Genomic DNA, 57,671 nt, shown 5'->3' on the forward strand with positions numbered 1-57,671 from the left:
ATTTTATTAGCTTCATCTATTTCATTCTTATTTAATGTCAGGGACCCTAGAAGATGGCTTGCTGAAGGATTTGCTATAACCTCTCTCTTCTTTACACCTATAATACCTGGAATATGAAGATTGTTAATTTGCGCAATTTGGCTATCTGTTAATTCTGTTATACCTTTATTTTCATAAATAAATGGTTCCTCTTCACTCTTTAGCCTTTGTAGTAGTATTTCTTTCTCTATCTCAAGAATGTCTGCCACTTTATCTGCAGGCCAATCTAAATGTTTAACAAATGGAAAGAGTACTAACACCGATTTGTCCTGATAGGATATCGACTTACCTTCTCTATCAAGAAATCCACCTCTCCCATCATCCAAAGTGATTTCGTCAATTCTTTGTCTCACACTATTCTCTAATAAATTTACCCGGTGTTTGGAATATTCCTTTGGCTTCACTATCTGTATATGTACCAGCTTGGCTATTAATAAAGTAAACAGCAATAGAAAAATAATTCCTGTCCCCAATATTCTTTTTTTCATTTAACACACCCCTTACTGTTACCAGTTTCGACGGGGCTTGCCTATTTCAAACTATAATTGAACAAATAAAAAAGGCACCTAAAATAGGCGCCTTGCTGGTTCTTTCTTAAATTTCAAATTATTGAACGGATACGATTACGACTTCCATATCTCCACCTGGAGTAGAAACCGTTACTTCATCACCTGGTTTTTTTCCCATTAAACTGCGGGCAATAGGAGAATCATTTGAAATTTTATACTCAAATGGGTCAGCTTCTGCAGAACCGACAATTATATAAGTTTCTTCTTCACCATCAGGTAATTCTTTAAATGTTACGGATTTTCCTAATGTAACCGTTCCATCCTGAGATGCACCTGACTCAATAATTTGTGCATTTCTAATCATATTTTCAAGTGTAGTGATTCTTCCTTCAACAAATGCTTGTTCTTCTTTAGCAGAGTCATACTCAGAGTTTTCGGATAAGTCACCGAAACTGCGTGCAATTTTAATTCGTTCTACAACTTCTTTACGTTTAACCGTTTTTAAAAGTTCTAATTCTTTCTCTAATTTTTCTTTTCCCTCTTTAGTCATTGGGAATACTTTTTCAGTAGCCAAAAAATTTCACTCCTTCTGTACTTTCACCATGCAGCACCAACCGCTCCATGTGATCATGTGTATATATATGCACTTAATAACTATGTATATACCTTTATTGGTATAGGAATTGCGCGTTCTCAATCGAACGCGCAATTTACACTCATTGTTAGCTTAATTTCTTTTTATCGATTTGTCTATTAATTTTATCAAAATTTTTTCAAAAATGAGTAACTTTTTTGTTATTTTTATGGAAATTGGTGTAAAAACAAAATATTCCTATAAAAGGGATTTTTGCTCCAAAATCGTTTGGATTTTAGTACCAATTACATCAATAGCCACGTAATTGTGTCCGCCTTCAGGAATAATAATATCCGCATAGCGCTTAGTAGGCTCAATAAATTGGTTATGCATAGGACGTACCACAGATGTGTATTGTTCAATGACTGAATCAATTGAACGGCCCCGTTCTTTTATATCACGCATTAAACGACGTATTATACGAAGATCTGCATCGGTATCAACAAATAGTTTAATATCCATTATATCGCGTAATCTCTCATCTTCAAGTACCAAGATTCCCTCGAGAATAATAACGTCCTTAGGTTCAACAGGAATTACATCCTCAGAGCGTGTATGCATAGCATAATCATAAACCGGCTTTTCAATTGCTTCATAACGAAGCAATTTGTTGATATGCTCCAGCAATAGATCATTATCAAAAGCCAATGGATGATCATAGTTTGTCTTTAGTCGTTCCTCAAAAGGAAGATGGCTTTGATCCTTATAATAATAATCTTGTTCTAGAATCATGATGGAATGACCCTTGAATTTTTCATAGATTGCTTTTGTTACACTCGTTTTCCCTGAACCCGAGCCACCTGCAACCCCAATTACAATTGGCTTAGTCATTTTTAGTTGTTCTCCTTCCTCATCATATCATATGGATGAACCGGTTGATCGACTTTTAAGCGGACAGTCATAAGCGGATGTCTTGCAGCATCTAATTCATTGCCGTCCTCATCCCAGATTGTTCCGACTGTTTGCGTAAAGTTTTCGATATTAGGTCCGAAAAATTCAATTTCGTCTCCCGGTTTAAAGTAATTTCTTTGCTGTAACGTGACTATAGATGTATTTTCATCATACGATAAGACAAGCCCGGCAAAGTCATGCGTTGTTTTGTTATTATGATTGCCAAACATTTGCTCCTTATGGCTTGGTACACCTTCAAAGAATGCGGGAGCTGTTTCCCGATTCGCACACTTATTGAGCTCTGTAATCCATTCCTCTTTGAAAACAAAATTGTCCGGATCCGCACAATAAGTATCTATAACCTTGCGATAAACACTGACAACTGTTGCAATATAATGAATGGATTTCATACGGCCTTCGATTTTTAAGCTGTCGATTCCCATCTCTATCATAGTTGGGATGGATTCAACCAGTTTCAAATCTTTAGGACTCATCGCAAACGGTTGGTCTTCATCTTCAAATAATGGTTTTTCACCATCCTCCGTATTAGCGAATAAATGATAATCCCATCTGCATGATTGGCAGCAGCCGCCTCGATTAGAATCACGGGCTGTCATATGGTTAGATAGCGTGCAGCGCCCTGAATAAGCAATACACATCGCCCCATGAATAAAGGTTTCAATTTCAATATCAACCTTTTCTTTCATTAGCTTGATTTCTTCTCCACTCGTCTCACGTGCCAAAACAACACGATCCAGCCCTTCTTCTTTCCAAAACTGTACAGCTTTCCAGTTTGATAAGGATTGCTGTGTACTTAAGTGGATTTCCAGCTTTGGAGCAGCCTTTTTACAGGTCTCAATTATTAACGGGTCAGCTACTATAATACCTGTTACTCCAGCTTCTTCAATCCCTTTTAAATACTCCGGAAGTCCATCGATGTTCTCATTATGAGCAAAAATATTAGTGGTCACATATATTTTAGCGCCGTATTGTTTAGCAAACTCCACGCCTTCTTTCATTTCTGCCAATGAAAAATTTCCGGCATTGGAGCGCAATCCATATTCCTGACCGCCAATAAATACTGCGTCGGCACCATAACGGACAGCGATTTTTAATTTTTCCAGGTTACCGGCAGGAGCCAGTAATTCCGGTTTTTTTACAATAACGCGTTTTCCGTCAATAATCTCGGAAATTTTATTTTCTGACACGGACATTCGGTCATCCTCCATTCCCTGTTAATAAACAGTCTCCTTGAAAAAGAAGCCTGTATCCAGCGATCTGTTTGCCGGTTGAATTTCTTCAGCTTTCTGCAGCAGTTCTTCCTTCTTATCTTCGTATAGATCCGGATTCTCTGCATATAAATCAATTGCCTCGCGATACAATTTGGTTACTTCAATAAGATAGTCAGAATCCTTTAAGATTCCATCAATTTTAAAGGAGTCTACCCCAGCATCGAGCATTTCTGCCAATTCATCAATAATGCAAATATCATTCGGACTCATAATATGAGTGCCGTTTTCATCTTCAAAGATTGGGTATTTAGCGTTACGCTCAGGATCGTGCAGGAATAAGCTTTTTTGATCCTCCAGGCTATCCACTTTCATATTGCGGCCTTGGTAATTAAAGTAATTCCCGATAAGCGTCCGTTTTGACTGAAACATGGCTGTCATTCCATGCACCTGTACTTCAATCTCGACTTTGGCATGTTCTTTAATTTCAATGATAGCGTCCATATTAATTTCCCGGGCAAGGACTGCACGCTTAGCTCCTTTTGTTCCCCAGTAATTACACGTGAACCAGTTGGTCGCTGTTGTTTCTGTATTCCAATGCAGTGGCAGGTTCGGAGCTGCTTCACGAGCAGCCATCAAAACAGCTGGATCTCCAAAGATGACAGCATCAGCTTGATTGGCATCTAAGAAACGCAAATAATCGGACAGCTCGTCCACTTTCTCATTATGGAAAATGGCATTCATAGCCACATATACTTTCTTTCCTTTTGAATGGGCTAGCTGGATTGCTTCTTTAACAGCCTCTCTGTTAAATTCTCCAGCCAGTCTCAGTCCATAACGTTGTTCCCCTATAACAAATGCATCTGCACCTGCATCAATTAATGGGATGATATCTTCAACCTTAGTAGGTGTTAGTAATAGCTCAGGGGTTTTCATGCCTTTTCACCTCGTTTAATACTGATAGCCAAACCATCCCCGACAGGGATAATGACAGTATCAAAGTTTTCCTTATTCATGAGCCATTCATTATAGCCTTTTATTTTATTAACTAAATTTTTTGTTCGTTTAGATTCAATCTCTTCCTGTTCAAGAGCCACCAAGCCTTTAAAGAGAACATTATCGGAAAGGATAATTCCTCCCTCTGCCAAAGACTTTTCATATATTTCAAAGAAACGTTTATATTGTCCTTTAGCTGCGTCGATAAATATACAATCAAAAGGTCCTTCTGGAGAGACAGCTGATTCTGTCTCAAGGGCGTCACCTTTTATAATCTTTATTCTACTCTTCATGTCCGCTCTTTCAATAAAATGATGAGCTTTTTCAATACGTTCCTCATCTCTTTCAATTGTCAGTATTGAAGCTTCTGGCAGCGTATACGCCATTCGTAAAGCAGAATAACCAATTGCTGTTCCAATTTCTAAAATTTTTCGCGGCTTTTGGATTTTTAGAATCTGTAACATAGACTCCATACCGGTTAATTCCATAATCGGAACACCATTTTCCCTTGCATACTCTTCCATTTCACTTAATAAATCATTTCGGGAAGGTACAAGAGTCTGTAAATAGTGATCAAGATTCTTATTCATCCTTATTCCTCCAAACCCTGTACTTTGCTTAATTCAAAAAAATGAGAAAGCCAGGTGGCTTTCTTTAAATACATACACTATTTTTATGCACTTCGAATATTTTAGCATATTTAGGGGAAAGAAGCGAAACGTTTCTTCTCTTCCATAGTTCCCCTCCAAATGCTTAATTATTCGTTATATGTTTTGCCTTATCTTTATTATGTTCTTCTAATGTTTTATTAAAGATGACTTCTCCCGATTTAGTAGCAAGGAAATATAGGTCATCAATATCTGCAGGGTTTAATGCCGCCTGAATAGAGGTTTCACCTGCATTGGCAATTGGTCCAGGGGTTAACCCCTTATGTCGATAAAGATTATATGGTGAGTCGACTTCTAAGTCTTTGTATGTCACCCGATCTTTATGCTCTCCCAATGCGTACAGAACAGTTGGATCAGTTTGCAATCGCATATCCTTCTCCATCCTGTTTTTAAACACAGCAGATATTTTATCCCTATCCACCTTCTCAGTTGCTTCTTCTTCAATTAAGGATGCCATTGTTAATAGTGTATGCGGTGTCCATTTATCCTTGGACATTTCATCCTTATACTTCGCTAAGATTTCGTTGGTTTTTTTTACCATATCGCTAACAATTGACTCTATTGTTGGATCTTCCTCATAAAATGAATACGTTGCTGGATATAAATATCCTTCCAATGGATATCTGACATTCTCGGCAAGAATATCATCCGTTAATAAATCAGGATACTTATTCATCATTTCTTTAATAAATCCATTTTTATTTATAACGGCTAAGACATCTTTTGACTTTTTGCCTGTTTTCTTGGCAATAATTTCTGAAATTTGTTCCAGATCTCTTCCTTCCGGAATAGTAATTCGATAGGTCTCAGCTACAATTCCATTTTTGATTTGATCGATGATTTCCTGAATTGTCATAGATGGTGATAAATTATAGGTTCCAGCCTGGAAACCAGATTCATTTTTAAACTTGACATAGTATTTAAATACTTTCGCGTTTTTAACGACTCCATTATCCTCTAATGTTTGAGAAATCAAACTAATTCCTGAACCACGAGGGATTTCCACCTTGATTGCATCTTTATTATCTGGGTCAACAGGTTTTAATGCGGAGGAGATATACAAATACCCCCCAAGTCCAACAAGCGTCATGACAAGGATGACAGCAACTAACGAAACAGTAACAATTTTCCGTACCACTCTAGCTTCACTCTGTCTTTCAAGTAGCTTTATTTTCATTTGCTCTTTCTTCCAATTTTTATCATTATCCAAAAGTGATGCCCCCCTAAGGCATTTTATTACAAGCCCTCTTTATTTATTGCAAACATTAGCGGAATCTGTCAATGATTATCATAAAACTTTTTCTTAAACCGCTTGATTATATAATAAATTTCATGAATTGACCATTACTTTTTTATAACATGCTCTATTTTTCGGAGAATTTACCTAAAATCTCTTGAATAATCATCCTTTCACCATTCCTTGTAAAACCATTTCATCATTATTCCACAATACTTAAATCTACACATAAAAAAACTCCCCCGATAAAACCGGGAGAGCTATATTTTCAGTTTATTCTTCTTCGTCGAAGAATGTATTAATGACTTCTTCAACTAGAGCCCATTCTTCATCATCTTCTATATCATTTAATGTTCCGACTTCACCTGTTTCATCAGGAATATAAGAAGCTACATGGATGAGGTCTTCATCTTCTTCGCCTTCGTTTCCTACTGGTGCAAATACAACGTATTGCTTATCATAATCATCCAATTCGAACGTAAGTAATATTTCGTGTAACTGCTCGTTACCATCTTCATCAACAATTGTTATCATATTTTCTTCCATGTCTGATCACCTCTAAATTATTTGCCGCCACTATCTAAATATCCTTGCAGAATTAAGACAGCGGCCATTTTATCTATAACTTTTTTGCGTTTTTTACGGCTTACATCTGCATCTAATAAAACCCGTTCTGCGGCCATTGTGGTTAAACGTTCATCCCACAAAACGACCGGAACCTTATATCGTTTTTCAAGCTTTGAAGCATAATACTGACTTGCCTCGCCTCGCGGACCTACAGTTCCATTCATATTTTTCGGCAAACCTACGACAAATTTATCGACTTTATAAGGTTTAAGGATTTCATCTAAACGTTTCAGGCCAAGCTGATTTTTTTCTTCGTCAATTGCTATGGTTTCCAAACCTTGAGCAGTCCAGCCCATTTCATCACTGATGGCGACTCCCACAGTTTTACTACCCACATCAAGACCTACAATTCGCATATTATCCCTCTCGTTGCTGCTCTAAATAAGATTTGACCAGAACTTCTATAATCTCATCTCTTTCAAGCTTTCTAATAAGATTTCGTGCATCATTATGACGCGGAATATAAGCAGGGTCTCCTGACAAAAGATAACCTACAATCTGGTTAATAGGATTGTAACCTTTTTCATTTAGAGCATTATAGACTTCCATTAAAACATGGCTAACGTCATGCTCAAAAGAATCCTCCGGGAAATTAAATTTCATTGTTTTATCAAATGAACTCATTCCAACGCACCCCGCTTTCATTCAAAAAGCTATATTTCCATTGTTCCTCTTATTGTACACTACTTAAACCTAATAATAAAATTCGAATGATAGTTTTGGCTAGTCAATACTATCCATGCCAAAATGATTAGATTCAAAAAGAAGGGGGGCAAATCCTTTGCCCCGTTTTTATTTGTTAACCAAATCTTTTACCAGTTCAAGTGCTGCTTCTAAATCAGCAGGGTTCTTACCGCCGGCCTGAGCCATATCAGGACGTCCACCTCCGCCACCACCGCAGCGTGCCGCTACCTCTTTAATGATTTTACCGGCATGGTATCCTTGGTCTATTAAATCTTTTGTAACTGCAGCAATTAAGTTTACTTTTTCTCCTTGCGCACTTCCAAGGACAATGATGGAGGACCCTAGCTTTTGCTTTAAGTCATCAGCCATATTTCTTAAATTATTCATATCCTGAGCCTCTACCTTCGCTGATAAAACCGTTACACCATTAATTGTTTCAGCTTTGGATTGAATATTTCCTGCCTCGATATTGGAAAGCTTGGCTGCTAATGATTCATTTTCTTTTTGTGCGTCTTTTAATTCGCCTAATAGGGAATCAATTTTAACAGGCAAATCTTTTGGATTAGCTTTAACTTTAGCTGCTGCTTGGCGAAGAACACCAATTTGTTCTTTTAATTGAAGATACGCAGATTCGCCCGTTACTGCTTCAATCCTTCTGGTACCAGCCCCTATTCCACCTTCAGAGACAATTTTGAACAGCCCGATAGCAGAAGTATTAGGAACGTGGCAGCCACCGCAGAGCTCAAGGCTATAATCTCCCACTTGGACAACACGTACGATATCGCCATATTTTTCACCGAATAGAGCCATTGCCCCCATTGCTTTTGCTTCTTCAATCTGTTTATTTTCAATCGTTACATCAATACTCTTCCAAATTTTATCATTCACGATTTGCTCAACCTGTTCCAGCTCTTCTTCTGTAACTTGTCCAAAATGAGAAAAGTCAAAACGAAGTCGGTCCGGTCTTACTAAAGAACCCGCTTGGTTGACATGCGTGCCCAGTACATCCTTTAATGCTTGATGCAGTAAATGAGTTGCCGTATGGTTTTTAATGATTTTACGGCGATTTGCTTCATCTACAACCGCTTTCCCATACGCACCTTCCTTCAGTAATCCATATTCTACGATAACTGTATGCAGGTTTTGGCCATTTGGAGCTTTTTGAACATCCTTCACGAATACTCGTAGGTCTTCAGATTCAAAGAATCCTTTGTCCGCAATTTGTCCGCCGCTTTCAGCATAGAAAGGTGTTTGGTCAAAAATGATTTGAACTTCTTCTCCCGCCATGGCATCGTCCGCTTTTTCACCATTTTTAATGATTACTTCCACTGTTGCCGGGCATTCAAGGGTTTCATATCCAACAAATTTACTTTGTACTTTTATGTCACCTAAAATACCGCTTTGTACTTGCATGGAGTCTACATCCTGGCGAGCAGCACGTGCACGTGTCCGCTGAGCTTCCATCTCTCTTTCGAAACCTTTACGGTCGATTTTCATGCCTTCATCTTCAGCATACTCTTCTGTTAATTCAACTGGGAATCCATAGGTATCATAGAGACGGAATACATCAAATCCGTTTACTATATCGCTGCCCCTTTTCTTCTCAGCCTCAATAACTTCCGCAAGTATAGCTAACCCGTCATGAAGAGTTTCATGAAAACGCTCCTCTTCATTACGAACAACCTTCGCTATGAAGTCCTGTTTCTGTTTAACTTCTGGATAATAATCTACCATGATATCCGCCACAACTGGAACCAATTCATACATAAATGGCTTATTGATACCAATTTTCTTAGCAAAACGAACAGCTCTGCGCAGCAATCTGCGTAAAACATATCCGCGTCCTTCATTGGAAGGAAGTGCTCCATCACCTATTGCAAACGCAACCGTACGGATATGGTCAGCAATAACACGAAATGCTACATCTTTATCCGCACTTGTTCTATATTGTTGACCTGAAATTTCTTCAGTTTTATGGATAATCGGCAGGAATAAATCCGTATCAAAGTTCGTGTCACCATTTTGGAAAATGGATGCCATCCGCTCTAATCCCATCCCTGTATCAATATTTTTCTTCGGTAATTCAGGATACTCACTGCGCGGTATTTCTGGATTTGCATTAAATTGAGACAATACGATATTCCAGATCTCAATATAACGATCATTTTCGATATCTTCTTCAATTAAACGAATGCCGATATCTTCAGGATCAAATTTTGTACCGCGGTCAAAGAAAATTTCAGTATCAGGTCCGGATGGGCCTTCACCAATTTCCCAGAAATTGTCCTCAAGCGGAATTAAGTGACTATCCGGTACGCCTAAGCTTTTCCATACCTTAAGGGTATCAGTATCTGCTGGATAGTATGTGATATAAAGCTTGTCTTTTGGCATAGCAAACCAGCGTTCATCTGTTAATAGCTCCCAGCCCCATTTGATTGCTTCCTCTCTGAAATATTCTCCAATAGAGAAGTTACCCAGCATTTCAAAGAAAGTATGGTGTCGAGCTGTTTTTCCAACATTTTCAATATCGTTTGTTCTAATCGATTTTTGGGCATTCGTAATCCTTGGATTTTCAGGAATAACTCGTCCATCAAAATATTTTTTTAATGTTGCAACTCCGGAATTAATCCATAACAGTGTCGGATCTTCCACCGGTACTAACGATGCACTCGGTTCAATTCTGTGACCTTTTTCCTGAAAGAAATCTAAAAACATTTGGCGAATTTCTGCCCCAGTCATGTACTTCATAAGATTGAATCCTCCTTTTTTATACACAAAAAAGCCCTCATCCCTAAAAACAGGGACGAGAGCTTGACTCGCGGTACCACCCTGATTACGAAACATCTAAAAAGTTTCGTCACCTCAGAAACCTTAACGCGGTTTAAACGGCGGGTTTTTGCCCGCACTCCGGACTAGCTTTCTGTCTCTCTTCTTCCAAAGTCTCTTTCAGCCATGGAGACTTCTCTCTTTCATGTAAATAGGATTTACATTCGGAAGGGCTTAAACATACTCGGTCCATCAACATATTTCAATATATTCCGTTATAAGTTGGATTATAGTCATAAGTGTTTTCTTTGTCAATGTTTCAGGAATTGTTTAAGGGTTATTCCTTAATATTTTACTATGAGTAATAGCAACCTTCAAAAAGGCTAAAATAGGGACAGCAAGAATCAGGCCTAGTATTCCGCTAATCTCACCACCGACAAGCAAAGCAAAAATGATAATAAGCGGGTGCAGCTTTAACGTTTTCCCCATGATAATTGGTGAAAGGACATTCCCCTCCAGAAATTGAATCACAATAATGATAATGGCCACCTTGATGACCATGCCCGTTGACATAGTGATCGCTACGAGCAATGCCGGAACCGCTCCAATCAGAGGTCCGAAATAGGGAATAATATTCGTTACCCCAATAAAAAGGCTCAGCAATAAAGGATACTTCATACCAAATAACCAGAAAAGTATAGCGGCAAAGGATCCCACAATCGTACAGACCAAGAGCTGTCCGCGAAGATATCCGCCCAAAGAATGGTCGATATCCTTCAAGAACTTTTTCGTTGTGTCTCTGCTTTTTTTAGGAAATAATCTTAAACCAAAATCAATAATCTTTTCAGCATCCTTCAGTAAATAAAAGGATATGAGAGGGATGAGTAACACAAAGATGAAAAAATCCGACAGCCCACTTAGCGCTTCTATTAATACAGTTATAGAAGAACTCAGTTTCATTTCTATAGAGCTGATGATTTGCTCCAAACGATCATGCAGACCAAACGGCCAGCTTGAGGTTTGTGAATGAAAACGAGCTATGTAACCTCGATATAACTCTGCCATTTCTGGTGCTCTTTCTGCAACATCAATCATTTGGTTAATGAATACTGGAATTCCTTTATACAATCCATAGCCGACTGCCCCAAAAAACACCAGATAAATCAAACCGATTGCCAAACCTCTATGCAAACCTTTCTGATGAACTTTTTCCACCAGGGGATGAAGGAGGTAACTAATAAGAGCGGCTCCAATAAATGGTGATAATGCAGTTAGAAAAACCTGTATAACAGGAGACCATATAGGTCTGAGCAAGTAAAACACAAATAATACGATAAATAATAATAATAGAAATCCAAGTCGATAAAACCACTTTATCTGTATGTTCAAAAATCCCACCTCTGTACTATTTTCTTTATGTTAAAAGAAAATATGTATGGGGATTCTGCAGGCATACACTAAAAAAGGTTTAAAAGGCAGAGAATCTACCTTTTAAACCCTTAACTTCCAATCAAAATGACTTCATGATTGTTCGTTTAATCTTTCTCATATTACGGCCGGATAGCATTCCATTATTGGACATACTCCGATAGATCGCCATTCCCGCTCCTAAGGTTATTAACGACGAAACCATTTTATTCATAGCAACTCACCTCATAATTTAGGAAGTACGAATCAAAGACTCATCTGTCGGTCTTCTTCGCTAAACAAATCATCTAAAGAACTTAACACTCCATCCTCTTCCACCTGATGGACATGCATAATTCCTTTTTGGATAGATAATTCCACAAAACAATTCCAGCAATAATATTGATTCACGCCAATCTTGCCGATATCTTTGCTGGAGCAATTCGGACATTTCATAGCAATCACCTCATAAAAAATATCTCTGTAATTGCCAGTTTGTCCATTGTATGCAGAATTCATTCAGCTTAAAGACCGACATTTGTATTTTAACCGCGTATCATAAAATCATAAGGCGTAATGTTTTCCATCCCAATCATTGGATCTGTTTGGAATATTTTTTGCTCATACGTCAAGCCGTCTTCATTGGAACTTTCATTTTCAGTAACTGGATTTTCAGGTTTGGAGATAAGTTCCTTATCACGGAACCCTTCCTGCAGTTTTTCAAGTAGAGTTGTTCGCCGTTCCTCCTCACCACTGCGACCGACGCCGTATCGTAAGGCTTCCTCTTCACCGCATACAATCAGGAACTGTTTGCTCCTTGTTATAGCCGTGTAAATTAAGTTCCTCCTTAGCATGCGGTGATAGCTCTTAACAACTGGCAATATGACGATTGGGAATTCACTTCCCTGGGATTTATGAATGGAACAACAATAAGCATGAGTTATTTGATTGAGCTCCTGGCGTGTATACTTCGCTTCAATGCCATCAAATGAAACAAAAATCTGATCCTGCTTATCTTCATTTTCCTTTGCATAGATAATCGCAATAATTTCACCCATATCACCATTGTAAATCCCATTTTCAGGCTGATTCACTAATTGGAGAACCTTATCTCCAACCCGATAAACCACATCCCCAAAAGTCAATTCCCTTTTCTTCTTATCGCGATTATCATTAAGAATGCCCTGCAGGAGGACATTGAGGGAATCAATTCCGGCACTCCCTCTGTACATTGGAGCCAAAACCTGAATATCACGGGCTGGGAACCCTTTTTGGCGGGCATTGGTTACAACCTGCCTAATCACATCTGCTACTTGATTAGTGGAACAAGAGAAAAATGAACGATCGCCCTGCGGTTTCCGAATATCTGGCGGCAGCTGTCCGTTTTTTATCGCATGCGCGAGCTGAATAATGGAAGAACCATCTTCCTGTCTGAATATCGATTCCAGACGGGTTACAGGAATAACGGAAGAGGCAAGTAAATCCTTCAATACCTGACCTGGTCCAACTGAAGGCAACTGATCCTCATCACCAACGAGGATGACTTGCATATCATTCGGCAATGCTTTAAAAAGCTGATTGGCCAGCCAAATGTCTACCATAGACATCTCATCTACAATTAAAAGCCTTCCGCTGATTGGATTATCTTCATCACGCTGAACATCCGACCCATTCCAGCCCAATAAACGGTGGATAGTTACGGCGGGAAGCCCTGTGGATTCCTTCATCCTTTTTGCCGCGCGTCCTGTTGGAGCTGCTAAAACAAATGGAAATGGATTTTCATTATTATAATCTTTTGGATTAAGGGACAAACCATGTAATTCTGAATATAATTCAACGATTCCTTTAATAACGGTTGTTTTACCGGTACCAGGACCTCCTGTCAGGATTAGCATCGGAGAATGTAAGGCTTTAAAGATTGCATCCTTTTGCTCCTCAGCGTACTCCATCCCAATTCGCTCTTCTAGTTTGCCTAGCTCCAATAAAAATTCAGATTCAGGAAATTGATCGGCATATGAGTCCTGAGACATAATCCGTTTAATATTCGTTACAATCCCTTTTTCAGAAAAGTAGAGGGACGGCATATAAAACCTTTTCTCTTCTCCAATGATTTTTCCCTCTTCACCGAGTTGGATAAGTGATTCCGTAATTTGCTCAAAAGTGATGGTCACATTTTGATTTTGTTCCAAGAGAGTTTTTACGCTGATCAACAGTTCCTCAGCCTCGGTATACGAATGCCCGTCCTGTACACAAGATCTGTCAAGTGTATAGAGAATCGCTGCCTTAATCCTGGATGGATGGCTTCCTCCAATGCCGAGCTGCAGTCCGATTTCATCTGCGCGAGTAAATCCAATTCCCTCAATCGTTTCGACTAGCTGGTATGGATTTTGCTCAATGATGGAAATCGTGTCCTCTTTATAAGCCTGATAAATTTTCATCGACAGCTGAGGTCCAAACCCCAGGCTGGATAAATTAATCATGATTTGCTCCAGGCCCTGATTGGCTGCCAGAGTATCATACAATTGCTTTGCCTTTTCACCGCTTAGCTTAGGAATTTGATCGAGCAATGATGGATTCGCTAAAATTTTGGAGATTGCCTTTTCGCCAAGTTTTTCGACAATCGATTCTGCAATCTTTTTACCAATCCCTTTAAAAAGAGATCCGGATAAATAAGCAATCACACCCTCCTTTGATTCAGGAACTTCACGCTGGAAGGTATCTACATGAAATTGAATCCCAAAACGGGGATGTTCTTTCATTTTCCCATAAAACGTGTATTTTTCTTCCTCATGAATAGGGGGGAAATACCCGGTAATAACAGCTTCTTTTTCATCGTAATTCAAATTCGTTTCTTTCACTCTGATTCGTACAACCGAGTATAAATTTTGTTCATTATGAAAAATGGTAACCAAATGTGTTCCTTTGATGAAAGGTTTGTCATTGTCGGAGAAGACGAACGACTCTTGTTCCACAAGAAGCACCTCCCGTTTATAACAGTTCTTTCATTTGTTTTAACCCATTCAAAGCAAGGATGTGATCAGGCTGGATTTCAACCGCTTTTTCAAAATAAGCGATTGCTTTATCTGCATCTCCCTTAATCCCACCGTAGGCCACACCCAGGTTAAAATACGCATCTGCATGTGACTCATCAATTTCAAGCGTCTTATTCCATGCATCAATCGCCATATCATACATTTCAGCACCTGCCAAAGCCAGTCCATAATGGAACTGAGCTTCTGCATCCGACGGATTTAATTCAACACTTCTTTGGAAATAAGGTAATGCCAGCTTCGGCTGGTCTAAATGAAGCAGACATAATCCCAGCATAAACATCACATCTGCTGTTTCAATTCCTTTTTTGATAGCCAGCTCAAACTGATCCTTCGCCTTCACTAAATCATCGAGCTCATAATAAATGCTGCCCAATCCATAATAGGCAGTCGCAGCTTCCGGATCCAGTTCAATAGCTCTTTCAAAAAATTTAATCGCACGTTGATTGTCGTTCATCGATGCCAATACATTGCCGAAATTGATAAACCCTACTGGGTCATTTGGATTTTCTTCAATCATTTCGGTGAATACTTTTGCAGCATCCTCCCATTTTCCTTGTTCCATATATTGAATACCTAATTTATTTTTATCCATACTATTCACTCCTACATTCCTAACTGAATGGAAATAGTATACCACAAAGTGATAGTCCGTTGTCCCAGAGACAAGCATCTGGGCTAGCAGCGCGCCACCATTTATAAGTTATAGTAAATCCCACCAGTTTACCTTCCTATTTATGACTAGGTTACTCTCTTAATCATATAGATTAAAATATTACACTTTTTGTTAAAATTCTTTGATTTTAGGGTAGAAGTATATCTATGGGAGTGAGAGATATGAAGAAACTACACTATGCAGCTGGACTTTTACTAATAATCGGACTGATTTATATCGGATATACCTTCTTTTTAGATGAAAAGATAAAAGCCGATCAGGAACATGTCATTATGGCTTTAGGTGATTCCTTAACCTATGGGGTGGGCGATCGCCATGAGGAAGGCTATGTCGGTCAGCTTGAAAAAATTTCAGAAAGCGAATCCTCAAATAAAAATTATAAAATCAATAATTATGGAATTCCGGGTCAGGAGTCAGAGGGAGTTATCAAACAATTAGCGAATCCTACAATAAGTGAGAAAGTGAATGAAGCTGACTATATTATCTTATTTATAGGCACTAATGATTTGCGTACAAGTTTGGGCGGTGATTTTCAAACCATCAATCAAGCCGCTATAAAGAAAGGGAAAAAAGATTATCTTGATAATGTAGATGACATTTTGAAAAGCATTCGCATGGTTGACCATGATGTCCCCTTTATTGTTGTTGGATTATATAATCCATTTCCTAATGACGACCGCCTTGACGAAATTCTAGATGACTGGAATCACGATCTAAAAGAAACGGTCAGTAACTACTCATCTATCACCTTCGTACCAACAGATGATTTGTTTCAGGATAAAACAAAAAAAGACTATTTCAGTGATAGCCTCCATTTAAATGACAAGGGATATCGCCTGATTGCTAATCGAATCAGCGAAGAAATATAGAAGGCTATGGAGCTTAATCCATAGCCTTTCTTTTTTCATAGTATCTTAAGAAGCCCTTAACAATTTCATTTACGACAATGGTTCCAATTGTACAGAAGAAGATTAGGATCCATTCCCTTAAGCCTATCGGTTCAATCTTGAGTAATTTGGCAAAAGGTTCGATATAAACAACTGCCAATTGTAACAAGATGACACCTATGACAGACCAATTTAAATATTTATTGCTAAACACATCTGTTTTCCAGATTGGTTTACGTAAATGTCTGACATTATATACTTGCATGTAGCTAATAAAGGTTAGTGCCATAAAGGCAACCGTTTGTCCGACTCTCAGTTCATGGTCTGTAAGCTGATTAAATTGTAAATCGAATATGGAATCAATTCCAGCAGCCCATTTCAACCCAATTAGGAAGGCTAGGAGAGAAGCTACACCAATCAACAAACCATTTAAAATCAGGAAGATGACTGAATCCCTCGTGAAAATCCCTTCTTTTTTAGGCCTTGGTTTATCCAGCATAACATCCTTATTCTTATCTACACCAAGCGCAAAGGCTGGAATAGAATCACCAACTAAATTCAGCCATAAAATATGGACGGTCAGTAACGGTGTCGGCCAGCCAAGCAAGATGGCAAAAAAGAGCACTAGAACTTCACCAAAGTTACTTGTAACAAGGAAAAGCACAGATTTTCGTATATTAGCAAAAATATTTCTACCCTCTTCAACCGCTTTTATAATCGTGGTGAAATTATCATCCATTAAAACCATATCAGAGGCACCCTTGGCAACATCTGTCCCAGTTTGTCCCATAGCAACCCCAATATCAGCTGTTTTTAAGGAAGGAGCATCATTAACACCATCACCGGTCATTGAAACAATATGCCCATTTTCTTTGAAGGCCTGAACGATTTGGACTTTATGCTCCGGTGATACCCGGGCGAATACACGAGTATCGACTGCTGCTTCCTTCAATTCTTCAGGTGTCATTTGATTCAATTCGGCACCCGTGATAACTTTATCGGATTCCGTTATCCCTAAACGGTGCGCAATCGCAATCGCTGTTTGCGGATGATCACCTGTAATCATCGTTACTTCAATTCCTGAACGATGAGCTCTTTCAATTTGAAGTTTTGCCTCCGGTCGAGGCGGATCCATCAAGCCTACCATTCCAAAAAACGTCAAACCATTCTCTATTTCTTCTTCATTCAGTTCAGAAATCGCTTCGGCCGAAACTCTTTTTCCCGCCAAAGCCATTACACGAAGAGCGCGGTTGGACATCTGCATCACAGCTTGATTAATTTCAGTTATGTATTCCTGCGTCATTTTTACTATTTCGCTATCTAGTTGAATAGTGGTTATTCTCTCTAGCAGGATATCTACTGCACCTTTTGTCAGTACAATGTATCCATCGCCATCTTTATGTATGGTAGTCATCCTTTTTCTCGTTGAATCGAACGGAATTTCGGCTACACGCGGAAATTCTTTATCTAAATCAGACTTTGTGTAACCATTCACATGTGCTGCTTTAACAAAAGCCACTTCTGTCGGGTCGCCGGTTTCTTCCGGTTCATAAGTGGCATCCGAGCATAATGCCAATTGATTAATCAACCTTTGGTCATCCGCAGAATATGGTACATCTTCCTCTATAACTTTTAAATTAACATAACGCTCAACGACACTCATTTTGTTCAAAGTCAGTGTTCCTGTTTTATCTGAACAAATCATGCTAACCGAACCCAAAGTTTCAACTGCCGGAATTCTTCGTATAATTGCCTTTTGCTTAATGAGGCGCCTTACCCCTAGCGTTAAAACAATTATGACCATTGTCGATAAACTCTCAGGTATAGCCGAAACAGCAAGACTTGTGGAAATCATAAACATTTCTCCAGGATTCCGTCCCTGCATTAATCCTACAATGAACATAACGACACAAACGATAATGGCACAATAACTTAATTTTTTCCCAAGCTGATCAAGATTTTTCTGCAAAGGAGTTTTGCTGGATTCAGTGCTGTGAAGCATTTCAGCTATTTTCCCAACCTCTGTATTCAACCCGGTTGCAGCCACAATTCCAATCCCTCGGCCATTTGTAACTTGAGTAGACATGAATGCCATATTAAGATAATCACCAAGTGGCTGATCAGGATTTTCCAAATTCCAATTCTCGTCCTTATCTACTGGAAGGCTCTCCCCCGTTAAAGCAGACTCTTCAATTTTCAAGGAATGGGATTGAATGATACGAATATCAGCCGGTACTGTCCTTCCGGCTTCAAGTAAGACGCAGTCACCAGGTACGAGCAAGGATGCATCTATTTCCCTGACATTTCCTTCTCTTTTTACCAAGGCTTTCGGTGCTGCTAACTTTTTTAGTTCGTCCAATGCATTTTCTGCCTTTTTCTCTTGGACTACACCAATAATGGTGTTGATAATAATCACAAATGTAATAATTAAACCGTCACTCACTTCACCCACTATAAATGAGAATAAAGCGGCAACCATCAATATGTAATTAAGTGTGTTATGTATTTGTAAAGCAATCATTTTTAACAATGAATTTTTTTGCTCCACTCCGAATTCATTTTTTCCATAGTCTTTTAATCTCGCTTCGGCTTCTTTTTCCGTTATCCCCCTTTCTGCATCAGTTTCAAATACTTTTAATACCTCTTTCTTGGAAAGTGAATAATCGTACTTCTTCACATCCATCTTCATCACCTGCATATGTATATTTTACAGAACGTAAATAGCCTGTTTCTCTACGAAACAGACTATCCACATTCAATTGGCTATTTTATTTACCCAACATAATCAAGTTTTAAACCTTTTTTATAAACTTTATCGATGGTACCTCCACCCAAGCAGACTTCACCATCATAAAATACTGCAGCTTGCCCAGGAGTCACCGCTCTGATTGGCTCAGCAAAAATTACTTCTGCCTGATTGTCATCCAATACTTTCACTGTTACCTTATTATCTGCCTGGCGATATCTGAATTTAGCTGTACACTCAAAAGTATCACCTGGTTTCCTTTCGGAAATCCAGTTCATTTTGTCAGCGATAATAGAATCAGAATAGAGGCTGTCATGGTGAAAACCTTGCTCTACTAATAGAACATTGTTTTCTAAATCTTTCCCAACCGCAAACCACGGTTCACCGCTTCCGCCAATTCCAAGTCCATGACGCTGTCCCAATGTATAATACATAAGGCCGTCATGCTTACCCTTCAGTTCACCACTCATCGTTCTCATCTCACCAGGTTTAGCCGGCAAATATTGCCCAAGAAATTCCTTAAAGTTACGCTCGCCGATAAAACAAATGCCTGTAGAATCTTTTTTAGTAGCCGTTGGCAGGCCAGCCTCCAAGGCAATTTCTCTAATTTTTGGCTTATCATACTCACCAATCGGGAACATAACCTTGCTTAATTGTTCCTGAGTTAATTGGTTTAGAAAATAAGTTTGATCCTTATTATTATCCAACCCTCTAAGCATTTTATATTCTCCGTCTTGGTAAGCCACACGCGCATAATGGCCTGTGGCCAAATAATCTGCACCTAGATCCATGGCATGCTCAAGAAATGCCTTAAATTTAATTTCTTTATTACACATCACATCGGGATTTGGTGTACGTCCCGCTTTATATTCCTCAAGGAAATAAGAAAACACTTTATCCCAATACTGTTTTTCAAAATTGACTGCATAGTAGGGAATTCCAATATGATTGCAGACACGGATGACATCTTCATAGTCCTCCGTAGCTGTACAAACACCATTTTCATCTGTATCGTCCCAGTTTTTCATGAAAATTCCTACAACGTCATAGCCCTGCTCTTTTAAAAGATAAGCTGCAACAGAAGAATCCACTCCACCGGACATTCCGACAACAACTCTAGTTTCCGCCGGGGATTTCATTATACACTTCACCTCATACCTATTTACTTCACTAATCGATTTATCACATTTACAGCAATCTTCGCTGCTTTTTCTACTTCTTGTTCCGTATTGCCCTGCCCAAAGCTGAAGCGAATTGAATTCTTTGTCCGCTCTGAATCTTTTCCAAACATCGAGACAAGAACATGCGATGGTTCAATCGATCCAGCTGTACAGGCAGAACCGCTTGAAACAGCCACCCCTGCCAAATCCATATTGACTAAGAAAGCCTCAACACTCGTTCCTGGAAAACTAATATTCAATACATGCGGCAGTGAATCATCCAGCTTTCCATTGATGGAATAATTAATACCTGCTTCGTCAAATACATGGAGCATTATTTCTTTAAAGGCTCTATACTGCTTCGCTTTCTCCTCACGTGTGTTAGACATCAGCTCAGCCGCCTTTGCAAAGCCTGCTGCCCCAGGCACGTTTTCAGTTCCTGCCCGGCGTTTTCTTTCCTGCTCACCGCCAAGTAGCAATGGCTTAAATGGTACGCCTTTTCGCGCATATAAGAAGCCAATACCTTTCGGACCATTAATTTTATGTGCAGACACACTTAAGAAATCCACAGCTAACTCATGAACCGATATAGGAATGATTCCGTATGCCTGTACCGCATCTGTGTGGAACAATGCCTGATGGTCAGCCAAAAGCCTGCCAATTTCCTGAATAGGCTGAATAGTGCCCACTTCATTATTTCCGAACATGATTGTCACTAAAACTGTATCATCTCGTAATGCTTCCTGAACAGCACTCACAGTTACCTGTCCTTCTTCATTGACAGGCAAATACGTAACCTCGTATCCCTCTTTTTCAAGAGCCTGGCATGTATGCAATACGGCATGATGTTCAATTTCTGACGTAATAATATGTTTGCCTTTATTCTTCATAGCTTGTACACTGCTATAGATTGCGGCATTATCTGCTTCTGTACCACCGCTCGTGAATATAATTTCATCTATTTGTGCACCAATACTTTCAGCCAGCACTCTTCTTGCATCATCAATTAGCTTTCTCGATTCTCTGCCGAATTGGTGAATGCTTGATGGATTTCCGTAAGTCTTCTTCATAACCTCCGTCATCACATCAATAACTTCTGGATGCATAGGCGTTGTCGCTGCATGATCCATATAAACCCGTTCCATGGCCTATACCTCCTTTGCCTAAACAAAATTACTTTATATTAAATGTAGAACATATATGATTGAGTGGAGTCGTCCTCTTCTTCATAGGATGCCAAGTCTTCCAAAGTTGTATTATCCAAAACATCCTTTACAGCATCTCTGATTTTAATCCACAATTGCCGTTTAACAGGTTCTTCGTCCTCAATGCCTTCAACCGGTGTAATTGGGCCTTCAAGCACCTTGATCACATCACCTGCTGTAATTTCATGTGGATCTTTCGTTAGTTTATAGCCGCCATAGGCACCCCTTACACTTTTAACAAGTCCTGCATTACGCAAGGGGGTAACCAATTGTTCCAAATAGTGTTCGGACAAATTATTTGATTGTGCTATCGATTTTAGGGAAGTAGGACCTTCTCCATGTTTCTTAGCTAAATCAATCATAATGGTAAGTCCGTATCTTCCTTTGGTAGATATTTTCATTACTTAGCACCTCAGCCTTACATTTAGTCTACAAAAGTATACCATACATTAAATCATTGCCTATTTTCAATGACTCAGTACAATTCTTCTTAATTTTTTATTTTCTATTTAATCATAGTAAAAAAAACCAGTTTCGACTACAGGAAATCTCATGAAAGGATAAAATTCGCAGCTCTTACGCAAAAACGAAAATATAGGAATGTGAAGCGTTTATCGATATAATGAAAGCATCCTGAAGCTTATTTGTGGAGGTTAGTTAGTTGAATACTGAACCACTCGCATTTCGAATGCGACCTAAGAACTTAGATGAAATTATTGGCCAGAACGAAATCATCGGCAAACAAACCAGTTTATATAAAATGATTAAAAACGGGCATGTCCCTTCTATGTTATTATATGGTGAACCTGGCATTGGAAAAACATCCATTGCTTATGCAATTGCGGGAACCACCAAAATACCGTTCATTGCTTTAAATGCAACTACAGCCGGGAAGAAGGATATCGAAGCAGTTGTTGATGAAACACGTCTGACCGGGCAGGTTATCCTCTTTCTTGATGAGATTCACCGATTCAATAAAGCTCAGCAGGATTATCTTCTGCCACATGTAGAACGAGGCGATATCATTTTAATCGGTGCCACAACGGAAAACCCATTCCATGATGTCAATCCAGCTATTCGGAGCCGCTGCGGCCAAATCAAGCAGCTTACCCGCTTATCTGTCGAAGAAACCATCACACTGCTCCAAAGAGCCCTTTCTGATGAAAAAAATGGTCTGGGAAAAATGGATATCCAAATCACCGAGGAACAAATAAAAAAAATTGCCCTTCACTCAAATGGAGATGCAAGAAAATCGTTAACGCTGCTGGAATCAGCAGTTTTCTCATCAACCAGGGATGAGGATACGTATATCATAGAAGATGAAGTCATTGACGATTTAGGCGGGAATGTAGGAGTTTATGGAGATAAAAAAGGCTCAAACTTCTATAACCTGTTATCCGCCCTGCAAAAAAGCATAAGAGGAAGCGACGTTCATGCTTCTTTATATTATTTAGCTCACCTTCTTGAGGTTGGTGATCTGGTTGCAGTCAATCGGAGACTTTTAGTGATTGCTTATGAAGATATCGGACTGGCAAATCCCTCCGTCGGAAATAATGTGTTGGCAGCTGTTACCGCCAGTGAACGTCTCGGTCTTCCCGAGGCGCGTATCCCGCTTTCAGTGGCTGTTGTGGAAATGTGTCTATCCTCCAAATCAAATTCTGCTTATAAGGCATTGGATCAAGCCATTTCGGATATTCGAAGCGGCAAAGTCGGGGATATCCCTAAGCATTTACGTGATGCCCATTATTCAGGCTCAAAAGACCTCGGGCATGTTGGTTATAAATACCCGCATGACTACCCTATCGGCACTTTCGGTGGCTGGGTCAAACAAGATTATCTCCCATGCAACTTAAAGGGAACAAAATACTATGATCCGATTGAATCCGGCGAGGAGAAACGATTAGCTGCTATATATGAAAGACTGGAACAGTTTAAAAATAAGCAGTAAAAAAGATTGGCTTCTATTAGCCAATCTTTTTTACATGCAGGTAACAATTCACCCATAACGTTAATCATTCACTCGTTTGATTTTAATTTCCTTCAATGCTTCTCTTACTACCCAGCTTGCTGCAATCAATCCTGCCGTAGATGGTACAAACGCATTAGATGAAGGCGGGAATTTAGCCTTACGAATATCTGCATCCTGGTTGCCCACCACTTTTGTCACTTCATCAAAAGGCACAATTGGGCTCTCATCGGAGAAAATGACTGGAATCCCTTTTCGAATGCCTTCTTTCTTTAATTTTGTACGGATCACTTTAGCTAATGGATCTGTATGTGTTTTAGATATATCCGCGATTTGAAAGCGGGTTGGATCCATCTTATTGGCTGCGCCCATGCTTGAGATGATAGGAATATTCCTTATCAAACATTCTTTCATCAAGTGAATTTTGTAAATAATCGTATCGGAGGCATCGATTACATAATCCGGTTTATAGGCGAAGAAATCCTGATATGTTTCCTCTGTATAGAACATTTTTAAAGCAATTACTTCGCAATCTGGATTGATGTCAAAAATACGCTTTTTCATAGCATCTACTTTTTGCTCTCCAACAGTGGATAATAACGCATGAATTTGTCTATTCACATTTGTTATATCTATATCGTCCTTATCTACCAAGATTAACGTGCCCACCCCGGATCGCGCTAAAGCTTCCACGGCAAAAGAACCCACTCCGCCAATACCTAGAATCGCCACAGTTGTATTTTTTAATATTTCCAAGCCATCTTTCCCGACAGCCAATTCATTACGTGAGAATTGATGCAACATGAATAGCTCCACTCCAATTTCATTTTGTTAGTAAATGTAATTACCTATTTTTATTTTCCTAAACATTTCTGTTCATCTATACGCGCTTAACTCTTTGATTGTATTTTAAACGAAAGCATTTATCGATGTAAAATACAGTTTCAGCTGATTCAGCAGCAGGCCACGATTATCTACCAATCCCTTTACTTGCTATTCTTTCGCTTAGACAATTGAGATAAACCATTGATTAACAGCCACTGCAGTATTGTATCGTTCTAAAATTATGTACCTTTTCTTCATTAGCTGTTCCGTCGTTTCGATTTATGATACCATACTTTCCTACTAGGAATGAAAGGATATATTTTTCATCGATAAAAATAAAAAACTCATTGCAGCAGCTGCAATGAGTTATAACAATTCTTCATAAGTATAGACGCCCCAAATTGTGCCGTTTGATGCCTAGTGCTTTGGCCCGCCCTCGGCAGGTGGGTGCCCTGTTCCACTTTGTTGCAAGTCCTTCACGAAAAAGGCATTTGCGCAAGCGGTAAACTCCGGACTCCCGTTAAAAGAAATGTTCGGTCAAAACAAAAAGGATGCATAACGTACACTTCAGGACGTCTATTAATTGATTTAATCATATCAAAAGCAGGTTACTTTTTCAAGCCCGATTCCATTTTTGAGACCTTTAGACTAAGCTCTTTAAGCTGGCTTTCAGATACTTCACTCGGTGCATCTGTCAACAGGCAGCTCGCGCTTGCAGTCTTAGGAAATGCAATCGTATCACGTAAGTTTGAACGGCCGGAAAGTAACATGACTAAACGATCCAATCCCAAGGCAATTCCACCATGTGGTGGAGTACCATATTCAAAGGCTTCCATTAAGAAACCAAATTGCTCGTTAGCCTCTTCTGGTGTGAATCCGAGGACCTCAAACATTTTTTCCTGAATAGCACGTTCAAAGATACGTAAGCTTCCTCCACCCAATTCATAACCATTTAACACAAGGTCGTAAGCAATTGCTTTTACTTCACCAGGGTTTTCGTCAAGCAAAGAAATTTGTTCTCTAACAGGCATTGTGAATGGGTGATGAGCTGCATAATATCTTCCATCTTCTTCTTTATATTCAAGAAGCGGCCAGTCAGTTACCCATAAGAAATTAAATTTACTTTCATCAATTAGGTTTAATTCTTTTCCTAATTTATTTCGTAAATTACCCAATGCGTCTGCGACTACGGATTTCTTATCAGCAACAAAGAGCAGCAAGTCTCCAGCTTCAGCACCAGTAACCTCGATTAAACCTTTTCCGTCTTCATCCTGGAAGAATTTTGCGATTGGTCCTTTTAGACCTTCTTCCTCCATCTTCATCCATGCAAGCCCTTTTGCACCGTAGCGGGCAGCAAATTCACCCAATGCATCAATATCTTTTCTGGAGTAATTAGAAGCAGCACCTTTTACATTCAATGCCTTAACCTGTCCGCCGGATTCCACTGCACCTGTGAAGACTTTAAAGCCTGAATCTTTAACGATATTGCTAACGTCAATTAATTCCATCGCAAAACGAGTATCAGGTTTATCAATACCATATCGGCTCATCGCTTCATCATACGTCATTCTCGGTAGTGGTAAAGAAAGCTCGATTCCTTTGACTTCCTTCATCACTTTAGCCATCATGCGTTCAGTCAAATCCTGAATATCCTCTTGGCTCATAAAGCTAGTTTCAATATCGATTTGTGTAAACTCAGGCTGACGGTCTGCACGTAAGTCCTCATCACGGAAACAACGTGCCACTTGATAATAGCGTTCAATTCCAGAAACCATCAATAATTGCTTGAAGATTTGAGGCGATTGCGGCAATGCATAAAATTCACCTTCATGCACACGGCTTGGTACTAAGTAATCACGCGCGCCTTCTGGAGTGCTCTTAGTTAAAATAGGTGTTTCAATATCAAGGAAACCTTCTCCATCTAAGAAGTCACGGATTGCTTTAGTCGCTTTATGTCTCATTTTAAACGTTTCGAACATAACCGGACGACGAAGATCTAAATATCGGTAAGATAAACGAAGGTCCTCAGATACTTCTTCGTTATCTGTAATCGCAAATGGAGGTGTTTTGGATTCATTGATAATGATTACCTCTTCTGCCTGAACTTCAATACTACCTGTTTTAAGGTTTTTGTTTATCGTTCCCTCTTCACGCGCTACCACTTTTCCCCGTACGCTTAATACATATTCACTTCTGATTTTTTCAGCTAGACCTAGGGCTTCAGGTGATAAATCTGGGTTAAATACAACTTGGACAATGCCTGTACGGTCTCTTAAATCGATAAAAATTAACCCGCCAAGGTCACGTCTTTTTTGGACCCACCCTTTGACAGTGATTTCTTCTCCGATTGCTGTTACCGGTACTTCTCCGCAAAAATATGTTCTTCCGTACACTGTAATTCCTCCTATTATCTTCCCAGTTTAGTTTTTAATTCTGTTACTAACTCAGCGAGCCCCACTTGCTGTTGCTCACCGGTTTGCATATCTTTTAAAGAAATTTTATTTTCTTTCAGCTCATCTTCTCCAAGTACAGCCACGAATTTGGCATTTACACGATCCGCCGCCTTAAATTGGCCTTTTGCTTTGCGATCGGAATAATCCTTTTCAGCTGAAATTCCGTTGCTGCGCAACTCATCTACCAGTTTCACAGAGTAATCCTTTGCTTCGTCGCCAAGTGAAACAATAAAACAATCTACACTTTTTTCAATCGGAAGCTCAATATTTTCGACTTCAAGTGCAGATAGCAATCTTTCAATACTTAAAGCAAATCCAATCCCAGGGGTTTCAGGACCGCCCACCTCTTGAACAAGTCCGTTATAACGGCCGCCTCCACAAAGAGTAGTAATTGCCCCAAATCCTTCAGAATCGAGCATGATTTCAAAAGCTGTATGATTGTAATAATCAAGTCCGCGAACCAAGCCTGGATCCACAACATAAGCAATTCCGATCGCATCCAAGTACGCTTTTACTTTGTTAAAATACTCGGTAGACTCTTCATTTAAGTAATCGATAATGGACGGTGCGCCAGACATTAATTCATGATTACGGTCCTCTTTGCAATCTAGTATTCGTAATGGGTTACGTTCTAAGCGATTTTTACAATTTGGACAGAATTCCTCAATCCGGGGCTTAAAGTGCGCAATCAAAGCTTCTCTGTGTTTTGCACGGCTTTCCTTGTCTCCAAGACTGTTGATCACTAGCTTCAGATTCTTTAACCCTAACTTTTTATATATATTCATGGCTAATGAAATTACTTCTGCATCAATTGCCGGATCGGAACTCCCTAAAGCTTCCACACCAAACTGTACAAATTGTCTGAAACGCCCTGCCTGTGGACGCTCGTATCGGAACATAGGCCCAATATAGAACAACTTAACAGGTTGAATAGCATTCCCATACATTTTATTTCCCACAAAGGAACGAACTACCGCTGCCGTACCTTCCGGACGCAAAGTTAAACTGCGGTTTCCCTTATCCGTAAATGTATACATTTCTTTTTGTACAATGTCTGTTGTATCTCCCACACCTTTTTCAAATAACTCGGTACTTTCAAAAATTGGTGTACGTATTTCTTGATACTGATACACTGAGCAAATTTCTTTTGCTACGTTTTCGATATACTGCCACTTTTCTGATTGACCAGGAAGGATATCCTGGGTTCCCCTTGGTATTTGAACGGCCATATCAAAATTCCTCCTTAAAATGCAATCTATAACCATTTCCAATTGGCATGGCTTGGTAATTTTAGGTAAAATAAAAACAACTCCCAGTCCCATGCATATGCAAGGGACGGGAGTTGTTACCCGCGGTGCCACCCTAGTTGGAGCATAAAAAGCTCCCACTTTTACAGTTAACGCCTGTTTAACGTTCATCCCCTACTAGAAACTAACGTTTTTTCAGGGCGAAACCTACGGTGTGTTCGTTCATATGGGCACATGCAGAAGTGTTTGCAGCCTAAGACACTTCTTCTCTGATCATGTGTGATCTACATTACTCTTCACCATCATTGGAATATAATATGTATTTTTATTTAATTAATATTACGAAGTAACTTCCTAGTTGTCAACCCTTAAGAACGTCCAAGTTTCTTTTTTAGTTGTTTCACGTCTCTGACGGACAGGCCAAATTCCGAAGCAAGCTCCACCATGGAATTATTCTGTTCTTTAACCAAAAAATCATGAAAATCCACTCCGAATATTTGTTTACCGGCATTTTGTGTGATTAATCCCTTTTCACTGTATCTCATATCATGAACACCCCTTATTTATTTAAACTACAGATTGTCTTAATCAGTATTCCCGACTGTGTAAAGTATCTTTCATAAAAAATATTTTTTCTTTAACAAACGCCTGGCCCTGATTTTTAAAGAAGGAGCGATTATTATCTTGCTAAAAAAAATTTTGGTTTTTCTATGTGTAACCCTACTGCTTGCGCCGATGAAAAATTCTATACCAACCGCACATGCAACGATCGATAAAATTGTGGTTAATGAGCCATCTATTTATGTCCGGGAGGAGGCAAATATAAAGGCATCCATCATCGATGAAATCCAGGCGGGGAGTGTTTATGATGTCCTGGAAATAGATGAAGATTGGATTAAACTAAAGCTCAGTGACAAAAAAACAGGATGGGTAGCCAGCTGGCTCGTTACAGGCTATAAAGAAGCGGATCTTACCTCCGATTCCGGTATTGTTACTGCAGACGGTCTACGTGTTCGAAAAGGCCCAGGCACAGAGTTTAAGGTACTCGGCAATCTTCCTATCGGAACAGTAATTCACATAATAGAGAAACAGGATAGCTGGATTTCTTTCACCTATGAGGACCATATAGGCTGGATCCACAGCAACTACATACATCAACATCAATTACAAAAATCCTTAAAGAAAATCCGTATAACAGCTTCCGTACTAAATGTACAAGCATCAGATAAGCCAGATGCTTCAATCATTGGAACAATAAAAAAAGATGAGGAATATACCGTTCTCAAAAAAATTAGAAACATGCTTAAAATTGAACTTCCATCTAAAAAAGAAGGATGGATCCCAAGTTGGTATACAAAATCAGAGAGTGAACGGAATTCAAGTCTTCAAAGGAATGAGTCATTAATGGGGAAAACGATTATCCTTGATGCCGGACATGGAGGCACTGACGGCGGAGCATCCGGACCAGCTGGCACTTTAGAAAAAAGTCTAACGCTTCAGACCGTTAAACTGGCATACGAGAAGTTACGAACAGCCGGAGCGAACGTGGTCATGACTCGTTCCAGCGATCGGTATGTAGCGTTACATGCAAGGGCCAATCTTGCAAATATGAATAGAGCCGATGCCTTTATCAGTTTCCATTATGATAGTAATCAGAATGGAGATAAAAGTGGTATTAAAACATATTATTATCATTCCTATCAAAAGCAACTAGCCTTAACTATTCAAAAATATTTATTGCAAAACGAGACACCGTTAAATGACCAGGGAGTAAAGCAGAACAACCTGCACGTTTTACGAGAAAATCTTCGGCCGGCTGTTTTATTGGAATTAGGCTATATAAATAATCCTGCTGAGGAAGCTCTTATCCAAACAGAATACTATCAGGAGACCATCACAGATGGTCTTGCAAATGGATTAGCTGCCTACTTTTCTGATTTAGAAATTTAGCGTCCCGAAAAGCTATGATTTATGAAACACGTTGTAAAGATCAACAGATTTATTCTTAATAACTTGGATCCTCCCTTTATGCTTTTAATTGATAGCATAAAGGGAGTTTTTATGGATAATTCTTTGGGTGGAGAATGTAAATTACTTAGAGGTATTGGCTGGTTGAATTATTGGTGTGTTTGGCTGGATTATTGGTAGAATCGGCTGGATTATCGCCCAGTTCGGCGGATTTTCCCCATGTACCGGCTGTATGACTTAGTTCGGTTCCTTTCTTTTCTGCTCTGGCTGGATTTTTGCTCAATTTGGCTTGTTTCTTTCCTGAATCGGCTGGTTTCTTGCTCAATTCGGCTGATTACTCTCTCGAATCGGCTGGATTATCGCTCAGTTCGGCCTGTTTTTCTCTGTATCGGCTAAATCGCTCAGTTTAGCTGATTTCAATCCTGAAATATAAATTCAGCTAGATCACTAATTATTGATTTACAAAAAAAAAACACCTCCATATGTCTGAAATAACTCAGATATATGGAGGTGTACGGTTTTAAAGAAAGCTACTGCGCTGCTTAACTTTTAGTTTTTGCTTTCGAGAATAAGCGTCACAGGTCCGTCGTTAATGAGCTCGACATCCATCATCGCCCCGAATCTGCCTGTTTCCACTTTCAACCCTTTTTCTCTCAGCATTTCATTAAACATATCATACAATTTTTCAGCTTCATCGGGCTTGGCTGCTGCCATAAAGTTTGGGCGCCTTCCCTTGCGGCAATCACCATATAAGGTAAATTGGGAAATCGATAAAATTTCACCGCCCACATCAAGCAAGGAATGGTTCATCTTCATATTCTCGTCTTCAAATATGCGCAGATGAACGATTTTATCAGCAAGGTAACGGCAATCCTCTTCCGTATCCTCATGAGTAATTCCAACTAATAACACAAACCCGGAGGTAATGGCGCCGATTGTTTCACCATCGACACGCACTGATGCTGCCTTTGAACGTTGCAATACCACTTTCATTTTTTTACCCCTAACTCATAATTCTTCTGACAGAATAAATATCGGAAATTTGCTTAATCCGTTCAACTACTTTATGCAAATGACTTACATTATAAATTGATATAGACATGGTAATTGTCGCACTTTTGTTCCTGTCTGTACGACCTGATACAGCCGTGATATTCGTCTTCGTTTCACTAACAGCTTGAAGCACTTCATTTAACAAGCCGTTCCGGTCAAATCCATTTATTTCGATATCAACATTGTATTCTTTTCGAACGCTCTGACTGCTTTCCCATTCTACCGGGATAATCCGTTCTTTACTTTCTTCATCCAATACATTGACACAGTCTGCCCGATGGACCGAAACACCGCGTCCTTTTGTAATGTACCCAACTATTTCATCACCAGGAACAGGATTACAGCAGCGTGATAATCTGATTAACATATTGTCAATCCCTTTTACACGGACCCCGGAATCCTTCTTCTTCGTTTTCGGAATCATACGCAACTCAGAGACTGCATCAAGCAAGCTTACTTCCTGATCTTTTTCTCTCTTTTTACGAAGCTTATCTGTTAACCTTGTCGCAATTTGAGCAGCTGTTATTCCGTTGTAGCCCACTGCTGCATACATATCATCTTCATTGGCAAAATTGAATTTTTCAGCGACTTTCCTCAGGTTCTCAGTAGTACAAACTTCTTTCACATCATATTCCATTGCCTTGACTTCTTTATCGACTAATTCTTTGCCTTTTTCAATATTTTCTTCTCTGCGTTGCTTTTTAAAGAATTGTCGTATTTTATTTCGCGCTTGTGAAGTTTTTGCCAGCTTCAGCCAATCCTGACTTGGGCCATAGGAATGTTTAGATGTTAATATTTCAATAATATCGCCGGTTTTCAGCACATAATCAAGCGTAACCATTTTGCCGTTTACTTTAGCGCCAATCGTTTTATTGCCGATTTCTGAGTGGACGCGGTAGGCAAAATCAATCGGTACAGATCCTTTTGGCAGCTCATACACATCACCTTTTGGTGAAAAAACAAATACCATATCCGCAAATAAATCCAGTTTGAGAGATTCCATAAATTCCTCTGCATTGGTAGAGGCATCCTGGAATTCAACAATCTCTCTGAACCAATCCAGCTTTTTATCCATTCGTTGTGTCGATGTTAGATCTTTGCCTTCTTTATAAGCCCAGTGTGCCGCAATCCCGAATTCAGCTGTTCGGTGCATTTCTGTCGTACGAATCTGTACTTCCAAAGGTTCACCCTTTGGACCAATAATGGTCGTATGAAGAGATTGATACATATTTGCTTTCGGCATAGCTATATAATCCTTGAAACGACCAGGCATTGGCTTCCAGCATGTATGAATGATACCAAGAACTGCATAGCAATCTTTAATACTATTTACAATAATACGGACTGCCGTTAAATCATAAATCTCTTCAAACTGTTTATTTTGAAGAGCCATTTTCCGATAGATACTGTATATATGCTTTGGTCGTCCAAATATATCAGCCTGAATAGAAACTTCCTTCAGCTTTTCCTTCATTCGGTCGGTGACATCTGATAGATACTCTTCTCGCTCCGCCCTCTTCTTTTTCATCAAATTTACAATTCGATAATATTGCTGAGGATTTAAATAGCGGAGAGCTGTATCTTCAAGTTCCCATTTAATCGTTGAAATACCGAGTCTATGCGCAAGCGGTGCAAATATTTCGAGCGTTTCATTCGCAATCCTACGCTGTTTTTCAACAGGTAAATGCTTCAGAGTACGCATATTATGCAGCCTGTCAGCTAATTTAATCATGATTACACGAATATCCTTAGCCATTGCGATAAACATTTTACGGTGATTCTCAGCTTGCTGCTCTTCCTTTGACTTATATTTAATTTTTCCCAGCTTTGTTACACCGTCAACCAAAAGGGCTACTTCTTCGTTAAAGGTTTCCTTAATGTCTTCCAGTGTTACGGAAGTATCTTCTACAACGTCATGCAAAAATCCGCCCGCTACTGTAAATGTATCCATCTCTAAGCCCGCCAGGATGGCAGCAACTTGAATTGGATGGATAATATACGGCTCACCGGATTTACGATATTGCTCCTTGTGAGCTTCTTTGGCGAATTCATACGCTTTTTCTAAGAATGCCACATCTTTATCATTCATATAGTTTCTTGCTTTATCAAAGACCTGCTCAGCGGTATAAATTTGCTCATTTGCCATGAAATCACCTTTTACTCCGTATTTCCACGTTTTTTGCTTATCGTTATCTATGTTAAACCATATAGGTTAATCGTTAAAAAGAGGATTGTTTCTATTATCATCAAAAAAAGTTTTCTTGTAAAGTAACGAACAAGATTTAATCTGTTGTTTCGCTATTATTCGCAATTTGATAATATAAAAAGCGCTCTAATAATTAGAACGCCATTACTATATGCTTAATATTCCATTAATGTGAGTATATCATAGCCGGCAAGTTTTTTCCTGCCCTCAAGGTACGTTAACTCAACTAAAAAAGCTAATCCTGCTACAACTCCGCCAAGCTCTTCAACCAATTTAATAGTCGCTTCCATTGTTCCGCCTGTAGCCAATAGGTCATCAGTAATCAATACTCTCTGACCTGGTTTGATTGCATCTTTATGAATGGTTAACACATCTTTACCGTATTCCAAACCGTATTCAACTTTAAAGGTTTCTCTAGGCAGCTTGCCTTCTTTACGCACTGGCGCAAAGCCAACTTCCATTGCATAAGCTACAGGGCAGCCGATAATGAATCCACGTGCTTCCGGTCCTACAATAATATCAATTTCTTTCTCTTTAGCAAACTTTACAATTTGATCTGTTGCATATTTATATGCCTTCCCGTTATCCATAAGTGGGGTAATATCTTTAAATTTAATCCCTGGCTTAGGCCAATCCTCTACGATCGCTATATATTGTTTTAAATCCATTGCTCAGTTTCCTCCTTGTTTTCCATGTGGGATCGAATCAACTTGCCAAGGTAATCATAAAGCTGATTGAATGAAGCGTATAGAAGCTCTTGTTCCAACGCCATTCTTGCTTGTCTTTCTTGATAGGTCTTAGATTCTTGGAGATCCCGTTTCATACTGGTCCTTACCAAATCAATGAGTCCGTTATTTATTGTAACAAACTCGAGCTCAAAAAACACCTTTGTCATAAAATCAATATTTTCTTTTGACCAGCCTTTATGAATATTCAGCATGGAACGCAGTTCTTTATATGAAATAGGTCCTTTTTTTGCCAACAAGGCATAATACCATTTAAATTGGTCTCTTGTTGGAAACGCTGAGAAATAATCATTTTGAGTGGTACGAAAGTAAACATACACTCTTTTAGGCAATTTTCCAATAAAAAGTGCTTCAAATATATCTTTTTGTGAAGGTAAATCTGCTAAAACTACATGATAGCCGTCTAAAGTTTCCTGTTGAGCTGCTTCTAAAGAGGTAATATGGATAATTTGATCATTCTCTTTAGTAAATTCCGTCAGCCACACCCTACTCTCTTCCTGAAATAAGATGATTTTGCGTGGAGACGGCACTGTCTGAACATGTATTTTCCCCTTATCGCTGCGACAATCAAATAACTGCCACCCTGGTACAGAAAGATCCTGTAAAAACAATTGGGGCTTTTTTATATTATTCCATTCATTTATCGCCAATTCCCCAATTACAGATACCTTGGCCTGCGGAGATAAATGATCAAGGAACTCTCCTAATCCAAACCCAATGGTATCTAACCCAGCATCATTTTGTTCGAGCTGAAGTTTAAGATGAGTTTTATCTGCCCCAATTTTCCTGGAAGTTGTTATTGAGGCATCCTCAATCAAAATCCGCGGTTTTGGGTTTTGCATCCCGTACGGTGCAAGCTGAGACATTTGCTGAATAAGCGTTAATGAAATTTCATCAATCGCAACTAAGCTATCTATCTCAGTAACAGGCTGGAAATCTTCTTCTGTTAGAATTTCATTAGCCTGATTGATCAATCGTTGTCTCAATTCCTCAACATCTTCTATTTTCAATGTCATACCAGCAGCCATAGGATGGCCCCCAAAATGAGGCAGCAGTTCTCTGTTTAAAGATAAGTTTTGAAAAAGATCAAATCCTGGAATACTGCGTGCAGAACCCTTTGCTGTTCCTTTCTCACGATCAATACTTAATACGATCGTCGGACGATAATACTTTTCTACAAGCTTACTGGCTACAATCCCTACTACACCAGTATTCCATCCTTCACGGGCAATAATTAGGACCGGATTGGTTTCAGGTGGATAGTTATTCTCCACTTCCTCAATCGCTTCCTGGGTCATTTCTTTTACGATTGATTGCCGCTCTTTATTCAATAAATCTATTTCGTCGGCTATCGAATCAGCTTCTTCCTGACTTTCTGTAAGTAAAAGCTCTACAGCTGGATCTGCCGATTCCAATCTTCCTACAGCATTTATTCTCGGTGCCAATCCAAATCCAATGGAATCCTCATTTAAGGAATCGCGCTGAATACCTGCTTTTTGACAAAGGGCAAGGATTCCCGGTCTCGTTGATTTCTTTAATGCCTGAATCCCTTTAATCGCAATTAATCTATTTTCATCATGAAGAGGAACCAAGTCAGCTACTGTTCCAATTGCAGCAATGCCAATCAACTCATCAGGCAACTCACCAAGTAAAGCATGGGCCAATTTCATTGCCACACCTGCACCTGCCAACTCTGAAAACGGATAAGTTTCACCCGGCTTTTTGGGATGAAGGATAGCTAATGCCTGCGGTAACTCAGGACCCGGTTCATGATGGTCCGTCACAATATAATCCATTCCCAATTCTTTCGCCACTTGAGCCTCATGAATGGCCGAAATGCCACAGTCTACTGTGATAAGCAACGTAGTTCCCTGTTCTTTTATGAATCGAAAAGCCTCTTCATTTGGGCCATAGCCTTCTGTAAAGCGATTTGGAATATACCATGACACATGTTCTGCTCCCATAATTTTAAGCGTGAGCATTAAGATGGTCGTACTGCTGACCCCATCGGCATCATAGTCTCCGAATATAGTAATCTTTTCGTTGTTTTTTACAGCTTTCACAATCCGTCTCACAGCTTCTTCCATACCTGATAGTAAAAACGGATCATAGAAATCCTGCTGGGCTGCATACAAAAAAGACCGCGCTTCTTCTACGGTCTTTATTCCTCTGTTGACCAATAATGTAGCCACAATACGAGGCTGTTCAAGTTCTTGCATGAATAGATTTATAATGGTTTCATCAGCTTTTTTTAAAAGCCAACGTGTTTTTGATTGTAACATATTGTCACCCCTGACCTATCTATTATAAAAAATATCTATCAAAGGTTCAATGAGTGATTCTAAATATTTATGATTTTGGGTGAGTGTTAAGATCATTGTCAGCCAATTCATTATAAGCGATCCGTTCATTTGTTAGTTCTTTTATCTGCTTAGTCAGAGAGATAATACGGACTGCCATTACAGAACCAACAATGATTCCACCCATGGCAACAGATCCTAAAATAACCAAAATCAAGGGCCAATGAGCCGTTCCAAATACATAATTAACATCCACCTTATCCACATTAACAACAGCAAAAATAGCAACGATAAGAGCAAATACTATCCCAAGAATCACGTACCACTGAAGTTTTTTCATATTCCTACTCCTTTATAAAGTATTATGAAAAATTTTAATAAATCATGTATATAGTCTTAATCCCCTTATCTTACAAAGAAAAAACGTACTCCATGTTTGTTAGTCTATTGTTTACCTTTACTAGATCTTGCATACATAGCAAAAAAAGCACACAAAATAATCAGTTATAACACATAAAGTCTTTTTGTGAACTGGTGTAAGCTACCATAAAAACAGCCCGCTTCTCAAGAAAAAGAACCGGGCTGTTTTGTATGAAACATCATTAAACTTGTGGTTGATCGTTGTTTACACGCTTTTCTTTATATGTTTTGATAACACCTTTCTTCTTCAGCTCTTTGCCTTTTAGGATTCCATAAATAGGGGCTGCAAGCAGAATAGAAGAATACATACCAGTTACCAAACCGATTAATAGAGCAAGGTTAAAATTAAAGATTGATTCGCTTCCAAGGAACATCATCGCCAACACAGTAACTAACACAGTTAGAACAGTATTGATAGACCTGACCATTGTTTGGCGAACACTGATATTGATAATCTCATTAATTTCTTCCTGAGTCTTAATGCGTTTTTTCATTTGCATATTCTCACGAATACGGTCAAACGTAACGATTGTATCATTGATCGAATACCCAATGATGGTTAATACAGCGGCTATAAAGGTTAAATCCACTTCGATTCTAAAAATACTAAATATCGTTATTATCATAAACGCATCGTGCAGGAGCGCCAATATAGAAGGTAGAGCCATTCTCCACTCAAAGCGTAGGGTCGCATAAATAACAATACCAATTGAAGCAATCGCTACCGCAATCAGCGCATTTTTGGCTAACTCCTTACCTATTGTCGGGGATACCGTACTTATATTCGGATTATGCCCATACTTGGAATCAAAGTAATTGTTTAGCTCTGCAATTTCATCTTTTGAAAAGACATCTTTCGTCCGCACAACAGCCGACTTGTTACCCTCACCTGCCATAACGATATCTTGCGAATCAATTTCGTTTTCAGTAAGATCTTTTTGGATTTCATCTACTGATAGTTCTTTATCAGCATTGATTTGAATTCTGGACCCACTGGAAAAATCGATACCTGTATTTAAACCATTTACAAATAAGGATCCTACTCCAATTATGGTTAATATAATAGAAAAGATAAAGAATTTCTTTGCAGGCTTAATGAAATCCCATTTATCAAACTTCGTAGGTAAATATTTATCCTTTTTAAATTCGTTTAAATCATGAATGTCGCTTTTCTTAACCCCAAACCAGCCTGGGCGATTGTTAAGGAAGTTACTGTTCACCCATAAGGACATAATCAATCTTGTACCATACACAGCCGTTATAAAGCTGACTAATATACTGACAATCAAACTGGTCGCAAAGCCTTTGACTGAACTGGTTCCAAAATAAAACAGAACAGCTGCTGCAAGTAAAGTGGTAATATTGGCATCCATTATTGTAGACAAGGAGTGCTTATTCCCCTCTTTATAGGCTGCCTTAATGGAACGTCCTTTACGAATTTCGTCCCGGATCCGTTCATTTGTAATAATGTTCGCATCGACCGCCATCCCCACCCCAAGTATGAGGGCTGCTATACCTGGCAATGTAAGAACAGCATTCATCCAATCAAATACGAGAATGATTAAATAAATATAGGCAGACAATGAGACAACTGCAATCGCGCCTGGGAATCGGTAATAAGCAACCATAAAGATAAAGATAGCCAGGATCCCAACAATTCCAGCTAATAGCGTTTTATTTAATGCTTCTTCACCGAATTTAGCACCTACAGATGTTGAATAGATCTCATTCAGTTTAACCGGCAGGGCACCTGCATTTAAAATTTCAGCGAGGTCTTTAGCCTCTTCTACAGTAAAGTCACCTGAAATAACGGCTGTATCTGAATTGATCACTTGATTCACGTTTGGTGCTGAAATAAATTTAGGATCTTCTTTTGTGATTTCTTCTTTATAGGAATCTTTTCCTTCTTCAAAATCCAGCCAAATAGCTAGTTGATTCTCTGGCGCCATGGCTAAAATATCCCTTGTAACTTGTCCAAATTTATCTGCATCTTTTAATTGGACCTGTACAATAGGTTGATTGGTTTGGCTATCAAAAGATTGGCTGGCTCCTCCTTCTTTTAAATCCCCGCCATCCATTCTTACTTTATCGTTCACATCACGGAAAGTTAGATTGGCTTGCGTTGATAAAAGTTCCCTTGCTTTCTCCTGATCATCTACGCCTGCTAGCTGTACACGGATCCGATTATTGCCTTCAACTTGAATGCTCGGTTCACTGACACCGAGAACATTAATTCTTCGGTCCAATGCGCTGGCAGTAGCCGCCATTGCTTTTTCATCAATTTTTTGTCCATCTTTTGCTGGCTCCACTTTATAAAGAACTTCAAACCCGCCCTGTAAATCAAGGCCCAGCTTAATGTTTTGCATGATATTAGATGTTGTACCAACAAAGGTAACTCCTAATACGATTACAATAAGGAAGAAAGCCAGGATTCTACTTCTCTTAACCATTATGTAAATAGCCCCCTAATCATAATATCCCGATTGAAGCAGCATGGAAGGACGCTACTTTAATAAAACGTGATTATCCGATTTACTCGGTTCCTATGTTTTATTCCAGTTGTTTCAATCTTTTAAAATTTGATTTTACCGTTCTTATTATGAAAGATAGAATACAAAGTGTCAATTTGATTTCATATGAATTGGAAATTAATGCATGGATATATACCGCTTATATTTCTATAAAATCATGAAAATAAATCTTTGAATTCTTCAAGCCCTGAAGCCATATTTTTCTTCATAGCCTCACCTTCTTTTAATGCCTCTATTGTCGCATAATTCATATAATGTGCCACTTTGACACTCATAATATCTTGAAAAATTTCATATGCCCTTATTTCAGGATTAGGTTTCTTCCATTTTTTATTCGTTAAATACATCCAAATATCGTTTCCCTGAACCTCCGGATAACCTAACAATTGAAATTCTTCTTGTTTACTTTTTAAAGCTGGTAACATTTCTGAACGAAATTTCTCATACGGATGCTGTCTGTCCAATTTAATCGTCCTCCAACCCTCATTTTTCATAGATATTCACTTTTTCTGTGAAGCTTGTCATGGTTAGTCCATTTGCATGCATATAGATAATTGTATATGATTGCTGCTTGTTTGAGAAGGAGGGGAATTGAATGTCCAAGTTTATAAGGGGAACTGTTATCTTATTGATTGCAGGATTCATTACGAAGATCTTAGGATTTATTAATCGAATTGTGATTGCCCGCTTTATCGGTGAAGAGGGCGTCGGTCTATATATGATGGCATTGCCATCATTATATCTAGTGATTGCAATCGTTCAGCTTGGAATGCCCATTGCAATCTCAAAATTTGTGGCAGAGGCAGCAGCAAAAGGGGATCATCATAAAACAAAGAAAATACTGGTTGTGTCCTTATGTGTGACCGGAAGTCTTTCTCTAATTTTCACCCCATTACTATTTATGTTTGCTCCATACTTATCAACTCATGTATTCACAGACTCCAGAACTTTACTGCCTTTATTGGCGATTGCACCAATTGTACCAATAACGGCTGTTTCAGCTGTCTTGCGCGGATACTTTCAAGGGAAACAAAATATGAAGCCCTATGCGATTTCAAATATTATTGAACAAATTGTACGTATTTCAATGATAGCCGCATTGACGAAAGCCTTTTTGCCCTATGGAATTGAATATGCAGCTGCCGGTGCCATGGTAGCCTCAGTCATTGGAGAAATTGCCTCTTTGCTATATTTAATGTTGATGTTTAAATTTAAAAAGAGTTTCAGAATGAGAAAACAATTTTTCAACTATGTTTCATCTGGTAAAGATACATTAAAGGAGCTTTTATCCATTGCCATTCCTACTACAGGAAGCAGGATGATCGGATCTATTACTTGGTTTTTTGAACCGATTGTTGTGGCAAGGAGTCTTTTGGCAGCAGGGGTTGCGACTGGCGTCGCTACTGCACAATATGGTGAACTGGCAGGGTATGCCGTACCATTACTTATGCTTCCTTCCTTTATCACCCATTCACTGGGTACATCATTAGTCCCTGCTGTCAGTGAAGCCTATTATAAAGGAAATATCAAACAAGTGATTCACCGGCTGCAGCAGTCGCTCCGATTTGCTTTTTTAAGTGGCTCCCTAGCCGTGGTCACTCTATATGTACTTGCTGAACCAGTCATGCAGGTCATGTATCATAATGACCATGCCAGCATATATGTACGATTTATGGCACCCTTTTTTCTGCTCTTCTTTTTTCAAGGTCCTCTTCAGGCTACGTTGCAGGCTCTTAATATGGCCAGAGCGGCTATGTTTAACAGTCTAATTGGATCAATAACAAAAATCATCTTAATCCTCACACTCGTAACACAGCCGAATATCGGGATTATGGGAGCTGCTATTGCCATCTGTGTATCTACTGTGCTTGTTACTCTTTTACATTTCGCTACTGTTATGAAGAAAATCCACTTAACCATTTACTTGCATGAATACATCATGGCTCTTGTCGTCATGTCCATCTCCGGATTAATCGGACACATGCTCTATGAACAATGGTTAATCGGAATCCCTATGATTCAGCGTTTGATTATTTCGATAGCCGTTATCGTAATTGTTTTCGCAATCGGTTGTTTATTGACAGGCTTAATACGAAAAAAGGAAATCAGGAGAGTTCCTATTATTGGCCCTCTATTATCCAAGATTGCATTATTTCCATAACAATGAACTACTCACTGTTATTAATATATAGGTCGTCATCTTCTAAACTGCAAAACAGAATTTGTTTTACGTCTGTATAACCTTTTTTAGCTAATTCCTGAATTAGCCAGCTCTCTGATTTTCCAATCTCTCTAAGATTTTGCTTTTGTATCACTCCATCTTGAATGAGAGCAAAGATTGGACCTGGCTGTTTATTTTTTTTAATTGATTTTTTCTTGTAAATCGATAATTTCCCGGAAGGCTCAAAAATGGCAAATTCAACATCACTCATTTTTTCTACTTCTTCATCGCGTAACTGTATAAGCAAATCATCAAAATTATAACGCAGCATTCTCATTGCATTTTTGTCAATTTTTCCATTATGTATAATAATAGATGGCTTTCCATCAATCAGTTTGCGGATGAATGGCACTTTAAGTGATATAAAGGCAAGTATAATTTGAATAATGGATATGACTGCTATCGGCAAAATCGCTTTCCACATACTATCATCAGGATTTTCAATAGCTATAACAGCTATATCCGCCATCATCATAAAAACGACTAAATCTAGAAGACTTAGCTCTCCTATTTCCCGTTTCCCCATGATCCGAAAAACCAACAAAATAATAACATATAAAAGGCTAGTACGCCCTATAATTTCCAAATATTCAAGCAACCTATATTCCCTCCAATCAAATACATCTGTTAGTTTGCTGTTAAATAGAAAAAAATAGTCATTTGATTGACTGGTTGTACAAAAATACATTCTAAATAAAAATAAACAGAATAAATTATTTATAGAGATCCAATAGAAGATAAGGAGGTTGACCATAATCGAAACAAAAAACATAGGTTCTGCCATTTTGTACGGAGTTGTAACCATCTTTATTATGGCTGCTTTGTTCAGCTTATTATTTTCTTTGCTACTTAGATTCACCAGCATTTCTGAATCTTCTCTAACGTATATCATCATGGCTCTCTCTTTTTTAACTTTGTTTATTGGGGGATTTATATCCGGTGGAAAGGGGAAAAAACAAGGATGGCTGCTCGGAGGCAGTACAGGCCTAATCTATACTTTAATTGTTTTCCTCTATCAATATCTGGGGCTTGAGACCGTATTTACATCCACGCAGCTAATCTATAATGGCTGTTTTATTATCACGGCTATGATGGGTGGAGTACTGGGGGTAAATATGAACGGCGGATCACGAAACTAAAAAAACCTAGCCATTCGGCTAGGTTTTTTCATATTAATCTTCTTTCGTTGTTGTTACTGGACTTTCTTTTTTCTCAACTACTTGAGAAACAGATCTTCTATCAAATGTTAGACGAGAACCGTCTGGACTCTTGATAATTACTGTACCTTCATTAATAGAATCAACAGTTCCGTGAAGACCGCCGATCGTCACGACTTTATCTCCTCTTTGTAAGGCAGCTTGCATTTGTTCAGTTGCTTTTTGTCTCTTTTGCTGAGGACGGATTAAGATAAAGTAGAAAAACACCAACAGCAAAATCGGTAGCAAAAATTGGGATAATACCATATTATTTTCACTCCTTTCATTACATTAGTAAGAATGGTTAGAAGTTTTTTGCATTTGGTTTATTGAACCCATAATTCTCAAAAAATTCTTCCCTAAAGTCTCCAAGCCGGTCTTCCCTGATGGCTTGTCGAACTTGCTCCATTAAGTTTAGCAGAAAATATAGATTATGATAAGAGGTTAAGCGAATTCCGAATGTTTCGTCACATCTAATAAGGTGGCGAATATACGCTCTTGAATATGTTTTACAAACATGACAGTCACAATTCGGATCCAATGGACCAAAATCCATAGAATATTTGGCATTCTTAACGACTAGTCTTCCTTCAGAAGTCATCAGTGTACCGTTACGGGCAATTCTCGTTGGCAATACGCAGTCAAACATATCAACTCCACGGATTGCTCCATCAATTAGGGAGTCCGGAGAACCAACACCCATTAAATAACGTGGTTTATTGGACGGCAATAACGGAGTAGTGAATTCAAGAGCACGATTCATGACATCCTTCGGCTCCCCTACACTTAATCCACCAATAGCATATCCCGGAAAATCCAAAGATACTAAATCGCTGGCACTTTGGCGGCGAAGATCTTCATATTCTCCACCCTGTACGATTCCAAATAGCCCTTGATCATTTGGTCTTTCATGCGCATTCAGACAGCGCTCTGCCCATCTGGATGTTCTCTCAACGGATTTTTTCATATATTCATGTGTTGCTGGATATGGAGGGCATTCATCAAATGCCATCATAATGTCAGATCCTAAAATATTTTGGATTTCCATAGCCTTTTCAGGAGATAAAAATAATTTATCACCGTTTAAATGGTTACGGAAATGCACGCCCTCTTCTTCAATTTTTCTGAATTGACTCAGACTGAAAACCTGGAAACCGCCGGAATCAGTTAAAATTGCGCGATCCCAGTTCATAAATTTGTGTAACCCACCTGCAGCCTTAATGACCTCTGTACCTGGTCGCAGCCACAAATGATACGTATTGCCTAATATAATATTGGCACCCATTTGTTTCAATTCTTCTGGTGACATCGTTTTAACTGTAGCCAAAGTTCCTACAGGCATAAACGCGGGTGTTTCAAAAGTTCCATGAGGTGTATGAACCCGTCCCAGTCGGGCTCCTGTCTGTTTACATGTTTTAATTAATTCATAACGGATTGCTGTCAATCGTGATACTCCTCTCAAAAATCTTACTTAATAAACATTGCGTCGCCAAAGCTGAAAAATCTATATTTTTCACGAACGGCAGTATTATATGCATTTAATACATGTTCACGCCCAGCAAGAGCGCTAATCAACATAATCAACGTGGACTTAGGAAGATGGAAATTCGTAATCATTCCATCAATAGCTTTAAATTCAAATCCAGGATAGATAAAAATATTAGTCCATCCACTTGCCTCAGCAAAGCTTCCATTGTGATCGCGGGCAATCGTTTCAAGAGTACGTGTGGAGGTAGTTCCCACCGAGAATATATTACCACCCTCTGCTCTAACCCGATTTAATAGCTGAGCTGTTTCAGCATTCATTTGATAAAACTCAGAATGCATATCATGCCCTTCAATTGTATCGGATGAGACAGGTCGGAAGGTTCCAAGTCCAACATGAAGCGTGATAAAAGCTAAATGTACACCCATTTCTTTAATCTCTGCAAGCAGTTCTTCCGTAAAATGCAGTCCGGCTGTAGGGGCAGCTGCTGAACCTTCTTCCCGTGCATATACAGTTTGATAGCGGTCTTTGTCCGATAACCGCTCTTTAATATACGGAGGCAAAGGCATTTCGCCAAGTTCCTCTAATACTTCATAAAAGATTCCGTCATATTTAAATTCAAATTCCCTGCCGCCATGCTCCATCTCTTTTACACAAACAGCTGTAAGCTGGCCGTCACCAAACACAACCTCTGTTCCAACGCGAATACGTTTCGCTGGTTTGGCAAGCGTTTCCCATACGTCCCCTTTAATTTGCTTCAAAAGAAGAAGCTCTATATGAGCACCTGTATCCTTCTTCTCGCCGTGCAACCTGGCCGGCAATACCTTTGTATTGTTTAGAACGAGGCAATCTCCAGGTTTCAAGAATTCTTTAATATGCTTAAATTGCGTATGATTCACATCACCTGTCTCTTTATCAAGGACCATCAATCTGCTTTCTTCGCGTTTTTCAAGCGGAGTTTGCGCAATTAATTCCTCAGGCAGATGAAAATCAAATAAATCTACTTTCATGGTGACACTTCCATTTCTTTAACTAGTAATCATGCAGCACACTCAAATGGCGGAATTTACATCTCTATCTATGACGACAACATTTAATTCATTTAAAACGGCTGATGATATAAAAAAATACTGATAATAAGATACTGACAATAATAGACGTCATAATAGGAAAATAAAATGTAGTATTTCCTTTTTTTAATAAAATATCACCCGGAAGCCGTCCAATTTTAATGAATTGCATTAAAAAACCAACCACAAAAATGGCCACACCTATCATCATAATCGTTTTTGGTAAATGATTCATGAATTTGGCACTTCCAAATTGAAATGGCGATACACATGTTCAGTCACAATCCGGCCGCGAGGGGTACGCTGCATAAATCCAATCTGCATCAAATAGGGCTCATACACATCCTCTATCGTTCCGGATTCTTCCCCAATTGTAGCTGCAATCGTATCCAGCCCTACAGGTCCGCCTTTAAACTTCTCTATAATTCCAAGCAATAACTTTCTATCAATCTGGTCAAGTCCAACCTTATCAACCTGCATTAATTCCAAAGCATAATCAGCTAAACCAAACTGAATATCTCCGTCGCCACGTACCTGTGCAAAGTCACGCACTCTTCTAAGCAATCTATTTGCAATCCTTGGCGTGCCCCTGGACCTGCGGGCAATTTCGCTCGCCGCTGATTCCTCAATAGCCGTATCCAGTACCTGGGCTGTACGTGTCACAATTTCCCGCAGCTGTGACTCAGTATAATACTCCAACCTGGATATGACACCGAAACGGTCACGTAATGGTGCTGATAAAGCACCTGCTCTTGTTGTGGCTCCCACAAGGGTGAAAGGAGGCAAATCCAATCGAACAGAACGCGCTCCCGGTCCTTTACCGATTACGATATCGAGGCAAAAATCCTCCATCGCTGGATACAATACCTCCTCAACAGATTTTGGCAGTCGATGGATTTCATCAATAAATAAAACCTCACCAGGCTGAAGAGAACTTAAGATAGCAGCTAAATCGCCAGGGCGTTCAATAGCAGGTCCAGATGTAGTCCGAATTTCCACTCCCATTTCATTCGCAATGATTGTGGCCAATGTCGTTTTACCAAGTCCCGGTGGGCCATACAGCAGCACATGGTCAAGCGCCTCTTCTCTCATTTTGGCTGCTTCAATAAATACACGTAAATTCTCTTTTACTTTATCCTGCCCAATATATTGTTCAAGTGAATGGGGTCTCAGACTATATTCAAACGTCTCATCCTGATTTTGTGCATGCAGGTCCATGATTCGCTCTTCCAAGTTGTCCACCTCCTATTTCAACATAAGCTGTAATGCACCTTTTATATATTCTTCCGTTGTTTTCTCCTCTTTTTCAAGCTTCGGCACCAATTTCTTAACTTCTTTCTCGGAGTAACCAAGTGCCTGCAAAGCAAGCAATGCTTCTTCCAATGCAATATTCTTGGTGGAGTAGCTCAATTCTTTTCCATCTGCTGTTTGGAATAAATCAGGGAATGCATCTGGAGAAACATCTTCAAGCTTCCCTTTTAGGTCAAGGATCATTTGTCTTGCGGTTTTCTTTCCAATGCCCGGAAATTTAACAAGAAACTTCTCATCCTCAGATTCAATGGCTTCCACAACCTGATCGACTCTTCCACTCGCGAGTACAGCAAGCGCACCTTTTGGCCCGATACCTGTGACATTTAATAATTTTATAAACAGTTTCTTTTCTTCTCTTGAACTAAAACCGTACAGTGCCTGTAAGTCTTCACGTACATAGTGATGTACGTATATTTTCTTTTCCTCGTTCGTTCCGGAAAATACAAATGGATTTGGCGCATGAATTAAATAACCAATCCCGTTATTCTCGACTACTATATATTCAGGACAGACATAGTCTATCCGACCTTTTATAAAATCGTACAACGTTTACCTCTCCTCTAATTCGACTGTAAACCATTGTACCATACTACATTTAACCATTATACACTACCAGCACAAATGTTTGATTTTTTGATTTTTAAGAAAACAGCCAAAAGAGCTGTCGCAGGCAAACGATCAGCTCTTTTATAAATTATTGAAGCGTTTTAGACGTCGGTGTTGAATAAGATTTATAAACTTCCAAGAACTTAAGATATCTTTCTTTATTTACGATTCTAACACCATTCTGCAATTCAGATTTTTCAGTGGATTCCAGCTTCTTTAAATCAATTTGATAGAAAGATTGAATGATTTGATCCCTGGCAGGCTTGCCGTTAAAAATAGTAATCGTTCCATCAGATTTAATCCCAAAATACCCATTTCCCTTTAATAAGGGAGAAATATCATCAACATACGTTTGGAATACAAGCTGCTGATCGTTTTGGTCCACCAATAGCCACTTATCATATTTTCTCCAAAAATCATCCATGGAAATAATCGTTTCCTCGATTTTTTCTTCACTCATCTCTCCATCCAAATATACTCGCTGAAGAATGACTGTTCGCTGGATTGGAGTAATTCCAAGGACCGGACTATCCTGACCGGCATCGTTTCTAACCGCAACACCTACGTGATCATTCATACCTGGAATGACTATTAAACAAAACAAACAAGCCACCAGGAAAAAGTACCGTCCATTCATCTAACCCACCTCACTAAGATGTAAATCAACTCTCCACCAGTATCCCCAAAAAATTGAAATTAATACGAAAAGCTGAGGCGACTGTTCAGGAGCGACAAGCATAAGTAAGAGGCACGCAGGGGACGTCCCTTCCCCGAAGTGGTTATACTTATGACTCGAGGGCCTAGGAGCCGAAGCTGGATCTCACGAAAAGCTGAGACGACTGCACTAAGGACCAAGGACTAAGAACGCCACGTCCTGCAGCAAAATCTTTGTGACTATTGTTTTCTAGAGAGCGGTCCGCTCTTTGTTTATATGTTACCGAATGACATCTTCGTAAGTTACTTGACCTTCTTTTATTCTAATTACATAACCTCTTAACAAATCTATTTCATGAGAGCAAGCGCAATTAAATACATAGGTGTCACCTAATTTGTCCGCTCCAAAATCTTCATGAATATGACCACCTAAATAAATGAGGGGGTTCAGGTTCTCTATCTCCATGCGTAACGACTGGCTTCCCACTCGCTCCCCTCCTGTTATTCTGTCCTGTTTCTCGAATAGCGGAGTATGAGCCACGATAACCAACGGTTCTTTACTTTTTAGTTGTAAGGTGTTTATTTGCTTACGAAATGCTATTTTCAGTTGATCCTCAGAAAGCTCTCGATTTGTGAAAAAAGGTGTTTCCTTGATATATTCAAAGCCCGTAAAGTGAATACCCATATGCTCAACGACTTTACCGTGTAAATTTATGCCGCTCTTTATTTCCGAGTCTACCCAGTCATCGTTTCCTAACACATAATATATTGGAATATCCAAATGTTTAAAAAGACTCGAGATTTCTTGGGCAGATTCCTCCTGGATTGCTTTAAACATCTCAAAAGTGACACTAAATGGTTTTGGATATAAGTCACCCGGGAGAATTAACACATCAACATCTTTTTCTCTTATGACTTCTATGATATGTTTATAGATGTTTCTGTTACCGTGTATATCAGCGACCGAAAGTATATTCATATTGATTCGTTCTCCTCTATCTATTCTAATCATTTGGTTTATTATACTGATTTCAGCTGATTACTGCGGTCTTTTCTGCTCATATTCATTAGTAAGTATCCTTAGCCTTCAGACAGATATCGCTTCTTTCCAAGCTCATGACAAAAAAGATGAACATCCACGACGCTCATCTTTCAATTATCTATTGGTTATTTCACTATTCCTTACATTTTTGCACGATTAATTTTTACAAAAGCCCTATCTTCGACTTCAATTCTCTAAAAAAATAGATTCTCTTTGGTAAATCTTCCACGGTAATATCCCAAAGGGAGTCGAGACGACGGTTGGAACTCCATAATTGATCACGGCAGATGCGATTCCATTCTCTATAAATATCTGTTGGAAAACTAAGCCCAATCAAAAAGAAAGGATTATCCCGATATTTTTTAAACTGAGGAAAAGTAAGAATCTCTTTCAATGAGCAATTATTAAAAATTAGCAATCTGTTGGCATACTGTAAATAATCTATCATAGGCGGTGCTTCAGCCATCAAATCAAAATCAATAAGGAGAAGCTCACCATCATCTTTTCTAAAAAAATTGTGATGTGCCAGGTCGCCGTGAATGATAACAGGATCTTCATCCACTTCCTCAAGCTCGTATGAACCCAGCTTATCCAATGCCCATTCTCCCATTCTTAAATACTCGGTCAGCATCGAGTCGGGAATAACTCTGTTGAGCATATTCCTATTAGATGTAAATTCTCCTAATCGTTCTCTCCATTTTGACACTTGTGAAAAAGTGTGTTTTTCCACTGTCAAATCATTGATGATCGTAGCAGAGGCCTCATGCATCTTATTTAACAATGTCAAACCTTCTAATCGCTCCGAATAATTTTCATACGTAAAGCTTCTTGGATGCTTCGTTAAATATTCTATAAAACCGATTGATTTACCTTTGCATTCAAACGGTTTAATTTCATCGGAAAACACATAAGCTCCATTGAACCCTGCTTTTCGCAGCTTTTTTAAAAATTCGAGTTGCATGAGTAATCTTTTTTGATTTACAAATTGTTTGGCGATAAATATACCCTTATTTGTACTAACCTTAATCAATCTTGGTTTGATAGCTTTCATCTCATAAACTACGATATTTTGTTGACTTAAATAAGCAAGGAGGCAGTCTTTTAGACTGCCTCCCTCCTGCTCCCTCATCATGATTGACCTTCTTGCTCACTGCTTTCTTCCTGTGTCCTTGGCATATCAAATGCTGCCGGCTCGATATGCGGTATCACATGCTGGCCATCGGGATTGTAGGAAGGAGATCCTGTTTCAAACTGCTGACCCCCATACCTTTGATGAAATTGGGAATCCTGAAAAAACGGTTGTTGAGCAGCATGCTGATACATAGGGTGACTCATGCCTTGCTGTTCATACTGACCCATTTGTTGACCCATTCCTTGTTGGTCATACTGGCCCATTGAATGACTCATACCTTGTTGGTCATACTGACCCATTGGCTGACTCATACCTTGTTGGTCATACTGGCCCATTGAATGACTCATACCTTGCTGGTCACACTGACCCATCGATTGACTCATACCTTGCTGGTCATACTGACCCATCGATTGACTCATACCTTGCTGGTCATACTGACCCATTGGCTGACTCATACCTTGTTGGCCATACTTGCCCATTGAATGACTCATACCTTGTTGGTCATATTGATTCATTGGCTGATAAAAAGACCCCTGTGCTCCTGTATCAGAACAGCCGCAGCCTTTCGGTATATACCCATCAAACGGAATATATTGCTGTTGTTGCTGTTGCTGTTGATAATGATGATCCATCATATGGCTTGACGATTCCATCCCATAATGGGAAGATTCATATCCATGATGCCCAAATCCTGGATGTTGATAGTAGCCTTGTGTTCCCTGTACAGGGAATTGGCCATACGGGGACATCGTTCCGCCTTGATGATACCCTTGCTGCTGCGGATAATAATCCCCATGGTGGCCTCCCATCTTATGGCTTGATTCGTGGTGCCCATAGTGAAAGCTTGAACTGTCTTCCATTCCGTCTCCATGACCCCAGTAAGGCTGGTGGAAAGACGGTTGGTGATAAGACGGTCCAGTCATATATGACTGATTAAAATAAGGCGTTGGATAGGCCATGCATGGATGCATCATAACTGGCGGGCAGCATGGATCATAATATGGAATCATAGGCGGACAATATTCCGGCATATACTGCGGCATTGGCTGCGGTTTCGGCATTGGCATGGGCTGTGGCTTCGGCATTGGTTTTTCCATTTTCTTCGGCTTTTCTTTTATGATTGGCTTTTCTTTTATGACTGGCTTCTCTTTAACTTTAGGTACCTCCTTAATAATAGGCATAGGAGGAGGTGTTTGCATTTCCATTTTGGCCATATTCATTAAATAATAGTTGTTGATATCAATTTCTGGTACAACAGGTTTTACAATGGCCTGTGGGGCGACATACGGCATTTTAGGCATTTCTTTAACAGGCTTTTCTTTTTTAATATCCATCGGTTGTATTGGCATCTCCTTCACTGCTTGTGGTGGTGACACAATCGGCATCTCTTTCGGTTTACTCGGAACTGTCTCGGTCTCTGCTTTTATACTTTCCTTCACATTTGAACTCCCACCTGAAATAGGAACTTCCTTTACGGTTCCAAAATTAATCTTTGTATTGCCTCCTTTTTTTACAGATGGAGACGTATTATCGGGTATTTTAATTTTCATGCCAGGCATCAGCATATCCGGATTGCTGAGCTGTGAATTCATTTTCTTTAATGTTTCAAAATTCACTCCATATTTCTTAGCAATCTTCCATAATGTGTCGCCCTTTTGGACGATGTGTATTTTCACGCATAATCCCTCCCTACGCATATGTCCATATATACTATGATTGATTGGGCAGATTGCTATTGATTTAAGAAAATTTATGCGGAATTATTCTGGTTTATGAAGGAAATCCCTCTATGTTACAATAAAGACAACCAGTATTTTAAAATAACACCTAAGCAAGGAGGGCATAAGTGATGACCCAGAAAAAATATACAACAGAAGAACGGCGTAAATATATCCTATCCATTTTAAAAGAACGTCATGAACCGATTACAGGAAGTGAGCTCTCTATTATTTGCTCAGTCAGCCGCCAAATCATAGTTGGAGATATTACCTTGCTTAAAGCACGGAATGAACCAATCATAGCCACGCCAAGTGGGTACATTTATATACATCAAATCGATCCAAAATTGGAACGGAAAACAAGGATTATTGCGAGTTTCCATGCACCTGAACAAGCAGAAGAGGAACTACTGCTTTTAGTGGACTGCGGTGTTACGGTGAAGGATGTAAAAGTGGAACATCCCATGTACGGTGACTTAACAGCATCCATTATGGTCAGCACCAGACAAGATGTCCGGCAGTTTATCGCCAATCTAAAAAATACAAATGCCTCTCTCTTGTCCCAGTTAACAAATGGTTTACATCTTCATACCATTGAAGCTGCAAGTGAAGCGGAGCTCGAGCAAGCAGTACAGGCATTAAGAAATGCAGGTTTTTTGAAAGAATAAAAAGATATGCTGCGCAGTTTTAGTTATGTACAAACTGAAAAAGAACAATATAAATAGGACCCCTGCTGAATATAGCAGGGGTCCTTCGTTTAATCTTAAGAGATAATTAATAACTATAATAACTGCCCATAACCGTAACTTGGCAACCCAAGGCTTCCATTTCGGCAATGGCGCCCGGCAACAGAATATCATCCATCTTTTGTTCGATATCGATAATGAAGAAATAGTTGCCAAGTCCTGTTTTTAATGGTCTGGACTCGATTTTGGAAAGGTTAAGCTTCCTCCACGAAAAGGCTGATAACACTTGATGGAGAGCTCCGGCATGGTCAGCTGGAAGCAATACCATAATCGTTGTTTTTTCTCCTTTTTGTTGAATAGGAATCATTTTTTCCGATAACGGCTTATGGCCCAGAATAACAAATCGTGTATGGTTATGAGAATAGTCGTGTATATCCCATTTTACAATCGAAAGTCCATATTCTTCAGCAGCCATTTCATTTGCAATCGCTGCTGTCATCTCATCCGGATGCTCTTGAATATAGTGAGCGGCTGCAGCAGTGGAGGTAATACTTTCACATCGTACGCCTTTCATATCTCCATGCAGGAATTTATGACATTGGGCTATCGCATGACTGTGCGAAATAATCCGATCAATCCTGGTTAACTCATTGACATGAGAAGGATGAACCATTAAATGCTGGCGAATAGGGGCGGAAAACTCTGCAACTATCGGAATCGGGACTTCATGAATCAAATAATCCAGTGTGATATTGACTGATCCCTCCAAAGCATTTTCTAATGGAATAACCGCATAATCAACCAGCTTAGCTTCCACAGCATCCATACATTCAGGAATTGTCATAAATGCCTGCCTTTGTCCATAGGGAAATAATTTTGATGCTGCCAAATCACAAAATGTAGCTTTTGGCCCTAGATAGGCAATACGTATGTCCAAAGTGTTCTCCCCCTGCTCTAAACCTCTCTGTTTCTCTATCTATGTATTTATTTTTCAAGCTCCTGAGCCTAATATTTCAACCTTATCCACGAATTCAAGCCTTTTTAAACGGTTTATAAATTCGTTCATTTCCATATGCATCTCACCTGTATTTAACGATAAGGTTACATTTGCACGTCCCTGAATCGGAATGGTTTGATGGATGGTCAGCACGTTGCATCCCGAGGATGCAACGATACCGAGTAATTCAGAAAGCGTGCCTGACCTGTCTTCCAAATGGAAAAATAGCGTAATAATTTTTTCTTTTACCACTGAATGAAAAGGAAAAACTGTATCTCTGTACTTATAAAAAGCACTTCTGCTTAAATCGACGCTTCTAACAGCCTCCCAAACAGAAACAGCCTTTCCTCTTTCAATCATTTCTTTAGCCTGCAAAGTTTTTTGCATCGCTTCAGGCAATACATCTTCCCTGACTAAATAAAATTTCTTATCAGCTTTATTATGCAAGCAAGTTCACCCTCTTTGGAACCATCCTTAAACTTTGTGCTTAATCTACAAATTCAAATTCATATTCCATTAAACGAACAATATCTCCGTCAACTGCTCCGCGCTGTCTAAGAGCTTCATCCACACCCATTGCTCTAAGCTGGCGGGCAAAGCGTTTAATAGATTCATCACGGCTGAAGTCTGTCATCTTGAATAGTTTTTCAAGCTTATCGCCAGTAACAACAAAGGTACCGTCCGATTCTCGTGTAATAACGAATTCTGCTTTTTCTGCCTCATGTTTATAGAGAACACGATGAACACCGCTTGTCTCTTCTTCATGCTCAAGCGGGAATTCCGGAGTTTCCTCAATTTTATCGGCAACAGCAAACAGTAATTCACGCAAGCCTTCATGAGTAACCGATGAAATCGGGAAGACTGGTACATCATCTTCTAGCTGTTCTTTAAAAGCCTTTAAATTCTCTTCAGAATCAGGCATATCCATTTTACTTGCTGCGATAATTTGCGGCCTTTCCGTTAGGCGTAAATTATACTCTTCAAGTTCCTTATTAATTGTCACATAATCTTCATAAGGATCACGGCCTTCCTGACCGGACATATCAATGACATGGACGATTACACGCGTACGCTCAATATGGCGCAGGAATTGATGACCCAGCCCAACACCTTCATGAGCCCCTTCAATCAGTCCAGGTAAATCTGCCATGACGAAGCTGCGTCCATCTCCGGTTTCAACCACACCTAGATTAGGGACAATCGTAGTGAAATGGTACTCAGCAATCTTTGGCTTGGCAGCTGAAACAGACGATAGCAATGTGGATTTACCTACACTCGGAAATCCAACCAAGCCTACATCTGCCAGTAATTTCAATTCCATAATTATATCACGTTCAACCCCTGGTTCACCCTTCTCAGATAGTTCAGGAGCTGGGTTTGCAGGTGTAGCAAAACGAGTATTACCACGTCCGCCTCGTCCGCCCTTCGCAATAATGGCACGCTGGCCGTGTTCGGTTAAATCTGCAATAATTTCACCAGTATTGGCATCTGAAACAACTGTGCCCGGAGGAACTTTGACAATCATGTCAGCTGAATTCTTACCATGCTGATTTTTAGACATTCCATGTTCCCCTCTGGGTGCTTTAAAATGCCTTTTATATCGGAAATCCATTAGTGTGCGAAGTCCTTCTTCTACTTCAAATACAACATTTGCTCCATGGCCTCCGTCTCCACCGGCCGGACCGCCCTTAGGTACATACTTTTCTCTTCGGAAAGCGACCATTCCATTGCCGCCATCTCCACCTTTAACGTAAATCTTGACTTGATCCACAAACATGGGTGGTAACACCTACTTTCTGCTTTTGCAACTCTTTGATTGTTATCTTACCGTTATTTCAAAATAAAAAGAATTAATATCCTCTGTAATGCCCGATATTTTTAAAGGCTCTTTTACCTGAAACATTTTTATTAATTCTTCTTTATTGTTTACTGGTCCCTGAAAATCAAAACCAATCTTTAATGAATCCTCATCTGTTTTGCTGAGCAGGATGGTTAAATGCAGGATATCTAATGCTTCTATTTGCCTATTCACTTCATTGAAAAACTTCTTCATCCAATTGGTTATCAATTCATCCAATTCCGGATAGCCTTTTATATCATCCATAATTTCATATGTAATATGGAATTTGTAATGAAGCCACTTACCTGTCAATAAAAGTTCGGAAAGCATCGGCATATTCATATTTGAGATTTTCGCTTCCTGTTGTGCTTCAATAATAATTTCATCTACAAGACCAGATACTCTATCCATTTTACCTAATGCCATATTTCCTTTAATCAGCTGTATTTTGTTTAACCAATCATGACGTGCATGCCTCAGTAATTCTACAGTCGTCCATTTTGTTTCCATCTTAATACATTCTCCTGTCGGATTGGAATAATGAGGTCCTGGAAAAATCGCAAATCATCTATTACAGTATAACAAATTTAGCGGAGTTTCAGGAGAGGAATATATTCGCCAGCAGTAAATAACTTGGGGTACATACGGAAGTATAATGGTTTTAACCAAAAAAACTCATATCTAAAAAAGAAAACTCCAACCAACAAGGTTAGAGCTTCTTTTGACTGTTACTTATTATGCTTCTTGTGCTACTGGGTAAACGCTGACTTGTTTCTTGTCACGACCCAAGCGCTCAAATTTAACAACTCCGTCAATTTTAGCGAAAAGAGTGTCGTCTCCACCACGGCCAACGTTCAAACCTGGATAGATTTTTGTACCACGTTGACGGTAAAGGATAGAACCACCACTTACGAATTGTCCATCAGCACGTTTAGCGCCAAGACGTTTAGAAATGGAGTCACGACCGTTCTTTGTAGAACCTACTCCCTTTTTGGAAGCGAAGAACTGAAGATCCAATCTTAACATGTATTCCACCTCCTGTTAGCTAAGAATAATTTTCATGTATCTACCATAGTCACGTTCAATCGTTTGTAAGGAAACAAGCATGCCTTCGAGTAACAATTGTACCTTGTCATCGCTATCCGTTTCCGGAAAATGGACTTCAAGAAAACCGCCATCTTTACCTGCCTGTTTAATGATGGGTTCAACAGTAGTTAAACTCATCACGGCATTTACAGAGCCAAAAGCTACTGCAGATACCCCTGCACAAACGATATCCTGACCTTTTTGTGCAAAATCGGCGTGTCCTGATATACTGAACGAAGAAATTCGCTCATCAGCTCGCACTACCTTTACTTTAATCATACGCGTCGCCTTAGAAGCTAATCTTTTCGATTGTTACTTTTGTGTAAGGCTGACGGTGACCTTGTTTTTTACGGTTGTTCTTTTTCGCTTTGTATTTGAAAACGATGATTTTCTTTTGTTTGCCGTGTTTTTCAACTTTACCTGTTACAGTAGCGCCTTCAACAACAGGGCTTCCAACTTTCACATCTTCTCCACCTACAAAAAGAACTTTATCGAAAGTAACGATGCCACCTTCTTCAACGTTCACTTTCTCAACGTAGATAGATTGACCTTCTTCTACTTTCACTTGCTTTCCACCAGTTTCAATAATTGCGTACATACCTGCACCTCCTTAATTGTCTAAGACTCGCCGACGGCAGGCGCCATAATGGACTTATTACCTGACGTGTGCGGTTGTAGCATGGGTGCTACAAACTTAACATAAAAATACTATCATAATCAGACAAACATTGTCAATCATGATTTACTAACATACGGATAATAGGCTTGTTTTTTATTCCTTCCTCTGTACGCTTCAAACGCTCTTCAAGATCCTTCTTATTTCCGAGGGCTCGAATTTCAAAACGATTGGCCCCTGTCATTCTTCCCTCCGTCACAAATATATTTTTAGTGCCTGACAGGATATGTATTTTCACCGCATGAATATTGTCCTTGATATACGTGTAAAAGGATGAATCAACCACAACCCATACAGAATCATCCAAGCTGTATTTTAATGCCTCTAACTGACGTTCCAATTCATATATCGCGCTCTGACGGCTTTTTATTAATCCTGTTCCGCTGCATTCCAAGCAGTCTTCTTGAAGAATTTCATATAAATCCGGACCTTCTTTTTTTCGTGTTATTTGCATGAGTCCTAGTTCGGTAAACCCAATGACCACAGAACGCAGCGGATCATCTTTTAAGGCTGTTTCCATTGCTGCCTGTACTTGATGACGATGCTCAGGGGATTTCATATTAATAAAGTCAATTACAATAATCCCGGATAAATTGCGCAGAATCATCTGTCTTCCTACTTCTGTTGCGGCGAGTATATTTGTATCCAAAATTGTTTTATTTATGTCGTGCTTTCCAGTAAACTTACCCGTATTTACATCTATCACATGCATGGCTTCTGTTTTTCCAAAAAGTAAATACGATCCGTTCGAAAGCCAGACTACCTTTTTGACTGCTTTCTCCAATTCTTCAGTAACGCCGTGGGAATCATACAGACCCACTTTA

Annotated in this window: 57 protein-coding genes, 1 other RNA gene and 2 other annotated features (2 of these 60 cut by a window edge); of the genes, 6 read left to right on the forward strand and 52 right to left on the reverse strand. The window is 39.3% G+C overall.

The genetic code is table 11. The annotated features are described in order from the left end of the window. The 16 genes from FHY47_RS08915 to FHY47_RS08990 all read right to left on the reverse strand — a co-directional run. On the reverse strand, positions 1 to 527 hold the 5' portion of the coding sequence (locus FHY47_RS08915; RefSeq protein WP_066105371.1) for a penicillin-binding transpeptidase domain-containing protein. The gene continues 1,255 nt to the left of window position 1, outside the view; 527 of the gene's 1,782 nt are visible here — the first part of the coding sequence; its start codon is at positions 525 to 527; its stop codon lies off the left edge, out of view. 118 nt (positions 528 to 645) lie between these two features. Then, entirely contained in the window at positions 646 to 1,122 is a 477-nt protein-coding gene (greA, locus tag FHY47_RS08920; protein ID WP_066105374.1) for a transcription elongation factor GreA, read from the reverse strand. Positions 1,123 to 1,380: 258 nt separating this feature from the next. Further along, complete coding sequence (gene udk / locus FHY47_RS08925) at positions 1,381 to 2,013, reverse strand: uridine kinase (protein WP_066105382.1); 633 nt, start codon at positions 2,011 to 2,013, stop codon at positions 1,381 to 1,383. A 2-nt stretch (positions 2,014 to 2,015) separates the two neighbouring features. Then, complete coding sequence (locus FHY47_RS08930) at positions 2,016 to 3,287, reverse strand: peptidase U32 family protein (RefSeq protein ID WP_066105385.1); 1,272 nt, start codon at positions 3,285 to 3,287, stop codon at positions 2,016 to 2,018. 21 nt (positions 3,288 to 3,308) lie between these two features. Further along, entirely contained in the window at positions 3,309 to 4,238 is a 930-nt protein-coding gene (locus tag FHY47_RS08935) for a peptidase U32 family protein (RefSeq protein WP_066105387.1), read from the reverse strand. Continuing rightward, positions 4,235 to 4,888 (reverse strand): O-methyltransferase, encoded by a 654-nt coding sequence (locus FHY47_RS08940; RefSeq protein WP_066105391.1) that lies wholly within the window; start codon positions 4,886 to 4,888, stop codon positions 4,235 to 4,237. The genes FHY47_RS08935 and FHY47_RS08940 overlap by 4 nt, the downstream gene beginning before the upstream one ends. 163 nt (positions 4,889 to 5,051) lie before the next feature. Then, the gene (gene mltG / locus FHY47_RS08945) at positions 5,052 to 6,176 is read right to left on the reverse strand and encodes an endolytic transglycosylase MltG (RefSeq protein WP_225983611.1); all 1,125 of its coding nucleotides are present in this window, start codon (positions 6,174 to 6,176) and stop codon (positions 5,052 to 5,054) included. Positions 6,177 to 6,476: 300 nt separating this feature from the next. Beyond that, entirely contained in the window at positions 6,477 to 6,749 is a 273-nt protein-coding gene (locus FHY47_RS08950) for a DUF1292 domain-containing protein (protein ID WP_066105394.1), read from the reverse strand. A 17-nt stretch (positions 6,750 to 6,766) separates the two neighbouring features. Beyond that, positions 6,767 to 7,186, reverse strand: coding sequence for a Holliday junction resolvase RuvX (gene ruvX, locus FHY47_RS08955; protein ID WP_066105397.1), 420 nt, complete (start codon positions 7,184 to 7,186; stop codon positions 6,767 to 6,769). A gap of 1 nt (position 7,187) precedes the next feature. Then, complete coding sequence (locus FHY47_RS08960; protein WP_066105399.1) at positions 7,188 to 7,454, reverse strand: IreB family regulatory phosphoprotein; 267 nt, start codon at positions 7,452 to 7,454, stop codon at positions 7,188 to 7,190. A 168-nt stretch (positions 7,455 to 7,622) separates the two neighbouring features. Next, the gene (alaS, locus tag FHY47_RS08965; protein WP_066105403.1) at positions 7,623 to 10,262 is read right to left on the reverse strand and encodes an alanine--tRNA ligase; all 2,640 of its coding nucleotides are present in this window, start codon (positions 10,260 to 10,262) and stop codon (positions 7,623 to 7,625) included. A 348-nt stretch (positions 10,263 to 10,610) separates the two neighbouring features. Continuing rightward, positions 10,611 to 11,678 carry an AI-2E family transporter gene (locus FHY47_RS08970; RefSeq protein WP_316246000.1) on the reverse strand — a complete coding sequence of 356 codons (1,068 nt, stop codon included), beginning with the start codon at positions 11,676 to 11,678 and terminating at the stop codon, positions 10,611 to 10,613. 112 nt (positions 11,679 to 11,790) lie between these two features. Next, positions 11,791 to 11,922 (reverse strand): YrzQ family protein, encoded by a 132-nt coding sequence (locus FHY47_RS08975; protein ID WP_077248072.1) that lies wholly within the window; start codon positions 11,920 to 11,922, stop codon positions 11,791 to 11,793. A 32-nt stretch (positions 11,923 to 11,954) separates the two neighbouring features. Then, positions 11,955 to 12,143 carry a hypothetical protein gene (locus FHY47_RS08980; protein WP_066105409.1) on the reverse strand — a complete coding sequence of 63 codons (189 nt, stop codon included), beginning with the start codon at positions 12,141 to 12,143 and terminating at the stop codon, positions 11,955 to 11,957. Positions 12,144 to 12,232: 89 nt separating this feature from the next. Then, on the reverse strand, positions 12,233 to 14,659 hold the full coding sequence (gene recD2, locus FHY47_RS08985; protein ID WP_262365986.1) for an SF1B family DNA helicase RecD2: 2,427 nt from the start codon (positions 14,657 to 14,659) through the stop codon (positions 12,233 to 12,235). Positions 14,660 to 14,675: 16 nt separating this feature from the next. Beyond that, positions 14,676 to 15,332, reverse strand: a complete 657-nt coding sequence (locus FHY47_RS08990; protein ID WP_066105415.1) for a tetratricopeptide repeat protein — start codon at positions 15,330 to 15,332, stop codon at positions 14,676 to 14,678. Between the two features lie 242 nt (positions 15,333 to 15,574). Between FHY47_RS08990 and FHY47_RS08995 the strand changes: the two genes are divergently transcribed. Then, a complete protein-coding gene (locus tag FHY47_RS08995) occupies positions 15,575 to 16,282 on the forward strand; it encodes a DUF459 domain-containing protein (protein ID WP_175354277.1) in 708 nt (235 codons plus the stop codon). A 13-nt stretch (positions 16,283 to 16,295) separates the two neighbouring features. On the opposite strand, the gene FHY47_RS09000 is transcribed toward FHY47_RS08995, so the two are convergent. The 4 genes from FHY47_RS09000 to cymR all read right to left on the reverse strand — a co-directional run bounded on the left by FHY47_RS09000 (position 16,296) and on the right by cymR (position 21,812). Next, positions 16,296 to 18,998, reverse strand: a complete 2,703-nt coding sequence (locus FHY47_RS09000; protein WP_262365987.1) for a cation-translocating P-type ATPase — start codon at positions 18,996 to 18,998, stop codon at positions 16,296 to 16,298. Between the two features lie 74 nt (positions 18,999 to 19,072). Then, entirely contained in the window at positions 19,073 to 20,185 is a 1,113-nt protein-coding gene (gene mnmA / locus FHY47_RS09005; protein ID WP_373925494.1) for a tRNA 2-thiouridine(34) synthase MnmA, read from the reverse strand. Positions 20,186 to 20,208: 23 nt separating this feature from the next. Continuing rightward, positions 20,209 to 21,351: a cysteine desulfurase family protein gene (locus tag FHY47_RS09010; RefSeq protein ID WP_066105423.1), complete on the reverse strand. Its 1,143-nt coding sequence runs from the start codon at positions 21,349 to 21,351 to the stop codon at positions 20,209 to 20,211. A gap of 38 nt (positions 21,352 to 21,389) precedes the next feature. Continuing rightward, positions 21,390 to 21,812, reverse strand: coding sequence for a cysteine metabolism transcriptional regulator CymR (gene cymR / locus FHY47_RS09015; protein ID WP_066105425.1), 423 nt, complete (start codon positions 21,810 to 21,812; stop codon positions 21,390 to 21,392). A 260-nt stretch (positions 21,813 to 22,072) separates the two neighbouring features. Here cymR and FHY47_RS09020 point away from each other — a divergent pair, with 260 nt between their 5' ends. After that, the gene (locus tag FHY47_RS09020; RefSeq protein ID WP_139892608.1) at positions 22,073 to 23,359 is read left to right on the forward strand and encodes a replication-associated recombination protein A; all 1,287 of its coding nucleotides are present in this window, start codon (positions 22,073 to 22,075) and stop codon (positions 23,357 to 23,359) included. A 60-nt stretch (positions 23,360 to 23,419) separates the two neighbouring features. On the opposite strand, the gene FHY47_RS09025 is transcribed toward FHY47_RS09020, so the two are convergent. The 5 genes from FHY47_RS09025 to FHY47_RS18925 all read right to left on the reverse strand — a co-directional run bounded on the left by FHY47_RS09025 (position 23,420) and on the right by FHY47_RS18925 (position 28,447). Continuing rightward, entirely contained in the window at positions 23,420 to 24,181 is a 762-nt protein-coding gene (locus FHY47_RS09025) for a tRNA threonylcarbamoyladenosine dehydratase (protein WP_066105431.1), read from the reverse strand. A 410-nt stretch (positions 24,182 to 24,591) separates the two neighbouring features. Then, positions 24,592 to 24,779, reverse strand: a non-coding RNA gene (gene ssrS / locus FHY47_RS09030) — 6S RNA. A gap of 31 nt (positions 24,780 to 24,810) precedes the next feature. Then, positions 24,811 to 26,595: an aspartate--tRNA ligase gene (gene aspS, locus FHY47_RS09035; protein WP_139892609.1), complete on the reverse strand. Its 1,785-nt coding sequence runs from the start codon at positions 26,593 to 26,595 to the stop codon at positions 24,811 to 24,813. Positions 26,596 to 26,609: 14 nt separating this feature from the next. Further along, positions 26,610 to 27,884 (reverse strand): histidine--tRNA ligase, encoded by a 1,275-nt coding sequence (gene hisS, locus FHY47_RS09040; protein ID WP_066105436.1) that lies wholly within the window; start codon positions 27,882 to 27,884, stop codon positions 26,610 to 26,612. A 99-nt stretch (positions 27,885 to 27,983) separates the two neighbouring features. Further along, positions 27,984 to 28,217, reverse strand: a binding site (T-box leader). 53 nt (positions 28,218 to 28,270) lie between these two features. Continuing rightward, positions 28,271 to 28,447, reverse strand: a complete 177-nt coding sequence (locus FHY47_RS18925) for a hypothetical protein (RefSeq protein WP_175354278.1) — start codon at positions 28,445 to 28,447, stop codon at positions 28,271 to 28,273. A gap of 139 nt (positions 28,448 to 28,586) precedes the next feature. Between FHY47_RS18925 and FHY47_RS09045 the strand changes: the two genes are divergently transcribed. Further along, positions 28,587 to 29,852 (forward strand): N-acetylmuramoyl-L-alanine amidase family protein, encoded by a 1,266-nt coding sequence (locus FHY47_RS09045; protein ID WP_148630199.1) that lies wholly within the window; start codon positions 28,587 to 28,589, stop codon positions 29,850 to 29,852. A 145-nt stretch (positions 29,853 to 29,997) separates the two neighbouring features. On the opposite strand, the gene FHY47_RS09050 is transcribed toward FHY47_RS09045, so the two are convergent. The 8 genes from FHY47_RS09050 to FHY47_RS09085 all read right to left on the reverse strand — a co-directional run bounded on the left by FHY47_RS09050 (position 29,998) and on the right by FHY47_RS09085 (position 39,590). After that, the gene (locus tag FHY47_RS09050; RefSeq protein WP_140461980.1) at positions 29,998 to 30,195 is read right to left on the reverse strand and encodes a hypothetical protein; all 198 of its coding nucleotides are present in this window, start codon (positions 30,193 to 30,195) and stop codon (positions 29,998 to 30,000) included. Positions 30,196 to 30,419: 224 nt separating this feature from the next. Next, the gene (dtd, locus tag FHY47_RS09055; protein WP_066105443.1) at positions 30,420 to 30,863 is read right to left on the reverse strand and encodes a D-aminoacyl-tRNA deacylase; all 444 of its coding nucleotides are present in this window, start codon (positions 30,861 to 30,863) and stop codon (positions 30,420 to 30,422) included. A 10-nt stretch (positions 30,864 to 30,873) separates the two neighbouring features. Further along, entirely contained in the window at positions 30,874 to 33,069 is a 2,196-nt protein-coding gene (locus FHY47_RS09060; protein WP_066105445.1) for a RelA/SpoT family protein, read from the reverse strand. A gap of 215 nt (positions 33,070 to 33,284) precedes the next feature. Beyond that, entirely contained in the window at positions 33,285 to 33,797 is a 513-nt protein-coding gene (locus FHY47_RS09065; protein WP_066105448.1) for an adenine phosphoribosyltransferase, read from the reverse strand. Beyond that, entirely contained in the window at positions 33,788 to 36,157 is a 2,370-nt protein-coding gene (gene recJ, locus FHY47_RS09070) for a single-stranded-DNA-specific exonuclease RecJ (RefSeq protein ID WP_148630201.1), read from the reverse strand. Before recJ ends, FHY47_RS09065 begins: the two co-directional genes overlap by 10 nt. A 67-nt stretch (positions 36,158 to 36,224) precedes the next feature. Then, positions 36,225 to 36,515, reverse strand: coding sequence for a LapA family protein (locus FHY47_RS09075; protein ID WP_066105454.1), 291 nt, complete (start codon positions 36,513 to 36,515; stop codon positions 36,225 to 36,227). Positions 36,516 to 36,777: 262 nt separating this feature from the next. Beyond that, positions 36,778 to 39,045 (reverse strand): protein translocase subunit SecDF, encoded by a 2,268-nt coding sequence (secDF, locus tag FHY47_RS09080; protein ID WP_066105457.1) that lies wholly within the window; start codon positions 39,043 to 39,045, stop codon positions 36,778 to 36,780. Positions 39,046 to 39,281: 236 nt separating this feature from the next. Beyond that, positions 39,282 to 39,590, reverse strand: a complete 309-nt coding sequence (locus FHY47_RS09085) for a post-transcriptional regulator (protein ID WP_139063839.1) — start codon at positions 39,588 to 39,590, stop codon at positions 39,282 to 39,284. A gap of 131 nt (positions 39,591 to 39,721) precedes the next feature. On the opposite strand from FHY47_RS09085, the gene spoVB reads away from it, so the two are divergent. Then, positions 39,722 to 41,287 (forward strand): stage V sporulation protein B, encoded by a 1,566-nt coding sequence (gene spoVB, locus FHY47_RS09090; RefSeq protein ID WP_066105462.1) that lies wholly within the window; start codon positions 39,722 to 39,724, stop codon positions 41,285 to 41,287. Positions 41,288 to 41,294: 7 nt separating this feature from the next. Here the strand turns inward: spoVB and FHY47_RS09095 are convergent, their stop codons facing one another. Continuing rightward, a complete protein-coding gene (locus FHY47_RS09095) occupies positions 41,295 to 41,945 on the reverse strand; it encodes a DUF421 domain-containing protein (RefSeq protein ID WP_066105465.1) in 651 nt (216 codons plus the stop codon). 148 nt (positions 41,946 to 42,093) lie between these two features. Between FHY47_RS09095 and FHY47_RS09100 the strand changes: the two genes are divergently transcribed. Beyond that, positions 42,094 to 42,486 carry a TIGR04086 family membrane protein gene (locus FHY47_RS09100; protein WP_306821561.1) on the forward strand — a complete coding sequence of 131 codons (393 nt, stop codon included), beginning with the start codon at positions 42,094 to 42,096 and terminating at the stop codon, positions 42,484 to 42,486. A gap of 33 nt (positions 42,487 to 42,519) precedes the next feature. On the opposite strand, the gene yajC is transcribed toward FHY47_RS09100, so the two are convergent. The 10 genes from yajC to safA form a co-directional block, all read right to left on the reverse strand. After that, on the reverse strand, positions 42,520 to 42,810 hold the full coding sequence (gene yajC / locus FHY47_RS09105) for a preprotein translocase subunit YajC (protein WP_066105468.1): 291 nt from the start codon (positions 42,808 to 42,810) through the stop codon (positions 42,520 to 42,522). Positions 42,811 to 42,847: 37 nt separating this feature from the next. Further along, positions 42,848 to 43,987 carry a tRNA guanosine(34) transglycosylase Tgt gene (gene tgt, locus FHY47_RS09110; protein ID WP_139892612.1) on the reverse strand — a complete coding sequence of 380 codons (1,140 nt, stop codon included), beginning with the start codon at positions 43,985 to 43,987 and terminating at the stop codon, positions 42,848 to 42,850. Between the two features lie 23 nt (positions 43,988 to 44,010). Next, on the reverse strand, positions 44,011 to 45,039 hold the full coding sequence (queA, locus tag FHY47_RS09115) for a tRNA preQ1(34) S-adenosylmethionine ribosyltransferase-isomerase QueA (protein ID WP_148630204.1): 1,029 nt from the start codon (positions 45,037 to 45,039) through the stop codon (positions 44,011 to 44,013). 88 nt (positions 45,040 to 45,127) lie between these two features. Further along, positions 45,128 to 45,334, reverse strand: coding sequence for a DUF2905 domain-containing protein (locus FHY47_RS09120; RefSeq protein ID WP_066105478.1), 207 nt, complete (start codon positions 45,332 to 45,334; stop codon positions 45,128 to 45,130). Beyond that, a complete protein-coding gene (gene ruvB / locus FHY47_RS09125; protein ID WP_373925499.1) occupies positions 45,331 to 46,317 on the reverse strand; it encodes a Holliday junction branch migration DNA helicase RuvB in 987 nt (328 codons plus the stop codon). The genes FHY47_RS09120 and ruvB overlap by 4 nt, the downstream gene beginning before the upstream one ends. Before the next feature lie 27 nt (positions 46,318 to 46,344). Beyond that, positions 46,345 to 46,956, reverse strand: coding sequence for a Holliday junction branch migration protein RuvA (gene ruvA / locus FHY47_RS09130; protein WP_066105483.1), 612 nt, complete (start codon positions 46,954 to 46,956; stop codon positions 46,345 to 46,347). 148 nt (positions 46,957 to 47,104) lie between these two features. Then, positions 47,105 to 47,653, reverse strand: a complete 549-nt coding sequence (locus FHY47_RS09135) for an intercompartmental signaling factor BofC (protein WP_262365988.1) — start codon at positions 47,651 to 47,653, stop codon at positions 47,105 to 47,107. Positions 47,654 to 47,950: 297 nt separating this feature from the next. Beyond that, positions 47,951 to 48,649: a metallophosphoesterase family protein gene (locus FHY47_RS09140; RefSeq protein ID WP_187393462.1), complete on the reverse strand. Its 699-nt coding sequence runs from the start codon at positions 48,647 to 48,649 to the stop codon at positions 47,951 to 47,953. A 226-nt stretch (positions 48,650 to 48,875) separates the two neighbouring features. After that, positions 48,876 to 49,844 carry a phosphotransferase gene (locus FHY47_RS09145; RefSeq protein ID WP_066105494.1) on the reverse strand — a complete coding sequence of 323 codons (969 nt, stop codon included), beginning with the start codon at positions 49,842 to 49,844 and terminating at the stop codon, positions 48,876 to 48,878. Beyond that, a complete protein-coding gene (gene safA / locus FHY47_RS09150; protein WP_187393463.1) occupies positions 49,841 to 51,520 on the reverse strand; it encodes a SafA/ExsA family spore coat assembly protein in 1,680 nt (559 codons plus the stop codon). Before safA ends, FHY47_RS09145 begins: the two co-directional genes overlap by 4 nt. 170 nt (positions 51,521 to 51,690) lie before the next feature. On the opposite strand from safA, the gene FHY47_RS09155 reads away from it, so the two are divergent. Beyond that, positions 51,691 to 52,230, forward strand: a complete 540-nt coding sequence (locus FHY47_RS09155; RefSeq protein ID WP_139063840.1) for a transcription repressor NadR — start codon at positions 51,691 to 51,693, stop codon at positions 52,228 to 52,230. 106 nt (positions 52,231 to 52,336) lie between these two features. Here the strand turns inward: FHY47_RS09155 and pheA are convergent, their stop codons facing one another. The 8 genes from pheA to FHY47_RS09195 all read right to left on the reverse strand — a co-directional run. Then, the gene (gene pheA / locus FHY47_RS09160; RefSeq protein ID WP_066105689.1) at positions 52,337 to 53,179 is read right to left on the reverse strand and encodes a prephenate dehydratase; all 843 of its coding nucleotides are present in this window, start codon (positions 53,177 to 53,179) and stop codon (positions 52,337 to 52,339) included. Positions 53,180 to 53,239: 60 nt separating this feature from the next. After that, the gene (locus FHY47_RS09165) at positions 53,240 to 53,692 is read right to left on the reverse strand and encodes an ACT domain-containing protein (RefSeq protein ID WP_066105503.1); all 453 of its coding nucleotides are present in this window, start codon (positions 53,690 to 53,692) and stop codon (positions 53,240 to 53,242) included. Between the two features lie 40 nt (positions 53,693 to 53,732). Next, on the reverse strand, positions 53,733 to 55,022 hold the full coding sequence (obgE, locus tag FHY47_RS09170; protein WP_139892617.1) for a GTPase ObgE: 1,290 nt from the start codon (positions 55,020 to 55,022) through the stop codon (positions 53,733 to 53,735). Between the two features lie 42 nt (positions 55,023 to 55,064). Continuing rightward, positions 55,065 to 55,595 carry a Spo0B domain-containing protein gene (locus FHY47_RS09175; protein ID WP_066105512.1) on the reverse strand — a complete coding sequence of 177 codons (531 nt, stop codon included), beginning with the start codon at positions 55,593 to 55,595 and terminating at the stop codon, positions 55,065 to 55,067. A gap of 225 nt (positions 55,596 to 55,820) precedes the next feature. Continuing rightward, positions 55,821 to 56,111 (reverse strand): 50S ribosomal protein L27, encoded by a 291-nt coding sequence (gene rpmA / locus FHY47_RS09180; protein ID WP_066105513.1) that lies wholly within the window; start codon positions 56,109 to 56,111, stop codon positions 55,821 to 55,823. A 15-nt stretch (positions 56,112 to 56,126) separates the two neighbouring features. Then, positions 56,127 to 56,450, reverse strand: coding sequence for a ribosomal-processing cysteine protease Prp (locus FHY47_RS09185; protein WP_066105516.1), 324 nt, complete (start codon positions 56,448 to 56,450; stop codon positions 56,127 to 56,129). 10 nt (positions 56,451 to 56,460) lie between these two features. Continuing rightward, a complete protein-coding gene (gene rplU / locus FHY47_RS09190) occupies positions 56,461 to 56,769 on the reverse strand; it encodes a 50S ribosomal protein L21 (protein WP_066105519.1) in 309 nt (102 codons plus the stop codon). A 13-nt stretch (positions 56,770 to 56,782) separates the two neighbouring features. Beyond that, positions 56,783 to 56,855 (reverse strand) — a sequence feature (ribosomal protein L21 leader region). Positions 56,856 to 56,902: 47 nt separating this feature from the next. Continuing rightward, positions 56,903 to 57,671, reverse strand: the 3' portion of a protein-coding gene (locus tag FHY47_RS09195) for a ribonuclease E/G (protein WP_066105523.1). Its footprint extends 728 nt past the window's final position; only the last 769 of its 1,497 coding nucleotides appear in the window; its start codon lies beyond the right edge, outside the window — the gene reads right to left on this strand; the stop codon is at positions 56,903 to 56,905.

This window comes from Bacillus sp. E214 (genome assembly GCF_008087365.1).
Lineage (GTDB): Bacteria > Bacillota > Bacilli > Bacillales > Pradoshiaceae > Pradoshia.

What these genes read in the sequence shown, in the direction of transcription:
- rpmA (WP_066105513.1), bottom strand. Translation starts at nt 56,111, where the DNA reads ATGTTAAGATTGGATCTTCAGTTCTTCGCTTCCAAAAAGGGAGTAGGT.
- FHY47_RS09065 (WP_066105448.1), bottom strand. Translation starts at nt 33,797, where the DNA reads ATGGATTTAAAACAATATATAGCGATCGTAGAGGATTGGCCTAAGCCA.
- FHY47_RS09010 (WP_066105423.1), bottom strand. Translation starts at nt 21,351, where the DNA reads ATGGAACGGGTTTATATGGATCATGCAGCGACAACGCCTATGCATCCA.
- FHY47_RS08940 (WP_066105391.1), bottom strand. Translation starts at nt 4,888, where the DNA reads ATGAATAAGAATCTTGATCACTATTTACAGACTCTTGTACCTTCCCGA.
- dtd (WP_066105443.1), bottom strand. Translation starts at nt 30,863, where the DNA reads ATGAAAGTGGTATTGCAACGTTCAAAGGCAGCATCAGTGCGTGTCGAT.
- FHY47_RS09000 (WP_262365987.1), bottom strand. Translation starts at nt 18,998, where the DNA reads ATGCAGGTGATGAAGATGGATGTGAAGAAGTACGATTATTCACTTTCC.
- hisS (WP_066105436.1), bottom strand. Translation starts at nt 27,884, where the DNA reads ATGGCCGTTCAAATACCAAGGGGAACCCAGGATATCCTTCCTGGTCAA.
- FHY47_RS09145 (WP_066105494.1), bottom strand. Translation starts at nt 49,844, where the DNA reads ATGATGAGGGAGCAGGAGGGAGGCAGTCTAAAAGACTGCCTCCTTGCT.
- mnmA (WP_373925494.1), bottom strand. Translation starts at nt 20,185, where the DNA reads ATGAAATCCCCGGCGGAAACTAGAGTTGTTGTCGGAATGTCCGGTGGA.
- ruvB (WP_373925499.1), bottom strand. Translation starts at nt 46,317, where the DNA reads ATGGACCTGCATGCACAAAATCAGGATGAGACGTTTGAATATAGTCTG.
- FHY47_RS08990 (WP_066105415.1), bottom strand. Translation starts at nt 15,332, where the DNA reads ATGGATAAAAATAAATTAGGTATTCAATATATGGAACAAGGAAAATGG.
- recJ (WP_148630201.1), bottom strand. Translation starts at nt 36,157, where the DNA reads ATGTTACAATCAAAAACACGTTGGCTTTTAAAAAAAGCTGATGAAACC.
- FHY47_RS09060 (WP_066105445.1), bottom strand. Translation starts at nt 33,069, where the DNA reads ATGGCAAATGAGCAAATTTATACCGCTGAGCAGGTCTTTGATAAAGCA.
- FHY47_RS18925 (WP_175354278.1), bottom strand. Translation starts at nt 28,447, where the DNA reads ATGAGATACAGTGAAAAGGGATTAATCACACAAAATGCCGGTAAACAA.
- cymR (WP_066105425.1), bottom strand. Translation starts at nt 21,812, where the DNA reads ATGAAAATATCTACCAAAGGAAGATACGGACTTACCATTATGATTGAT.
- udk (WP_066105382.1), bottom strand. Translation starts at nt 2,013, where the DNA reads ATGACTAAGCCAATTGTAATTGGGGTTGCAGGTGGCTCGGGTTCAGGG.
- FHY47_RS08980 (WP_066105409.1), bottom strand. Translation starts at nt 12,143, where the DNA reads ATGAAATGTCCGAATTGCTCCAGCAAAGATATCGGCAAGATTGGCGTG.
- secDF (WP_066105457.1), bottom strand. Translation starts at nt 39,045, where the DNA reads ATGGTTAAGAGAAGTAGAATCCTGGCTTTCTTCCTTATTGTAATCGTA.
- rplU (WP_066105519.1), bottom strand. Translation starts at nt 56,769, where the DNA reads ATGTACGCAATTATTGAAACTGGTGGAAAGCAAGTGAAAGTAGAAGAA.
- ruvX (WP_066105397.1), bottom strand. Translation starts at nt 7,186, where the DNA reads ATGCGAATTGTAGGTCTTGATGTGGGTAGTAAAACTGTGGGAGTCGCC.
- FHY47_RS09185 (WP_066105516.1), bottom strand. Translation starts at nt 56,450, where the DNA reads ATGATTAAAGTAAAGGTAGTGCGAGCTGATGAGCGAATTTCTTCGTTC.
- FHY47_RS09075 (WP_066105454.1), bottom strand. Translation starts at nt 36,515, where the DNA reads ATGAAAAAACTTCAGTGGTACGTGATTCTTGGGATAGTATTTGCTCTT.
- FHY47_RS08960 (WP_066105399.1), bottom strand. Translation starts at nt 7,454, where the DNA reads ATGAGTTCATTTGATAAAACAATGAAATTTAATTTCCCGGAGGATTCT.
- spoVB (WP_066105462.1), top strand. Translation starts at nt 39,722, where the DNA reads ATGTCCAAGTTTATAAGGGGAACTGTTATCTTATTGATTGCAGGATTC.
- FHY47_RS09135 (WP_262365988.1), bottom strand. Translation starts at nt 47,653, where the DNA reads ATGAATGGACGGTACTTTTTCCTGGTGGCTTGTTTGTTTTGTTTAATA.
- yajC (WP_066105468.1), bottom strand. Translation starts at nt 42,810, where the DNA reads ATGGTATTATCCCAATTTTTGCTACCGATTTTGCTGTTGGTGTTTTTC.
- FHY47_RS09175 (WP_066105512.1), bottom strand. Translation starts at nt 55,595, where the DNA reads ATGGAAACAAAATGGACGACTGTAGAATTACTGAGGCATGCACGTCAT.
- FHY47_RS09140 (WP_187393462.1), bottom strand. Translation starts at nt 48,649, where the DNA reads ATGAATATACTTTCGGTCGCTGATATACACGGTAACAGAAACATCTAT.
- FHY47_RS08935 (WP_066105387.1), bottom strand. Translation starts at nt 4,238, where the DNA reads ATGAAAACCCCTGAGCTATTACTAACACCTACTAAGGTTGAAGATATC.
- obgE (WP_139892617.1), bottom strand. Translation starts at nt 55,022, where the DNA reads ATGTTTGTGGATCAAGTCAAGATTTACGTTAAAGGTGGAGATGGCGGC.
- alaS (WP_066105403.1), bottom strand. Translation starts at nt 10,262, where the DNA reads ATGAAGTACATGACTGGGGCAGAAATTCGCCAAATGTTTTTAGATTTC.
- queA (WP_148630204.1), bottom strand. Translation starts at nt 45,039, where the DNA reads ATGAAAGTAGATTTATTTGATTTTCATCTGCCTGAGGAATTAATTGCG.
- FHY47_RS08975 (WP_077248072.1), bottom strand. Translation starts at nt 11,922, where the DNA reads ATGAATAAAATGGTTTCGTCGTTAATAACCTTAGGAGCGGGAATGGCG.
- FHY47_RS08930 (WP_066105385.1), bottom strand. Translation starts at nt 3,287, where the DNA reads ATGTCCGTGTCAGAAAATAAAATTTCCGAGATTATTGACGGAAAACGC.
- FHY47_RS09120 (WP_066105478.1), bottom strand. Translation starts at nt 45,334, where the DNA reads ATGAATCATTTACCAAAAACGATTATGATGATAGGTGTGGCCATTTTT.
- FHY47_RS09025 (WP_066105431.1), bottom strand. Translation starts at nt 24,181, where the DNA reads ATGTTGCATCAATTCTCACGTAATGAATTGGCTGTCGGGAAAGATGGC.
- FHY47_RS08995 (WP_175354277.1), top strand. Translation starts at nt 15,575, where the DNA reads ATGAAGAAACTACACTATGCAGCTGGACTTTTACTAATAATCGGACTG.
- FHY47_RS08950 (WP_066105394.1), bottom strand. Translation starts at nt 6,749, where the DNA reads ATGGAAGAAAATATGATAACAATTGTTGATGAAGATGGTAACGAGCAG.